Source organism: Streptomyces sp. NPDC107517 (genome assembly GCF_055582645.1).
Genome location: NZ_JBVJPM010000005.1, coordinates 457,006 through 514,676 on the forward strand (window position 1 = coordinate 457,006; position 57,671 = coordinate 514,676).

Annotated in this window: 46 protein-coding genes (2 of these 46 only partly in view); 23 read left to right on the forward strand and 23 right to left on the reverse strand. The window is 72.3% G+C overall.

Annotation, left to right across the window (positions count from 1 at the left end; all coding sequences use genetic code 11):
* Positions 1–466, forward strand: partial view of a hemolysin family protein gene (locus ACZ67T_RS15590; protein ID WP_469984326.1) — the final stretch only. Its footprint begins 632 nt before the window's first position; only the last 466 of its 1,098 coding nucleotides appear in the window; the start codon falls outside the window, past its left edge; the stop codon is at positions 464–466.
* Between the two features lie 54 nt (positions 467–520).
* Here the strand turns inward: ACZ67T_RS15590 and ACZ67T_RS15595 are convergent, their stop codons facing one another.
* Both ACZ67T_RS15595 and ACZ67T_RS15600 read right to left on the reverse strand, forming a co-directional pair.
* Positions 521–2,395, reverse strand: a complete 1,875-nt coding sequence (locus tag ACZ67T_RS15595) for an AAA family ATPase (protein ID WP_469984328.1) — start codon at positions 2,393–2,395, stop codon at positions 521–523.
* A gap of 433 nt (positions 2,396–2,828) precedes the next feature.
* On the reverse strand, positions 2,829–3,470 hold the full coding sequence (locus tag ACZ67T_RS15600; RefSeq protein ID WP_469984330.1) for a uridine kinase family protein: 642 nt from the start codon (positions 3,468–3,470) through the stop codon (positions 2,829–2,831).
* Between the two features lie 201 nt (positions 3,471–3,671).
* On the opposite strand from ACZ67T_RS15600, the gene ACZ67T_RS15605 reads away from it, so the two are divergent.
* Both ACZ67T_RS15605 and ACZ67T_RS15610 read left to right on the forward strand, forming a co-directional pair.
* Positions 3,672–5,039, forward strand: a complete 1,368-nt coding sequence (locus ACZ67T_RS15605; RefSeq protein ID WP_469984331.1) for a peptidase C39 family protein — start codon at positions 3,672–3,674, stop codon at positions 5,037–5,039.
* Between the two features lie 195 nt (positions 5,040–5,234).
* Complete coding sequence (locus ACZ67T_RS15610) at positions 5,235–5,381, forward strand: SCO1431 family membrane protein (protein WP_107489218.1); 147 nt, start codon at positions 5,235–5,237, stop codon at positions 5,379–5,381.
* Between the two features lie 86 nt (positions 5,382–5,467).
* Here the strand turns inward: ACZ67T_RS15610 and ACZ67T_RS15615 are convergent, their stop codons facing one another.
* Positions 5,468–6,709, reverse strand: a complete 1,242-nt coding sequence (locus ACZ67T_RS15615) for a glycoside hydrolase family 18 protein (protein ID WP_469984333.1) — start codon at positions 6,707–6,709, stop codon at positions 5,468–5,470.
* Positions 6,710–7,136: 427 nt separating this feature from the next.
* On the opposite strand from ACZ67T_RS15615, the gene ACZ67T_RS15620 reads away from it, so the two are divergent.
* The 3 genes from ACZ67T_RS15620 (at position 7,137) to ACZ67T_RS15630 (ending at position 11,035) form a co-directional block, all read left to right on the forward strand.
* Complete coding sequence (locus ACZ67T_RS15620; RefSeq protein WP_469984335.1) at positions 7,137–8,309, forward strand: acyl-CoA dehydrogenase family protein; 1,173 nt, start codon at positions 7,137–7,139, stop codon at positions 8,307–8,309.
* Between the two features lie 494 nt (positions 8,310–8,803).
* Positions 8,804–9,928, forward strand: coding sequence for an Rv3169 family protein (locus ACZ67T_RS15625; RefSeq protein WP_469984336.1), 1,125 nt, complete (start codon positions 8,804–8,806; stop codon positions 9,926–9,928).
* Positions 9,929–9,940: 12 nt separating this feature from the next.
* Complete coding sequence (locus ACZ67T_RS15630) at positions 9,941–11,035, forward strand: phosphotransferase family protein (RefSeq protein ID WP_469984338.1); 1,095 nt, start codon at positions 9,941–9,943, stop codon at positions 11,033–11,035.
* Between the two features lie 7 nt (positions 11,036–11,042).
* Here ACZ67T_RS15630 and ACZ67T_RS15635 read toward each other — a convergent pair whose 3' ends face one another.
* Entirely contained in the window at positions 11,043–11,483 is a 441-nt protein-coding gene (locus ACZ67T_RS15635; RefSeq protein ID WP_469984340.1) for a hypothetical protein, read from the reverse strand.
* Between the two features lie 224 nt (positions 11,484–11,707).
* Here ACZ67T_RS15635 and ACZ67T_RS15640 point away from each other — a divergent pair, with 224 nt between their 5' ends.
* The 4 genes from ACZ67T_RS15640 to fxsA all read left to right on the forward strand — a co-directional run bounded on the left by ACZ67T_RS15640 (position 11,708) and on the right by fxsA (position 15,777).
* Entirely contained in the window at positions 11,708–12,148 is a 441-nt protein-coding gene (locus ACZ67T_RS15640) for an Lrp/AsnC family transcriptional regulator (protein WP_100597468.1), read from the forward strand.
* 54 nt (positions 12,149–12,202) lie between these two features.
* Complete coding sequence (locus ACZ67T_RS15645) at positions 12,203–13,840, forward strand: amidohydrolase (RefSeq protein WP_469984341.1); 1,638 nt, start codon at positions 12,203–12,205, stop codon at positions 13,838–13,840.
* 518 nt (positions 13,841–14,358) lie between these two features.
* Positions 14,359–15,120 (forward strand): polyprenol monophosphomannose synthase, encoded by a 762-nt coding sequence (locus ACZ67T_RS15650; protein WP_469984343.1) that lies wholly within the window; start codon positions 14,359–14,361, stop codon positions 15,118–15,120.
* A 75-nt stretch (positions 15,121–15,195) separates the two neighbouring features.
* Entirely contained in the window at positions 15,196–15,777 is a 582-nt protein-coding gene (gene fxsA / locus ACZ67T_RS15655) for an FxsA family membrane protein (RefSeq protein ID WP_469984344.1), read from the forward strand.
* 131 nt (positions 15,778–15,908) lie between these two features.
* On the opposite strand, the gene ACZ67T_RS15660 is transcribed toward fxsA, so the two are convergent.
* From ACZ67T_RS15660 to yczE, 4 genes are all read right to left on the reverse strand, one after another.
* Positions 15,909–16,283 carry an RNA polymerase-binding protein RbpA gene (locus tag ACZ67T_RS15660; RefSeq protein ID WP_164314920.1) on the reverse strand — a complete coding sequence of 125 codons (375 nt, stop codon included), beginning with the start codon at positions 16,281–16,283 and terminating at the stop codon, positions 15,909–15,911.
* 255 nt (positions 16,284–16,538) lie between these two features.
* Positions 16,539–17,897 (reverse strand): MFS transporter, encoded by a 1,359-nt coding sequence (locus ACZ67T_RS15665; RefSeq protein ID WP_469984345.1) that lies wholly within the window; start codon positions 17,895–17,897, stop codon positions 16,539–16,541.
* Positions 17,898–17,943: 46 nt separating this feature from the next.
* Positions 17,944–18,714 (reverse strand): glycerophosphodiester phosphodiesterase, encoded by a 771-nt coding sequence (locus tag ACZ67T_RS15670; protein ID WP_469984346.1) that lies wholly within the window; start codon positions 18,712–18,714, stop codon positions 17,944–17,946.
* Positions 18,711–19,379 carry a membrane protein YczE gene (gene yczE, locus ACZ67T_RS15675; RefSeq protein ID WP_469984347.1) on the reverse strand — a complete coding sequence of 223 codons (669 nt, stop codon included), beginning with the start codon at positions 19,377–19,379 and terminating at the stop codon, positions 18,711–18,713. Before yczE ends, ACZ67T_RS15670 begins: the two co-directional genes overlap by 4 nt.
* 99 nt (positions 19,380–19,478) lie before the next feature.
* On the opposite strand from yczE, the gene ACZ67T_RS15680 reads away from it, so the two are divergent.
* The gene (locus ACZ67T_RS15680; protein ID WP_469984349.1) at positions 19,479–20,978 is read left to right on the forward strand and encodes an SCO1417 family PLP biosynthesis transcription factor; all 1,500 of its coding nucleotides are present in this window, start codon (positions 19,479–19,481) and stop codon (positions 20,976–20,978) included.
* A 19-nt stretch (positions 20,979–20,997) separates the two neighbouring features.
* On the opposite strand, the gene ACZ67T_RS15685 is transcribed toward ACZ67T_RS15680, so the two are convergent.
* Together ACZ67T_RS15685 and ACZ67T_RS15690 are read right to left on the reverse strand one after the other, a co-directional pair.
* Positions 20,998–22,608 (reverse strand): hypothetical protein, encoded by a 1,611-nt coding sequence (locus ACZ67T_RS15685; protein WP_469984351.1) that lies wholly within the window; start codon positions 22,606–22,608, stop codon positions 20,998–21,000.
* Between the two features lie 38 nt (positions 22,609–22,646).
* The gene (locus tag ACZ67T_RS15690) at positions 22,647–22,841 is read right to left on the reverse strand and encodes a hypothetical protein (protein WP_100597477.1); all 195 of its coding nucleotides are present in this window, start codon (positions 22,839–22,841) and stop codon (positions 22,647–22,649) included.
* A 282-nt stretch (positions 22,842–23,123) separates the two neighbouring features.
* Between ACZ67T_RS15690 and ACZ67T_RS15695 the strand changes: the two genes are divergently transcribed.
* The 5 genes from ACZ67T_RS15695 (at position 23,124) to ACZ67T_RS15715 (ending at position 28,546) form a co-directional block, all read left to right on the forward strand.
* The gene (locus ACZ67T_RS15695) at positions 23,124–23,516 is read left to right on the forward strand and encodes an ankyrin repeat domain-containing protein (protein WP_469984353.1); all 393 of its coding nucleotides are present in this window, start codon (positions 23,124–23,126) and stop codon (positions 23,514–23,516) included.
* A gap of 278 nt (positions 23,517–23,794) precedes the next feature.
* Positions 23,795–25,213: a HEAT repeat domain-containing protein gene (locus ACZ67T_RS15700; protein WP_469984355.1), complete on the forward strand. Its 1,419-nt coding sequence runs from the start codon at positions 23,795–23,797 to the stop codon at positions 25,211–25,213.
* A 140-nt stretch (positions 25,214–25,353) separates the two neighbouring features.
* The gene (locus ACZ67T_RS15705) at positions 25,354–26,478 is read left to right on the forward strand and encodes a glycosyltransferase family 4 protein (protein ID WP_469984356.1); all 1,125 of its coding nucleotides are present in this window, start codon (positions 25,354–25,356) and stop codon (positions 26,476–26,478) included.
* Positions 26,475–27,692 carry a glycosyltransferase gene (locus ACZ67T_RS15710; RefSeq protein ID WP_469984358.1) on the forward strand — a complete coding sequence of 406 codons (1,218 nt, stop codon included), beginning with the start codon at positions 26,475–26,477 and terminating at the stop codon, positions 27,690–27,692. Before ACZ67T_RS15705 ends, ACZ67T_RS15710 begins: the two co-directional genes overlap by 4 nt.
* Complete coding sequence (locus ACZ67T_RS15715; RefSeq protein ID WP_469984360.1) at positions 27,689–28,546, forward strand: SGNH/GDSL hydrolase family protein; 858 nt, start codon at positions 27,689–27,691, stop codon at positions 28,544–28,546. The genes ACZ67T_RS15710 and ACZ67T_RS15715 overlap by 4 nt, the downstream gene beginning before the upstream one ends.
* A 103-nt stretch (positions 28,547–28,649) precedes the next feature.
* Here ACZ67T_RS15715 and ACZ67T_RS15720 read toward each other — a convergent pair whose 3' ends face one another.
* Genes ACZ67T_RS15720 through ACZ67T_RS15740 form a run of 5 tightly spaced genes read right to left on the reverse strand, consistent with a single transcriptional unit; the run spans position 28,650 to position 33,112 of the window.
* Positions 28,650–29,519 (reverse strand): 5-oxoprolinase subunit C family protein, encoded by an 870-nt coding sequence (locus tag ACZ67T_RS15720; RefSeq protein WP_469984361.1) that lies wholly within the window; start codon positions 29,517–29,519, stop codon positions 28,650–28,652.
* A complete protein-coding gene (locus ACZ67T_RS15725; protein WP_469984363.1) occupies positions 29,516–30,136 on the reverse strand; it encodes a 5-oxoprolinase subunit B family protein in 621 nt (206 codons plus the stop codon). Before ACZ67T_RS15725 ends, ACZ67T_RS15720 begins: the two co-directional genes overlap by 4 nt.
* Complete coding sequence (locus tag ACZ67T_RS15730) at positions 30,133–30,924, reverse strand: LamB/YcsF family protein (protein WP_469984365.1); 792 nt, start codon at positions 30,922–30,924, stop codon at positions 30,133–30,135. Before ACZ67T_RS15730 ends, ACZ67T_RS15725 begins: the two co-directional genes overlap by 4 nt.
* A 32-nt stretch (positions 30,925–30,956) precedes the next feature.
* Positions 30,957–31,814 carry a putative hydro-lyase gene (locus ACZ67T_RS15735; protein WP_469984367.1) on the reverse strand — a complete coding sequence of 286 codons (858 nt, stop codon included), beginning with the start codon at positions 31,812–31,814 and terminating at the stop codon, positions 30,957–30,959.
* Positions 31,811–33,112: an MFS transporter gene (locus tag ACZ67T_RS15740; protein WP_469984369.1), complete on the reverse strand. Its 1,302-nt coding sequence runs from the start codon at positions 33,110–33,112 to the stop codon at positions 31,811–31,813. Before ACZ67T_RS15740 ends, ACZ67T_RS15735 begins: the two co-directional genes overlap by 4 nt.
* A 159-nt stretch (positions 33,113–33,271) precedes the next feature.
* Here ACZ67T_RS15740 and ACZ67T_RS15745 point away from each other — a divergent pair, with 159 nt between their 5' ends.
* The 4 genes from ACZ67T_RS15745 to ACZ67T_RS15760 all read left to right on the forward strand — a co-directional run bounded on the left by ACZ67T_RS15745 (position 33,272) and on the right by ACZ67T_RS15760 (position 41,363).
* Positions 33,272–33,976, forward strand: coding sequence for a GntR family transcriptional regulator (locus ACZ67T_RS15745; RefSeq protein WP_469984371.1), 705 nt, complete (start codon positions 33,272–33,274; stop codon positions 33,974–33,976).
* 105 nt (positions 33,977–34,081) lie between these two features.
* Entirely contained in the window at positions 34,082–35,608 is a 1,527-nt protein-coding gene (locus ACZ67T_RS15750; protein ID WP_329575546.1) for a hypothetical protein, read from the forward strand.
* A 94-nt stretch (positions 35,609–35,702) separates the two neighbouring features.
* Positions 35,703–36,596: a hypothetical protein gene (locus ACZ67T_RS15755; RefSeq protein WP_100597490.1), complete on the forward strand. Its 894-nt coding sequence runs from the start codon at positions 35,703–35,705 to the stop codon at positions 36,594–36,596.
* A 66-nt stretch (positions 36,597–36,662) separates the two neighbouring features.
* Positions 36,663–41,363 carry a coiled-coil domain-containing protein gene (locus ACZ67T_RS15760; RefSeq protein WP_469984374.1) on the forward strand — a complete coding sequence of 1,567 codons (4,701 nt, stop codon included), beginning with the start codon at positions 36,663–36,665 and terminating at the stop codon, positions 41,361–41,363.
* Between the two features lie 13 nt (positions 41,364–41,376).
* Here the strand turns inward: ACZ67T_RS15760 and ACZ67T_RS15765 are convergent, their stop codons facing one another.
* The 7 genes from ACZ67T_RS15765 to ACZ67T_RS15795 form a co-directional block, all read right to left on the reverse strand.
* Complete coding sequence (locus tag ACZ67T_RS15765) at positions 41,377–42,927, reverse strand: GMC family oxidoreductase (RefSeq protein WP_469984426.1); 1,551 nt, start codon at positions 42,925–42,927, stop codon at positions 41,377–41,379.
* An 8-nt stretch (positions 42,928–42,935) separates the two neighbouring features.
* A complete protein-coding gene (locus ACZ67T_RS15770; RefSeq protein WP_469984375.1) occupies positions 42,936–44,501 on the reverse strand; it encodes an APC family permease in 1,566 nt (521 codons plus the stop codon).
* Entirely contained in the window at positions 44,498–46,000 is a 1,503-nt protein-coding gene (locus ACZ67T_RS15775) for an aldehyde dehydrogenase family protein (RefSeq protein ID WP_469984376.1), read from the reverse strand. Before ACZ67T_RS15775 ends, ACZ67T_RS15770 begins: the two co-directional genes overlap by 4 nt.
* Positions 45,993–47,093: an aromatic ring-hydroxylating oxygenase subunit alpha gene (locus ACZ67T_RS15780; RefSeq protein ID WP_469984428.1), complete on the reverse strand. Its 1,101-nt coding sequence runs from the start codon at positions 47,091–47,093 to the stop codon at positions 45,993–45,995. Before ACZ67T_RS15780 ends, ACZ67T_RS15775 begins: the two co-directional genes overlap by 8 nt.
* A 305-nt stretch (positions 47,094–47,398) precedes the next feature.
* Entirely contained in the window at positions 47,399–49,867 is a 2,469-nt protein-coding gene (locus tag ACZ67T_RS15785; RefSeq protein WP_469984378.1) for a GcvT family protein, read from the reverse strand.
* Positions 49,868–50,117: 250 nt separating this feature from the next.
* A complete protein-coding gene (locus ACZ67T_RS15790) occupies positions 50,118–51,203 on the reverse strand; it encodes an S-(hydroxymethyl)mycothiol dehydrogenase (protein WP_469984379.1) in 1,086 nt (361 codons plus the stop codon).
* Positions 51,204–51,406: 203 nt separating this feature from the next.
* Positions 51,407–52,225 carry an IclR family transcriptional regulator gene (locus ACZ67T_RS15795; protein ID WP_469984381.1) on the reverse strand — a complete coding sequence of 273 codons (819 nt, stop codon included), beginning with the start codon at positions 52,223–52,225 and terminating at the stop codon, positions 51,407–51,409.
* 175 nt (positions 52,226–52,400) lie between these two features.
* On the opposite strand from ACZ67T_RS15795, the gene ACZ67T_RS15800 reads away from it, so the two are divergent.
* Positions 52,401–52,721: a bifunctional 3-phenylpropionate/cinnamic acid dioxygenase ferredoxin subunit gene (locus ACZ67T_RS15800; RefSeq protein WP_469984383.1), complete on the forward strand. Its 321-nt coding sequence runs from the start codon at positions 52,401–52,403 to the stop codon at positions 52,719–52,721.
* A 32-nt stretch (positions 52,722–52,753) separates the two neighbouring features.
* A complete protein-coding gene (locus ACZ67T_RS15805) occupies positions 52,754–53,941 on the forward strand; it encodes an NAD(P)/FAD-dependent oxidoreductase (protein WP_469984429.1) in 1,188 nt (395 codons plus the stop codon).
* Positions 53,942–54,075: 134 nt separating this feature from the next.
* Here ACZ67T_RS15805 and ACZ67T_RS15810 read toward each other — a convergent pair whose 3' ends face one another.
* Positions 54,076–54,513, reverse strand: coding sequence for a hypothetical protein (locus ACZ67T_RS15810; RefSeq protein ID WP_469984384.1), 438 nt, complete (start codon positions 54,511–54,513; stop codon positions 54,076–54,078).
* A 414-nt stretch (positions 54,514–54,927) separates the two neighbouring features.
* Here ACZ67T_RS15810 and ACZ67T_RS15815 point away from each other — a divergent pair, with 414 nt between their 5' ends.
* Positions 54,928–57,671, forward strand: partial view of a nitrate- and nitrite sensing domain-containing protein gene (locus ACZ67T_RS15815; RefSeq protein WP_469984385.1) — the 5' portion only. Its footprint extends 118 nt past the window's final position; only the first 2,744 of its 2,862 coding nucleotides appear in the window; it begins with the start codon at positions 54,928–54,930; its stop codon lies beyond the right edge, outside the window.

The following is a 57,671-nucleotide window of genomic DNA, read 5'->3' on the forward strand; positions in this document are numbered from 1 at the left end:
CCCGGTCACCGACGTCCTGCTCGACCGGTCGTCCCTCGTCACGGTCGGTCCCTCGGTCACCCCGGGCCAGGTCATCGAGCTGACGGGCCGTACGGGCTACTCCCGCTTCCCCGTCTGCGCGGAGGGGGGCGCCTTCATGGGCTATCTGCATGTGAAGGATGTCCTCGACCTGATCGACTCCGCGGATCACGACCGCGCGGTGCCGCAGCAGATCTGGCGTCCCATGACGACGCTGCGCGCCGAACTCCCGCTCGACGACGCCCTGACGGTGATGCGCCGCGCCGCGACGCACCTCGCTCAGGTCGCCGACGCCTCGGGCCGGGTCCTCGGCCTGGTCGCCCTGGAGGACGTCCTGGAGATGCTCGTCGGCGAGGTCCGTGACCCCGCGCACCGGGACGCTCCGGCGCCCGGGGCCAGGGTCGCGGAGCCGCGGGCCGAGGCGCCGGAGGAGGCGCTGGCCGGCTGACAGGCGCACACGGCGAAGGGGCGGGTCCCGTATCGGGCCCGCCCCTTCGTCATGTCACATCGCGGACGGATCCTGGGGCCCGCGCCCCGAGAGGACCTCGCCGTACGCCTGCATGAGATCGGGCAGCCGCAGTGTCGACAGGTCGTCCCGCGTCGGCGTCGTCGTGTATCCCGTCAGCCGCAGGTCCCGGTAGGCGCACGACTTCTCGTACAGCGTCCGCAGGAAGCGGCCGTTGCCGAGCTCGTCGATCCAGCCCTGGTCGACGACGTGCCCGCTGATGGAGCGCAGCTCGTCGAGGGCCTCCTCGTCCCACACGTCACCGTTCTCCGCGGCGAGCACCTCGCCGATCGCGGTGAGTTCGAGGGGCCGGTACGAGGGGAAGTCGACCCGCGTCGTGAAGCGCGAGGACAGTCCGGGGTTCGCCGCGAGGAGGCGGTCCATGCCCTCCGGGTAGCCCGCGAGGATCACCACCAGGTGGTCCCGGTTGTCCTCGGCGCGCTTCAGGAGCACCTGGAGCGCCTCGTCGCCGTACGCGTCTCCCTTGCCGTAGCCCGAGTTCGACAGGGCGTACGCCTCGTCGACGAAAAGGACGCCGCCGATGGCCGAGTCGATCAGTTCGTTCGCCTTCACGGCCGTCTGGCCCAGATACTCGCCGACCAGGTCGGCGCGCTGGGCCTCCACGAGATGGTCGCCGCCGAGCAGCCCGAGCGCGTAGAAGACGCGGCCCAGGATGCGCGCCACGGTGGTCTTGCCGGTGCCGGAGGGGCCCGAGAAGACGAAGTGCCGTTTCGGCGGCTGCACGGGCAGGCCGAGACAGGCCCGCAGACGCGCCATGTTGAGCTGCGCCGACAACGCCTTGACCTGCCGCTTCACGGGTTCCAGGCCGACCATCCGCTCCAGTTCGGCGAGTGCTTCCTCGAGGAGCGCGGGGTCGGCGGGCCCGGCGGGCAGCTGCGGCGTGATCGGTACGACGGCCTTCTCGCGGACCGCGTCGGTCTCGGCGGGCACCGCGCCGGGCGGCGGCAGATCGGGCTCGCTCACCTTCAGGTTCCGGCCGTCGCCCTCGTACAGCGGGTCCATCGACTCGGAGCCGTCCAGCACATCCTGGCCGAGCCCGGTCATGGTGAGGGGACTGAGGTCGGTGCCGTCGCCGAAGTCGCCGTAGCCGTCGCCCTCGGCGATGGCCGCGAGGCGGGCCGAGGTGTCCATGAAGGCGGCGTCCACCCGGTGCACGGCCCGGTACAGGGGCAGCGCGGCGGCGGAGCGGCCGGTGCCCTCGTGCGCGCGGGCCAGCCAGTAGCGCAGCTCCTTGCGCTGGGGCTGCTCGCTCCGGCAGCGCATCAGCGCCGCGGACAGCAGCGGCTCGGCCTGCCCGTACATCTCCAGGCGCACCCGGGCCATGCCGCCGAAGAGCCCGGCCTCGATGCCGAGGAGCCCGTCGTCGAGCAGCGGATCGGTGTGCCGGACCAGCTGCTCCCAGTCCTTGACGAGGTAGGCGCGGCAGGCGTGCAGGAACCGCACCTGCGGATCGGCGTCCACGCGCGGCAGCGTCGCCAACGCCCCGTCCAGGTCCGGGACATGGCGCCCGTCGAGCCAGTGCGACGCGTGTGCAAGGAGCAGATCGCGCGGTCGCTCCAGGACGGGCTGCACCCACCAGCCCAGCCAGTACCAGGAGTTGAGGGTGCGGCGGTGCCGGGTGCGCTGCTCGCCGAACCGGTCGCGGTGCCGGAACATGCGCAGCAGCGCCGTCGTCGTGTCGATGCGTAACGCGTGCAGCCCCAGCCAGCCGTCGGCCATGCCGGGATCCATCCGGACCGCGGCCCGGAACTCCTCCTCGGCCTGCGGATAGGCGCCCATGGTGTAGGCGTCCACGCCACGCACCCAGGCGAGGTCGGCCGGGCCGGGCGAGCCCTGTGTGCCGAAGTCCATCACGTCCCCCACAAACCGTGCCCCCGTGGTGCGCCGTCGGGCCGGTGCCCGCCGGCTCCTGCGCCGAACCGATGTGCTGTGGACGGGAGTTGTCACGGTACGGGCCGCGAGCCGTCCGTAGGCCGCACCGAAAGGCATCGTACCTGCGCAGGAGTCGTCGGCCGAGGGCGCCGCAGGGCCGGATCCGAGGCGGACGGCGCTGGTGGGGGCGGGGCCGGACGGTGACCGAGGGTGAACGAAGCGGGGCTCACCGCACCCCTGAAAGGGCGAACAGGGCAGAACGAAGCCCCCGATCACGGGGGAACAACCGGGGGCTTCGCGTCTGCCGGCGACCCCGTAAGGCCGCACATTCAGAACGTAAGTCCTGTACGGCCCCTCGGTCAAGCCGAGTTGAGGCACTCACGGAAACTGGCGGAAGGCGTCTCAGGAGCGTTCAGCACGCTGCCGACGGACCCTCACGGTGAGTGACGGAAGGCGTCGAAAGTCCGGTCCCGGGGGGCATCTGACGTGCCTCGTAGCCCTCCGGACACTCTCGTACCAAAGTCTGTGCAAAGGGGCGCGAGGGGTCGTCGGTGAAGTGCGCGCGCTCCGCACGGATCCAGCCGTCCCAGAACTCCCGCTGCGCCGGTCCGTCCCGCCGCCGGCCCCGCTCCCACGACAGCTCCTCGGGCGTGTCCATCCACACCAGCCCCGCCAGGAACGGCCGTACGGCCCGCCGGCCGGCGCCCACGCCCTCCATCAGGACCACCGGCGCGGGCGCCAGGGCGCGCGGGGTGCCGAAGCTCCGGGCGTTCCAGTCGTACGGCTCGTACCGGGCGCTCTCGCCGTGGGAGAGCGGATCGATGACCTGCTCGCGCAGCCGCGCCGTCCAGTCGAAGAGGGCGTCGTGGCTGGCGAGGTCGTCGAGGTGCAGGACGGGCGCCTGCCCGAGCGCCTCGGCGAGCCGGGCGGCGAACGTCGACTTGCCGGAGCCCGCGTGGCCGTCGACGGCGACCAGCCGGACCGGGCCGCAGGAGGGCGGCAGGGCTCGCAGGGTCGCGGCGAGCCGGGGGAGCGGGAGGTGCTGGAAGGTCATCGCCCGCAAGCGTACGGGAGGTGCCCGGCCGGTTTCCCGCGCGCCGCCGCAGGTCATGCCAGTGGTACAGGCCAATATTGGTAGCGATGACCGGCCCGGAAACGCTGGTGGAAGTCAGCGGGTACCGGCCATAGTTGGCGCGATGTCGTGCACCTCACCCGCCCCTTTCTGGATAGCTCGTCGACTGGGGGAGCCCCGCTCATGACCCGACCCGAACCTCTGTCCCGCAGAACTCTGCTCACCGCCGCCGCGGCCACCGTGGGCGCGGCGGCCTTCGCCGCGACCGCGGGCACCGCTGTCGCCGGCACCGGCGCGCCGGCGCGAGCTCAGGCGGCCCCGCGCCTCGTGGACAACCACGCCTGGACCTCGCACTCGGACTGGCGCTCCGGAACGGCGGCCGGCACCCGCGCGGTCGCCGGGTCCCGCCCCGGGCTCACGCTCGCGACCCCCGAGGGCCGCACCGACTACACGGATCCGCACACGGGCAAGACCGCCACCTGGGAGTACGGCCGGTGGACCTCCCCGGCGCACCGCCTGTCGGTGCCCGCCACGGAGGTCATCGCCTCCTGGAACGCGCGGACGCCGGCCGGTACCTGGATCCAGATCGAGCTCCAGGGCACCTACTCCGACGGCACGGCGACGCCCTGGTACGTGATGGGCCGCTGGGCCGCGGGCGACCAGGACATCCGGCGGACCTCCGTCGACGACCAGTCGGACGGCAAGTCCAGTATCTGGACGGACACCTTCTCCATCGACGACGCGGCCTCGGGCCTGCGTCTCGTCTCGTACCGCCTGCGGCTGACCCTGTACCGCGCGCCGGGCTCCGAGGCCTCGCCCCTCGTGTGGCGGCTCGGCGCGATGGGCTCCGACGTCCCGGACCGCTTCTCGGTCCCGGCCTCGACCCCGGGGCTCGCCAAGGAGCTGGCCGTTCCGCGCTTCTCGCAGAGCGTCCACGCCGGCCAGTACCCCGAGTACGACAACGGCGGCGAGGCCTGGTGCAGCCCCACCTCCTCGCAGATGATCATCGAGTACTGGGGCCGCAAGCCGTCCGCGGAAGACCTGTCCTGGGTCAACCCGGACTACGCGGACCCGGAGGTCTGCCACGCGGCCCGCTTCACGTACGACTACCAGTACGAGGGCTGCGGCAACTGGCCCTTCAACGCGGCCTACGCGGCGACGTACAAGGACCTTCAGGGAGTCGTCACGCGGCTCGGCTCGCTCAGTGATCTGGAGACCCTGATCGCGGCGGGGATCCCGGCCATAACGTCGCAGTCGTTCCTCAAGGAGGAGCTGACGGGGGCGGGTTACGGGACGTCCGGACACCTCATGACCGTGATCGGCTTCACCGCGGACGGCGACGTGATCGCCAACGACCCGGCCTCGCCGAGCGACACGGCCGTGCGCCGCGTCTACAAGCGGGCTGAGTGGGAGAACATCTGGCTCCGTACCAAGAGGTACAACGCCACCGGCAAGGTCGTGTCCGGTACCGGCGGCGTCTGCTATTTGTACTTCCCGGCCCACCCGACCTCGAAGCAGCGCCGCGCGCTCGAGGCGGTCGGCGTCCGCTGAGGAACCTGCCACGGCCCCTCCCGGCGCGACAGGGAGGGGCCGTGGCATGCCGCGATGACTTCTGCCGCCGCACCGGGTCTGCCGTAGAGCCGGACAGTTGCGTGAGCAAGCTCTCGCCCACAACCGGCCGAGGCGGTGGCATGGTGGACGGGTCAGTGGGGGGATGCCACTGCCGGACGACCTCAGCGAGATGCCATGACCGCGACCACCGCCACGAACCGCGCCGCCCGGACCCGCACCGGCGGCCCCAAGGACAACGGCCCCAAGATCCTGGAGCACGTCCTCGGCTGGACCTTCGTCGTGGTCCTTGCCATGTTCGTCACGCAGGCCGGACTGATGTGACCCGGCTCTCCCCGGTGCCCTGACGCGACGCGTGAAGGGGCGGGGGACGCCGCGCATCCCCCGCCCCGAGTGCCGCACGCGGAAGGCTAGTCGACCGACTTGATCAACTCGCCGTTCGCCGTGTCACCGCTGAGCTCCCAGAGGAACGTGCCCCCGAGGCCCTGCTGGTTCTTGTAGTCCATCTTCCCGGCGATGGTGGCCGGGGTGTCGTAGCTCCACCAGTTGGTGCCGCAGTACGCGTAGGCGGTGCCGCCGACCGTTCCCGTCGCCGGGCACTTCGACTTGAGCTCCTTGTAGTCGTCGATGCCCTGCTCGTACTTGCCGGCCGCCGGGCCCGTCGCCGTGCCGCCGGGCGCCGCCTGCGTGACGCCGGTCCAGCCGCGCCCGTAGAAGCCGATGCCGAGCAGCAGCTTCGACGCCGGGACGCCCAGACCCTTGAGCTTGGTGATGGTCGCGTCGGTGTTGTAGCCCGCCTTCGGGATGCCGCTGTACGAGGTGAGAGGCGAGTGCGGGGCGGTCGGCCCCTGGGCGTCCCAGGCCCCGAAGTAGTCGTACGTCATCGGGTTGTACCAGTCGACGTACTGGGCCGCGCCGGCGTAGTCGGTGGCGTCGATCTTGCCGCCGTCGGAGGCGTCGGCCGGGATCGCGGACGTGATCAGCGCGCTGGAGCCGAACTTCGAACGCAGCGCACTCATCAGGTTCTTGTAGGCGTCGCGCCCGCTCGTGTCGCAGGACAGGCCACAGGCGTTCGGGTACTCCCAGTCGATGTCGATGCCGTCGAAGACATCGGCCCACTTGGAGTTCTCGACCAGGTCGTAGCAGGACTGGGCGAACCCGGCCGGGTCCTTGGCCGCGTCGCTGAACCCGCCCGACCAGGTCCAACCGCCGAAGGACCAGAGGATCTTGAGGTTCGGGTGCAGCTTCTTCAGCTTGAGCAGCTGGTTGAAGTTGCCGCGCAGCGGCTGGTCCCAGGTGTCGGCGACGCCGTCCACCGCCTGGTCGGCGGTGTACGCCTTGTCGGTCGCGGCGTAGGAGTCGCCCATCGCGCACTTGCCGCCGGTGACGTTGCCGAAGGCGTAGTTGATGTGCGTGAGCTTGTCGGCCGAGCCCGATGTCTCGATGTTCTTGACGTGGTAGTTCCGGTCGTAGACACCCCATTCGGTGAAGTAGCCGACGACCTTCGAACCGGCCGCGGCCGGCTGGGGGCCGGCGTCGTTCTGCGCTGCGGCGGTGCCCGCGGAGGCGAGCAGTCCGGCGCCGAGGACGGCGCAACACGCGGCGGACAGGAGCGCCCGGAACAAGGCGCGGGGACGGTGCGGTCTGAGCATCGTGTCTCCTCGTGGGGGAGGGGAGCGTGGGGGGATTTGCTGTGGACCTCGGGGGCGTCGTCACGCGATCCGTGCCATGAGTCTTTGGCATGAACGCGTTAAGACGTTGCAGGGAACCTTAGGAGGACTAGACCAGTGGGGTCAATGGTGCGGACCAATGTGCTCGGCTCCCGGTGTGGACTCCGGGGCCGCCGGTGAGGGCTCGGGCCCGCGCCGGCCGCCTGGTCCCCGTCTTTTCGGTATCTTTGAAGTAAGCGGTCGTTAACTAGTGACCGGACGCCGTCGAACGGGCATACTCAACGGGCCGCAGCCGCTGGTCAGCGCCCGTCCGAGACCCGGAAGGGAGCCCTCGGCGGCGGCTCGAACACGGCGCCGCCGCACACCCCGCGCGACCGCCGCAGTGCCCGACAGGGAGGAGAGCGTCGATATGCCCGACCGCGCCCCGCAGCCGGTGGACCGTCAACTGCCCACGGACGAGGCCCGGGATCTGTTCTCGCTCGTACGTGAGCTCGTGCAGCGCGAGATCGCCCCGAGCGCGGCCGAGGAGGAGGACGCCGGACGCTTTCCGCGTGAGACGTTCTCACTGCTCTCCGAGTCGGGTCTGCTCGGCCTCCCCTACGACTCCGACTTCGGCGGCGGCGACCAGCCGTACGAGGTCTATCTCCAGGTCCTCGAAGAGCTCGCCGCCGCCCGGCTCACCGTCGGCCTCGGCGTCAGCGTCCACTCGCTGGCCTGTCACGCACTGGCCAATTTCGGCACCAAGGAGCAGCGGGCGGAGCATCTGCCCGGCATGCTCGGCGGCGGTCTCCTCGGCGCGTACTGTCTCTCCGAGCCGTCGTCGGGATCGGACGCGGCCTCCCTGCGGACCAAGGCCGTCCGCGAAGGTGACGACTGGGTGATCACCGGCACCAAGGCGTGGATCACGCACGGCGGCATCGCCGACTTCTACACCGTCCTGGCGCGCTCCGGCGGCGAGGGGGCGCGTGGCATCACCGCGTTCCTGGTCCCCGGCGACGCGGAGGGGCTGAGTGCGGCGGCGCCCGAGAAGAAGATGGGGATGAAGGGCTCGCCCACGGCGCAGGTTCACTTCGACGCGGTGCGCGTGAGCGACGCGCGCCGGATCGGCGACGAGGGGCAGGGCTTCGCGATCGCGCTCTCCGCCCTCGATTCCGGGCGTCTCGGCATCGCGGCCTGCGCGATCGGCCTGGCCCAGGCGGCCCTCGACGAGGCCGTCGCGTACGCCACAGGGCGCGAGCAGTTCGGGCGGCCCATCGCCGACTTCCAGGGCCTGCGCTTCATGCTCGCCGACATGGCGACGCAGATCGAGGCCGGCCGCGCGCTCTATCTGACGGCGGCCCGCCTGCGCGACGCGGGCCGGCCCTTCTCCAAGCAGGCCGCCATGGCCAAGCTGATGTGCACGGACACGGCGATGAAGGTCACCACGGACGCGGTCCAGGTGCTCGGGGGGTACGGCTACACGGCCGACTTCCCGGCCGAGCGCTATATGCGCGAGGCCAAGGTGCTCCAGATCGTGGAGGGCACCAATCAGATCCAGCGCATGGTCATCGCCCGGCACCTCGCCGGTCCTGAAGGCCGCTGAACTGCCCGGTTCTGACCGGGGACGCCACCAGCCGGGCCCACTCCGGATCATGGCGTCCCGGCAGGGTCTTGCCGCGGTCGGCCCAGTGGCTGACCAGGGCGCGGTAGATCGGCGGGTCCGGGGGTGCGGGGCGCTCCGGGGGCGGCGGCTGCGGAACCGATTCTGCGGTGGTGGGGACCAGGAGGCGACGGCGACGGCTGGTGGCGCTCTGTCTGAGGGGCATGCCCGGGCCAACGCGCCCGCGCCCGGCAGGTCACCGTCCGGGACATGGGGGCGTGAGTTCTAGGGCCTTTCGTTTGGGTCAGGCCGGATCGGATCAGATCGGATCCGGGCCAGGGTCTGCCCGCGCGCCCGGCCTGATCCGGCCATCGCCGTGCCCGGGTCGGCGCACGCATCTGGCTCCGGCGGCCCAGCTGACGTACCGTCAACTCCCGCCGCCGGGGGCCGCACCCCTCCGGGCGACGTCAACCGCCGTACGCCCAGGGAGGGAACGCGTGGCAGACGACCGCCCCGTCGCACTCGACGAATACCCGGTCCACCAGGTGCCGCTGTCCATGAAGCACGTCGCGACCGGTGACCGTAACGCCTACGACCGGTGCATCTTCCATCTCGTCGACCCCACCGGGGAGTTCCTGCTTATCCTCGGCCTCGGTGTCTACCCGAACCTCGGCGTCATCGACGCGTACGCGACCCTGCGCGTCGGCGACACCCTCCACGCGGTCCGCGCCTCCGACGCCCTGCGCGACGACGCCCGCATGGAACTCGCCGTCGGTCCGCTTCGGATCCACGTCGAACGCCCCTTGAAGGACTTCGTCCTGACCTGCGCGGCCGACCCGGCCGACCCCGACGGACTCTCGTACGAGATCAACTGGTCGGCGGCCTTCCCGGCCCTGTGGGAGCCTCACCACACCCAGCGCCGCGGCGGCCGTCTCACCCTTGAGGGCAGGCGCTTCGTGCAGGCCGGGCGCTGTGACGGACGGCTCCGCGTCGGCGGGCGCGAGGTGTCCCTCGACGGCTGGACCGGCACCCGCGACCGCAGTTGGGGCGTGCGACCGGTGCCCGGCGAGGAGGGCGGCAGGCTCGCCGAGGAGAACAGGACCGAGGGCTTCCACTGGATCTGGTCACCGGTCCGCTTCGACGACCGCTTCCTGATGGTGATCGTCCAGGAGGACGCGGACGGCTACCGCACCCTCAACGACGCCACCCTCGTCCGCGACGGCCACCCGGACCTCCAGTTCGGCTGGCCCCAGGCCGACATCACCTACCGGACCGGCACCCGCCATCCCGAGAGCGCCGTCGTCCATCTCACCGATCCGCTCTCCCGCAAACCCGTGGAACTCGGCGTCGAGATCCTCGCCTCGTCCCCGCTCGCCGTCGGCGCCGGATACCCGCCCGCGGACGACTGGCAGCACGGCACCTGGCGCGGCCGCGACTGGACCGACCGCCGCACCTACGACCTCTCCGACCCCGCCGACCACCCGCTGGCCGCGTACGGCGTCATCGACCACGCGGCGCGCTTCACCCTGGACGGACAGGTCGGTCACGGCATCTTCGAGCACGGCAGCTTCGGCAGGCACGACCCGAGCGGCTTCACCGGCTACGACTCCGTGGCGCCCTGAAAGGAGCCTGTGATGGCGACAGCACCCAGACCGCGCACCAGCACCCGCGACCCGGAGGAGGTGTCGCGACGGCTCACGTCCTGGCTGGCCGCCCGGCTGCCGGGCGCCGCAGCGGTGAACGTGACCGTCCCCGAGTCCAACGGCATGTCCAGCGAGACCCTGCTCTTCGACATCGAACACCCCGAACCACCGGTCCGCGCCTGCGCGTTGAGACTCGCCGCCGACCCGTCCGCGTACACGATCTTCCCGGACTACGACATGCCGCGGCAGTACCGCACGATGCGGCTGGCCGCCGATCGGACCGGGCTGCCGGTGCCGCGCGTGCTGTGGCTGGAGGAGGATCCCGGGCCGCTGGGCGCTCCGTTCTTCGTGATGGAGCGGGTCGCGGGCCGCGTACCGCCGGACGTCATGCCCTACACGTACGAGGGCAACTGGCTGCACGCGGCGACGGACGCCGAGCGCGCGCGGCTCCAGGAGGCGACCCTGCGGCTCATCGCCCGGCTGCACGACGGAGTCCCGGCGTCCGAGGCCGAGTTCCTCGCCGCACCCGGAAAGGGCAGCGCGCTGCGCCGTCACGTCGAGGCCCAGCGCGCCTACTACGCCTGGGTGGTGGACGGACTGCCGCCGTCACCGCTCATCGAGAGCGCCTTCGACCGGCTCGCCGATCTCTGGCCCGACGACGAGGGTGAACCCGTCCTCAACTGGGGCGACGCCCGCATCGGGAACATCATCTACGACGGCTTCGAACCGGCCGCCGTGCTCGACTGGGAGATGGCGGCCCTGGCCCCGCGCGAGGTCGACCTCGGCTGGACCGTGTACCTGCACCGCTTCTTCCAGGACCTGACCGAGAGCTTCGGCCAGGCCGGCCTGCCCGGCTTCCTGCGCCGCGAGGACATCGAGCGCCGCTACGCCCAACTCACCGGCCACACACCGCGTGACATGGACTTCCACACCCTGTACGCCGCCCTGCGCCACGCCGTCGTGATGCTGCGCGTCGCCTATCGGCAGGCGTACTTCGGGGAGGTGGCCGTGCCGGACGATCCGGACACACTGATCCTGCACCACGCCAGTCTGCGGGCCATGGTGCAGGGCAGTTACTGGAGTTGAGGCGTCGTCAGGCGGCCGTGCGCCGCACCTGCTCGGGGACGCGCAGCGGGCGCGAACCCGGGCCGCCCACGTGCGAGAAGGGCTGCATCCGCCAGTCGAGGCCCTGAGGGAGCGTCAACAGACGTGCGGTGTCCTGCTCCTGAGCCTCCGTCGAGTCGTCGGCGGGGCGGGCGTCGGCCGCCGGGCGACCCGTACCGGCGCAGACCGAGAGGCCGAACGGGTTCCACGGCGAGGCGCACAGCGCGTGCTCGGGCAGCACGTCCTCGTCGGCGAGCAGCGCGATCGGCTGCGCGCAGTCCGGGCAGAACACCCGGTACATCTCGAAGGTGTCGTACTCGTCGAACGCGTCGATGCCGGTGTCCGCCGGTTCGACACCCTCCGGCTCGGGCTCGATCACCGGCTGCTGCCGACTGCGGGCAGGACGACCGGGACGCTTCACATTCTGCATGGGACTCTCCCCCTCGGGTGGGCCGACAAGGCACTGCGGCCTCGACCACAGCAAGCACTTCCCGTCCCGTCGTGGGGGTAATCGTGGCACGCGCCTGGACACGGTTCGACAGGTGTGGTCTTCGTCACATGCTGATTGCGGATGCCCGGCAGCAGGTAGGCGTAACCGCCCCCATGGCTCGCTCGGGTATCCCCGGGGATCAAGCGCCCTGTAGGTTCTGCGCCATGGAGGAGCTCGACCGACAGATCGTGCAGCTGCTCGTCAAGGACGGGCGGATGAGCTACACCGACCTGGGCAAGGCCACAGGCCTGTCCACGTCCGCGGTGCACCAGCGCGTGCGCCGACTCGAACAGCGCGGCGTCATCCGCGGCTATGCCGCGGTCGTCGACCCCGAGGCGGTCGGCCTGTCGCTCACCGCCTTCATCTCGGTGAAACCGTTCGACCCCAGCGCCCCCGACGACATCGCGGAACGCCTCGCGGGCGTTCCGGAGATCGAGGCGTGCCACAGCGTCGCCGGAGACGAGAACTACATCCTCAAGGTCCGTGTGGAGACCCCGCACGACCTGGAGAACCTGCTGGCCCGGGTGCGCTCCCTGGCCGGCGTCTCCACCCGCACGACCGTGGTCCTCTCCACGCCGTACGAGGCACGGCCGCCCCGCGTCTGACCGCTGCGGCCCCCCGGGTGCGGCCCGGGGGCACAAACGCGGGAAACTGTCCCCATGAGTACGACCCCCACGCCGCCCGCACCGGCTGAGTCCCGCACCTTCCTTCTGCGCGGTGGCGACGTCCACAGCCCCGCCGACCCCTTCGCCACGGCCATGGTCGTCGAGCGGGGGCACGTCGCCTGGGTCGGCTCCGAAGGCGCGGCAGACGCGTTCGCCGAGGGGGTCGACGAGGTCGTCGACCTCGAAGGCGCCCTCGTCACTCCCGCGTTCACCGACGCCCACGTCCACACCACGTCGACGGGGCTCGCCCTGACCGGCCTCGACCTCTCCGCGGCCCGCACCCGGGGCGAGGCGCTCGCCCTCGTCCGCGCGCACGCGGGCGCGCGCCCCACGGACCGGATCCTCCTCGGCCACGGCTGGGACGCCGCCCGCTGGCCCGACGGCGCGCCCCTCACCCGCGCCGAGCTCGACGAGGCCACCGGCGGCCGCCCGCTCTACCTCTCACGCATCGACGTCCACTCGGCCGCGGTGACCACGGCCCTGCTCGACCTCGTCCCCGGCATCGCGGACCGCCCCGGATTCACCCCCGACGGACCCCTCACCCGCGACGCCCACCACGCCGTCCGCGCCGCCGCCCACGCCGCCGTCACCCCGCAGCAGCGCACGGAGGCCCAGCGCGCGGCCCTGCGGCACGCGGCCTCCCTGGGGATCGGGTCCGTGCACGAGTGCGGCGGCCCCGACATCTCCTCCGAGGACGACTTCACCGGCCTGCTGCGGCTGGCCGCCGAGGAGTCCGGCCCCCGGGTCGTCGGCTACTGGGCCGACCGGGACATCGACCGGGCCCGCGCGCTGGGCGCCGTCGGCGCCGCCGGTGACCTGTTCGTGGACGGTGCCCTCGGCTCGCACACGGCCTGCCTGCACGAGCCGTACGCAGACGCGGCCGCCGGGCACACCGGCACCTCCTACCTGGACGCCCACGCCGTCGCCGCCCACGTCGTCGCCTGCACCGAGGCAGGGCTCCAGGCGGGCTTCCACGCCATCGGGGACGCCGCGGTGACCGCCGTGGTGGACGGCGTGCGCGCCGCCGCCGAGAAGGTCGGCCTCGCCCGTGTCAGGGCCGCGCGGCACCGCGTCGAGCACGCCGAGATGCTGTCGCCGGAAGCCATCGCCTCCTTCGCCGAGTTCGGCCTCACCGCTTCCGTGCAGCCCGCGTTCGACGCCCTGTGGGGCGGCGAGGACGGCATGTACGCGGACCGCCTCGGCGCTGAACGGGCCCGCGCCCTCAACCCGTTCGCCGCCCTCCTGCGCGCCGGGGTCCCGCTGGCGTTCGGCTCCGACAGCCCCGTCACCCCGCTCGACCCGTGGGGCACGGTCCGCGCCGCGGCCTTCCACCGCACGCCCGAGCACCGGGTGTCCGTGCGGGCCGCGTTCACCGCGCACACCCGCGGCGGCTGGCGCGCCGTCGGCCGTGACGACGCGGGAATCCTGGTCCCGGGCGCCCCGGCGGACTACGCCGTGTGGCGCACCGAGGAGCTCGTCGTCCAGGCGCCGGACGACCGCGTCGCGCGCTGGTCGACCGACCCGCGCTCCGGGACGCCCGGTCTCCCCGATCTCACACCGGGGGCCCAACTGCCGCTCTGTCTGCGCACGGTGGTGGGCGGGCGGACCGTGTACGTAGGGCCGGACGAGTGATGTAGGCGCGCGCAGTACCGCCGGCAGCGGTCCGCCGCACGTTGGCGCGACCTGCGAGTCCTCGGCGCTGACCAGGTGGTTTCCTCAATCACCGCAGACCAAAGGGGTGTTGACAGCTGGGCGCGGTCGCCGGGTAGGTTCGGCCGGGTCCACCACTGGACGTCCGACCGGGGAACCTCCGCGCAGTCGATGAACGCCGCTGGGTCATGGGGCGGTGTGCCGCACCGGTACACCGCCACTGGGAGCCAGGCCCAGCACCCGCGCCATGGGGCGCTGGAACGTTCCGGCCGGATGGGGGTCCCTCCCTGCTCCGCGGGAGCACGGGGGAAGGTGCGACCCGGGTGGGGCCCGGACGCTCAGTAGACAACGGCTCTCGGTAGACCCGCAGCCAGCGGGTCCCAGGCCGGCCCGAAGGGCACCGGGCCCCGATCCCGCAGTCCCGCACAGGGCGCCTTACCAGCGCCGACAGGCACGCTCGCTATGGTGGTCCCCTCGTACAGGAGTCTTAAGGGGAAGCTGTGAACGACGGCGGTGGGCGGCAGTTCGGCCCTCTCGGTACGGCGCTGGTGATCATCCCGACCTACAACGAGGCGGAGAACATCAAGTCGATCGTCGCCCGGGTGCGCGCGTCCGTGCCCGAGGCGCATGTCCTCGTCGCCGACGACAACAGCCCCGACGGCACGGGAAAGCTCGCCGACGAGCTCGCCTCGGGCGACGAGCAGGTGCGGGTCCTGCACCGGCAGGGCAAGGAAGGCCTGGGCGCGGCCTATCTCGCGGGCTTCCGCTGGGGCCTCGAGAACGGCTACGGCGTCCTGGTGGAGATGGACGCCGACGGCTCTCACCAGCCCGAGGAGCTGCCCCGGCTGCTGACCGCGCTGAAGGGCTCCGACCTCGTGCTCGGCTCGCGCTGGGTGCCGGGCGGACGGGTCGTCAACTGGCCCAAGTCGCGCGAGTTCCTCTCCCGTGGCGGCAGCACGTACTCGCGGCTGCTGCTCGACGTGCCGATCCGGGACGTCACCGGAGGCTTCCGCGCCTTCCGCCGAGAGACCCTCGAAGGCCTCGGGCTCGGCGAGGTCTCCTCGCAGGGCTACTGCTTCCAGGTCGACCTCGCGCGCAGGGCGGTCAAGGCCGGCTATCACGTCGTGGAGGTGCCCATCACGTTCGTCGAGCGCGAGCTCGGCGACTCCAAGATGAGCCGTGACATCGTCGTCGAGGCGCTGTGGCGGGTCACCGCCTGGGGCGTGGGGGAGCGCTTGGGGCGTGTGATCGGCCGCAAGTAGGCCTGATCCGCAGCCTTCGTCGATCTTGATCTCCCGCTTACGCCGTTCGGGGCGGGGCCCAGGCACACTGGGGGCATGACCACTGGCACACCGCCCCCTTCGCGCTCCGCCACGCCCCGGCGTTCCCGGGTCCGTACGTTCCTGCCGCTCGGTATCGCCGCGTGGCTGGTCCTGGAGATCTGGCTGCTGACCGTGGTGGCCGGCGCGGCCGGCGGGTTCACTGTCTTCCTGCTGCTGCTCGCCGGGATCGTGTTCGGCGCCGTCGTCATCAAGCGCGCCGGGCGCCGGGCCTTCAGGAATCTGAGCGAGACGCTGCAACAGCAGCAGAGCGGCGCGGGCCCGTCAGGCGAGCCGCGCTCCGGCGGCAACGGTCTGCTGATGCTGGCGGGCCTGCTCCTGATGATCCCCGGCCTGATCTCGGACGCCCTGGGTCTCGTCCTGCTCGTGCCGCCCGTCCGTACGGCCCTGGGCCGCTACACGGAGCGGACCATCGAGCGGAAGATGCAGTCGGCCACCCCCGGGACCTTCGGCGACGCGTTCCAGCAGGCCCGGATGCACCGGCCGGACGGCACGGTCATCCAGGGCGAGGTGATCAAGGACGATGAGCGGCCCGCACAGCGCCCCGACGCGGGCCCGCGCCCCCCGATCGCTCCCTGAGCGTGTGCGGGGCTCAGAAGCTCACTGAGCCCCGCCCGGCGCCGGACATGCGAAAAGCCGTGGGCCGGACACACGTGACGTGTGTCCGGCCCACGGCTTCTGTCAGTCGCGCTCCCGCTGCTCCCGTGGGATCAGGCGGACTTGCGGCTGTCGCGCGGATGCACCGCGATGTTCATGGCGCCCGATCGGAGAACGGCGAGCCGCTCCTCGAGGACCTCTTCGAGTTCCTCGCGGGTGCGCCGCTCCATCAGCATGTCCCAATGTGTACGCGCGGGCTTGGCCTTCTTCTCCTCAGGGCCGTCACCGTCGACAAGGAGTGCCTGGGCCCCGCAGACCTTGCACTCCCACTCCGACGGAATCTCGGCCTCCACCGAGAAGGGCATCTCAAAACGATGTCCCTTCTCGCATGCGTACTCCACGGCCTGGCGCGGAGCCAAGTCGATGCCGCGGTCCGTCTCGTAGCTGGTCACTACGAGGCGTGTGCCGCGAAGAGCTCGCTCACTCATGAATCGTGCCTCCCGGGCTTGTCGCCCACAGGACAGGTGTCGCTGTCGTCGTCATCCGGTCAACGTCCGGTCGGCGGTAAAGATTCCCGGTTCCGGGTCATGCGTCGCCGTCGTAGCCGCCCCTTGTTGTACCCACCGGCGCCCGGTTTGTCACATCTGCCAGCAGATGTCACCCAGCGTTTTGCGATATTGACGTGCAGTAACGGTACGCCTGGCAGGCCAAACGCGTACACTACCGGCCTTTGGCTCCAGGTGCTAAATCCGGGTGGGTACGGGATTTCCGGCGTCGCGCACCGCCTGCCTCACCGGAACCCGGGCAAGCAGCACAAAGCCGATCATGAAGAACGCCACCAGGGACACGATGGCGTCCCTATAACTGCCGGTCAGCTGGTACGCGAGGCCGAAAACGAGCGGTCCGAGCCAGCTCATTCCCCGGTCGCTCATCTCGTATGCGGAGTAGTACTCGGCCTCCTTGCCGGCCGGCACCAGATGCGAGAAGAGGGAACGGGACAGCGCCTGCGTGCCGCCGAGCACGAGCCCGATCCCGGCCGCCAGCGCGAAGAACCACACCGGCGCCCCCGACGGCAGGAAGTATCCCGCCCCGATCGTGACCGTCCAGGCGATCAACGAGCCGAGGATCGTGTTCTTCGCGCCGTACGAACGGGCGAGGCGCCCCATCGCGAGCGCCCCCGCCACGGCAAGGACCTGGACCAGCAGCACCGCCACGATCAGCGTCGACTGGTCGAGTCCGAGCTCCTCCGAGCCGTACACGGATGCCTGCGAGATCACCGTCTGGATGCCGTCGTTGTAGACCAGATAGGCGAGCAGGAACGAGAGCGTCAGCGGGCGGCGGCGCATGTCGCGCACGGTCGACGCCAGTTGCCGCCAGCCGGGCACGGCGGCTGCCCCGCCGCCGGCGGGCGCCGTACGCCGGTCCCGCAGGCGCCGTAGCGGTACGAGCGTGAACGCGCCCCACCACACGCCCGCGGAGGCCAGGCAGATCCGTACCGCCGTCGACTCGGACACGCCGAAGGAGTCGTGGCCGGAGTACAGGACGAGGTTCGCCACGAGGACGAGCGCCCCGGACGCGTAGCCGAACGCCCAGCCGCGCGAGGAGACCGCGTCGCGTTCCTCGGGGGGCGCGATCTGAGGCAGATACGAGTTGTAGAGGACCATCGACACCGCGAGCGAGGCATTGGCGACGACGAGCAGGAACCCGCCCAGCAGATAGCGGTCCCCGTCCAGGAAGAACATCCCGGCGGTCGCCGCGGCCCCCAGATACGCCGAGAACGCGAGCAGCGGCTTCTTGCGGCCCGTACGGTCGGCGGCCGCGCCCGCGAGCGGCATCACCAGGATCGAGATGATCACCGAGGCGGAGACGGCGTACGCGAAGAACGCGCCGGCCCGGACCGGTATCCCCAGTGGGTGCACGAAGCCGTCCGCGTCCGCCGCCGACTTGGCGACCGCTGTCAGATACGGCCCGAGGAACACCGTGAGGACGCTCGTAGAGTAGACCGAGCACGCCCAGTCGTAGAAGTACCAGCCGCGTTGTTCCCGGCGCCGCTGCGCCGCCTCGTCGTCCGCCGGCTCCGCCTGCACGGTGTCGCCGCCCACCCGCGCCCCCTCGCTGTCCCCGTGTGCGGACGCGGCAGGCGTGCGGTCAGGTCCAGGCTCCCCGGTCCTCGAGCACGTCACGCAGCGTCTCGATGTGATCGGTCATGATGCCATCCACGCCGAGGTCGAGGAGTTCACCCATCTGTGCGCGGTCGTTGACCGTCCACACGTGGACCTGGAGCCCGCGCGCGTGGGCCGCACGGAGGAAGCGCCGGTCGACGACGCGTATCCCCGACTGGGTCACGGGTACCTGTGCGCACACCGCCGAAGGGCGCAGCGCCGCGGGCAGCCCGAGGGACCGCAGCCGCAGGCCGAGCACGCCACGCGTGCCGTACGACGTGGCGAGGCGGGGACCGGCGAGGGACTGTGCCCTGGCGACCCTGGCCTCCGAGAACGAGCCGACGCAGACGCGGTCCCAGGCGTCCGTGCGGCCGATCAGGTCGAGCAGCGGGAGCAGTGCGGGCTCGGCCTTGACGTCGACGTTCCAGCGCACGTCGGGGAAGGTCTCCAGGAGTTCCTCGAAGAGCGGCACCGGTTCGCGGCCCGCCACGCGCGCGTGGCGCACGTCGCTCCAGGGCAGGTCCGCTATGCGGCCCGTCGCGTCCGTGACCCGGTCGAGCGTCGTGTCGTGGAAGGCCACGAGCGTGCCGTCGGACGTGGCGTGCACATCGGTCTCGATATAGCGGTAGCCGAGGTTCACGGACCGCCGGAACGCCGCCATCGTGTTCTCCAGACCGTCGGCCGTCCCGCCGCGATGGGCGAAGGCCAGCGGTCCGGGGCAGTCGAGATACGGATGGCGTACGACGCGTGTGGTCACGGCGAAAGTATCGCCCTTTCGGGTGACGCGCCGGCAACCACGGTGGGTGCCTCGGGCGGCGCGGGGGCGGCGAAGACCTTCAGGAACATCTGGGCCAGCGGGCCGATCGCCACGGCGTACAGGACCGTGCCGACGCCGATGGTGCCGCCGAGGGCGAAGCCCGTCGCCACCACAGCGATCTCGATGGTCGTGCGCGCCAGCCGGATCGAGCGCCCGGTACGCCGGTGCAGCCCCGTCATCAGGCCGTCGCGCGGGCCGGGGCCGAAGGAGGCGGCGATGTAGAGGCCCGTCGCCACGCCGTTCAGGACGATCGCCGCCACCATCAGCGGGATCCGGATCCCGAGGGCGTGTACGTCGGGGACGACGGCCAGCGCGACGTCCATCGCGATGCCGACCACGAAGACGTTCGAGACGGTGCCGAGTCCCGGGCGCTGCTTGATCGGGATCCACAGGAGCAGCACCAGGGCGCCCACGATGATCGACACGACGCCGATGGAGAGCCCTGTGAGCTCGGCGAGGCCCTGGTGGAGCACGTTCCACGGCTCCAGGCCGAGACCCGCCTCCACGAGGAGACCGGAACTCACGCCGTACAGCGCCAGGCCGACGTAGAGCTGGAAGAGGCGCCGGGTGAGACCGGGGCCGGGTGGCGTGGACGACGCGGACAAGTGGTGCCCCCTGTGGTGGTAGTGGCCTGTCGCATGACACTCTGTGGCTTGGGAACACAGGCCAACCATGGCCAATTCGGGGAAGGTGGACTGGACTCCATGGCTCAGTGGACTTCGGCGGTCGGCGCGGCCCAGCTCGCCCGGCTGCTCACCTCCCAGCAGACGCGCCCCCCGGGCCCCGGCAGCCGCCGCCCGCCCGCCTACCGCGCCCTCGCCGACGGCATCCGCCTCCTGGTCCTCGAAGGGCGCGTGCCCGTCGCGGCGCGCCTGCCCGCCGAGCGCGAGCTCGCCGTGTCCCTGGCTGTCAGCCGCACGACCGTCGCCGCCGCCTACGAGGCGCTGCGCGGCGAGGGGTTCCTCGAATCCCGCAGGGGAGCGGGCAGCTGGACGGCCGTACCGGCCGGAAACCCGCTGCCCGCGCGCGGCCTGGAGCCGCTGCCGCCCGAGGCGCTCGGTTCCATGATCGACCTCGGCACCGCGGCCCTGCCGGCCCCCGAACCCTGGCTGACGCGCGCCGTCCAGGGCGCGCTCGGTGAACTCCCGCCCTACGCGCACACCCACGGCGACTACCCGGCGGGCCTGCCCGCCCTGCGCGAGATGCTCGCCGAGCGCTACACCGCCCGCGGTATCCCGACCATGCCCGAGCAGATCATGGTGACCACCGGCGCGATGGGTGCGATCGACGCGATCTGCCACCTGTTCGCGGGCCGCGGCGAGCGCATCGCCGTCGAGTCGCCCTCGTACGCCAACATCCTCCAGCTCATGCGCGAGGCGGGCGCCCGACTCGTCCCGGTCGCCATGGCCGAGGGCCTCGCGGGGTGGGATCTCGACCGCTGGCGGCAGGTCCTGCGCGACGCGGCGCCCCGCCTCGCCTACGTCGTCGCCGACTTCCACAACCCCACGGGGGCGCTCGCCGACGAGGACCAGCGCAGGCAGCTCGTCGACGCGGCGCGCTCGGCCGGCACGGTGCTCGTCGTCGACGAGACCATGACCGAACTCCACTTCGACCAAGACCTGGACATGCCCCGCCGCGTCTGCGCGTTCGACCCGGCGGGCTCCACCGTCATCACGGTCGGCTCGGCGAGCAAGGCGTTCTGGGCGGGCATGCGCATCGGCTGGGTCCGGGCGGCGCCCGATGTGATCCGCAGTCTCGTGGCCGCGCGCGCCTACGCCGACCTCGGCACCCCGGTCGTGGAGCAGCTGGCCGTGAACTGGCTGCTCAGCACCGGCGGCTGGGAGGAGGCCGTTCAACTGCGCCGCAACCAGGCCCGGGACAACAGCACTGCGCTGGTCGCCGCGCTGCGCCGCGAGCTGCCCGACTGGGAGTTCGACGTGCCGGTCGGCGGTCTGACGCTGTGGGTGCGTGCCGGAGGTCTGTCGGGGTCGCGGCTCGCGGAGGTCGGCGAACGCGTCGGCGTACGGGTCCCCTCGGGTCCCCGCTTCGGGGTGGACGGCGCCTTCGAGGGGTACGTGCGGCTGCCGTTCACGGTCTCCGGGGCGGTCGCCGACGAGGCTGCGGTGCGGCTCGCGGCGGCGGCGCGCCTCGTGCGGGAAGGCGGAGCGACCGGGGCGGAGCCGCCGCGGACGCTCATCGCATAGGGCCGGTGGCGCCCGGCCGTCACCCCTCGGCGGCGACCGTCCGCACCGTACCCATCGCTTCCACGACTTGGACCGGCTCGGCTGTTTCGACCGGCTCGGGCTCAGGGCTGTCGTCGACAGGCGTCGTCCGCTGCGGGAGCAGCCCGAGCACCGCCTGCCGGTGCGCTTCACTCGTCGCGTCGTCGTACGGGTCGGGGGTGGCCGGCACCTGGAGGCGGTGGACGGCCCCCGCGCCGAGGCGCGCGTAGCCCCGCCCGGCGGGGACGTCCGGGACGGGCGTCGTGTGGGGCGCGACCCCGAGGACGTCCTCGATCTGGTCGTACGTGGCCGGGCCGAGCACCACGCGCGCGCGTGTGTGCTGACAGACGGTGTCGGTCAGGGAGTCGAGGCTGTCGAACTGGTCCGCCACGACGACCGTGACGCCTGCGGCGCGCCCGTGCCGCAGGGGGACCTGGAGCAGAGTCTGCGGGTCCTCGCGCCCGTCGGCCGAGGCCAGATGAGCGAGGACGCTGGGCCGGTCGAGCAGGATCCACAGGGGGCGCCGGGTGTCGTCCGGCGCGGGGTGGCCGGCCTGGCGCGCCCGGTTCGCGGCGATCAGGCGCCGCTCCGTCTCGTGGGCCGCCCATTCCAGGCTGGCCAGCGCGCCGGCGAGCCCGCACTCGACGGCCAGGACACCGCTGCGTCCGGTGAGGCACGCGTAGTCGCCCGTTCCGGTGCCCTCCACGATGAGGACGTCGCCGTGCTGGAGGGCCTGGAGCGCGATCGAGCGCAGGAGCGAGGTGGTCCCGCTGCCGGGGTGGCCGACGGCGAGGAGGTGCGGCTCGGTGGAGCGCATCCCCGTACGCCAGACGACGGGCGGTACGTCGCGGCGCTCGTCGCCGTCACCGAGCGGCAGGGTCCGCTGGGTGCCGCTCTCGTCGGTGAAGCCGAGGACCATTTCGCCCGGTGCCGTGACGAATCGCTGGGCGGCGATGTCGGTGGGCAGCGGGGGCATGACGGTGACCGTCAGCCGGTTGCCCTCCTCGTCCCACTCGAAGTGGTACTCGCGGCCCCGGCCCGACTTGGCGTGCAGGAGCTGTTCGATACGGGCGCGGGAGTCGGCCTCGCCGTCCGTGAAGTACGCCGGGTAGTGCAGCACGATCCGCGAGAGGCGCCCGTCGTCGTCGAAGTCGTACGACTCGAAGGCCTTCTCCCACTCGCCGCCGTGGGCGAAGAGCGGGCTCGGGTCCTCTGGGACGGAGAAGTACGGGACGAGCGCCTCGTAGAGCGCGGTGAGCCGCTTGACCTGGGGCTCGTCCGGACCGGTCGGCGCCGGCGCCGTCTGGTCCCGGCCCTTCCACGCGGCCGCTGCCATCAGGGTGATGAGCGCCAGCAGCGGCCCGTACGGAATGAGCACCACGACCAGCACCACGGCCGCCACCAGGAACAGCAGCGGTCCGCGCCGGTCCTTGGGGGTGTCGGCCCACTTGTGCCGCCCGGCGGATGCCAGGCGGCCCAGGCCCTTGGTGATCGTGATCAGGGGATGGAGCACGTCGATGGCCCCGTCGGCTGCCGTCCGTGCCAGTTCCCGGCTCCGGGCGATGGGGACGCTGCCGTTGCTCAGAATGCGGGGGAGGGGGCGCCGGGCCACGTCTGTCTCCTGAAGTCACGTGCGAGGGGGGAGGGGGGTCAGAACTTGATCCCGCCGAGCAGGCTGGCCAGGCTCGCGCCTCCGGCCTTGATGCTCGGGGCGATGGCGGTGCCCGCAAGGTAGAACCCGAAGAGGGCGCAGGTCAGGCCGTGCGAGGGCTTGAGCCCGTCTTTGCGGAAGAAGAGGAAGACGATGATTCCGAGCAGCACCACGCCTGAGATGGACAGGATCATTTGAGTTCTCCTGGTTGATGGGGACAGTCACCATGAGTCCTTCCAGGCTCACAGCATGTATCTATACGATAAAAGGTGCAAACGGGTGGAATATTCTTGTTTTCACCCGTTTGGCAGGCGTCCCGTGAGCCTCCTGGGCGTGTGCTGTTCGGCCGTCAGGGCTCTTCGTGATCTTTGCCTCGCTCGCCGCTGCTCATGTGCCGAACCGGGCAGTACTCTGTCGATTCACTCGTACGGCCGCACGGTCGTAGCACTCCGTATACGCAAAGGCGGTCTGTTCCGATGAGCGAAGTCCCCGACCCCGAGGTCGTGGAACTGGCCACCAAGATCTTTGATCTTGCGCGCCGGGGTGAGAGCGAACAGCTCGCCGCCTATGTCGACGCCGGCGTGTCCCCGGACCTCACGAACGACCGTGGCGACTCCCTGGTGATGCTGGCCGCCTATCACGGGCACGCCGAGGCCGTCCGCGCGCTGCTCGCCCGCGGCGCCGACGCCGACCGAGCCAACGACCGGGGCCAGACCCCGCTCGCGGGCGCCGTCTTCAAGGGCGCGGACGACGTGATCCGGGCACTGCTCGACGGCGGGGCCGACCCGGCGGCGGGAACCCCGTCGGCGGTCGACACGGCCCGTATGTTCGGCAAGGCGGAGCTTGTGGAGCTCTTCGGCACTTCCTGAGACATCGCCTTTGACCAGGCAGAACGGGGGAGCAGGAAATGTGGTCGCGGCGAGAAGAACCGCTGGGTCATCATGACGACGTGATTCACGGACGCGACGGCGGGGCAGATGGTGCCACACCGCGTGGGCCGTGAACGGTCCGCTTCGGACCACGGACGAGAGGCAGAGGAAGATGGTCTACAGCAAGCAAGAGACGGCGGGCGCCCCGCAGTGTTGTCGCGCGGCCAGGTAGTGCGGTTCCCCCGGTTGCGTCGACGCTTGATGTGAGGCTGTTTCCCATGTTCGATCCGGTCATAGCGCCCAGCGGTACGCTGCTCGGCCTGCTGCAGAGGGGCCGCGGCGACGGCACCCTGCACGCGTTGACGGCACCGCGCGCCGAAGCGCTCGCGGCTCTGAATCACTGTGTGCTGAGCGACCCCCGCCACGACTGGCAGGTGGAGAACCGCTCGCTCTACTACGCCCGTCTCTACCTCGACCTCCACGGAGAGCTGGGGGAGATCGAGCGCCACCTCTTCGACCCCGACGACGTCCTCGATACGGACGAGTCGCGCACGGGCCTCGCACTCGCGGTCCTCGGCCACCTCGCCTCGTACGGCAGGCGTGACGCCCTGGAGCTGCTGCGCCGCTACGCCGCCTTCGGGTCCAGCTGGGCCTGGGCGCTCGACGAGCTGGCCCTGCGCGACGACGACGCGGGGCTGCGCGTGCTCGCCGCCCCCATCCTCGACCGATTCCCCGAGGACCCCGAGGGCGACGCCGAACTCGCCGCCGCCGTGCGCGACGCCTATGAACCGCGCCCCTGGCGGCTGTGGGCCGACGACCCCAGGGAAGCCATCGGCGCCCGCGTGCGCGCCGCCCGGGAACGCGGCTCCTTCGACCAGTGGCAGCGCCAGATGCGCCCCGCCGGGCCACGCCCCGGCTGGAGCGTGCGGGCCGTCTTCGACTGGGCCCAGGAAGGTTTCGAACGCGGAGCCGTCCTGTACGTGCCCGCCGCGCGCTGCCTGACCGCCGTCGCCGGACCCGACGACAGGGCCGAGATCGTCCAGGCCGCTCTCACCGGGCACGACGGCGCCCGCAGCACGGCCCTGCGCTATCTCGCCGACGCCCATGATCCCGACGTCCTCGATCTGATCGAGGCCGCCGTGGAGAGCCCCTCGCACGCCGTGGTGGACGCCGCCCTCGACGCCTTCGAACGCATGCGGACGGTCGCCTCCCTGGAGCGCGCCCGCCGCTGGGCCCCCAGGCCCGACGCCCTCGGTGCCGCCGCGGGACGTGTGCTCGCCTGCCGCGGCGGAGCCCAGGATGCCGAACCGGTCCTGGCCGCACTGCGCGAGGCGGTGCGCGGCGACGGCGCCGACGCGCCGACCCTGTGGCCCCTGGTCGACGGGGCGGGACGCCTCGGCATCGCCGGCGCCGCCCCCGTTCTGCGCCACGTCTACAGAGAGACCGCCTCGTCCCACCTGCGCGGCCACGCCGCCAAGGCCCTGGCCGCCACCGACCCTTCCTTCGCCGCCGGATTCGCCGTCGAATGCCTGTGGGACTGCGAGGAATCCACCCGCGAAGTCGCCGCGCGCCACGCGGAGACAGGCGACGCGCGCGTCGTGGACCAGCTCAGAAGACTCGCCGCCGACCCGGCCGAGGAGGCCGAGGTGCAGACCGCGGTGCGCAGCAGAATAGGCCCGGACGCGACGGCTTTGTGACCGGCGGCTTTCCGGGAGGCAACGCTCGATGGACGCTGCCTCCCGGCCGTCGGCGAGCGAGGGCCAACGCTCATGGGACGTTCCTCGCCAGGAAAGATCCACGTTGACGTGCCCACGCTCGACACGACGACAACACCGGTATGCGTGTCGTCATCGTCACCGAGTCCTTTCCCCCCGACATCAACGGTGTGGCTCACTGCGCCCTGCAGACCGCCCGGCACCTCGCCGCGCGCGGTCACGACCCCCTCGTCATCGCCCCGGCCACCGCGCCGGGCCCTGACACCGACACCGATGCCCCCTGCCCCGTCGTACGGGTGCCCTCCCTGCCGCTGCCGGGCTACCCGCAGGTCCGGGTGGCGCTGCCGAGCCGCCGGGTCGCGGCGGCCGTGGCCGCGCACGGCGCCGAACTCGTCCATCTGGCCAGCCCGTTCATCCTCGGCGTGCGCGGCATGGCCGCCGCCTCTCGGCTGCGGATCCCCGCCGTCGCCGTCTACCAGACCGACCTCGCCGGTTACGCGCGTACGTACATGGGGGCGGGTGAGACCACCGCGTGGCGGCGGATCCGCAGCGTCCACGGCGCCGCCGACCGCACCCTCGCCCCGTCCAGCGCCGCCGTGCACGACCTGGAGGTGCACGGGGTGCCCCGCGTGCGGCTCTGGCCTCGAGGGGTGGACACCGTCCGCTTCCGGCCCGACCTGCGCGACGAAGCCCTGCGGCGCGAACTCGCCCCCAACGGCGAGCTGATCGTCGGCTACGTGGGCCGGCTCGCCCCCGAGAAACAAGTCGACCTGCTGGCCGGCGCGTGCGCTCTCGACGGTGTGCGCGTGGTCGTCGTCGGCGACGGCCCCAGCGAGCCCGGCCTGCGCGAGGCACTTCCCGGCGCCGTCTTCCTCGGCCGCCGCACCGGCGCCGAACTCGCCCGCATCTTCGCCTCGTTGGACATCTTCGCCCACACGGGCCCCTACGAGACGTTCTGCCAGACCGTGCAGGAGGCCATGGCCAGCGGCGTGCCGGTGATCGCGCCCGCCGCCGGAGGGCCGCTGGACCTCGTCGCACACGGCCGGACCGGGCTCCTCGTCGCACCCGGCGACCCGGCCGCCGTACGCGACGCCGTCTGGTCGCTCGCCGCTGACCCGCTGCGTCGCCTCGCCTACGGGACGGCCGGCCGCAGCACGGTCGAAGGGCGGACCTGGGCGGCCGTCGGGGACCAACTCGTCGGCCACTACGAAGAGGTCCTCGACGCGCGGACGGCGGTGGCGGCATGAGCGGGCTGCGGATCGTACGTCTCGCCAACTTCGTCGCCCCCTCCTCGGGCGGACTGCGCACCGCCCTGCGGGAGTTGGGGGCCGGCTACCGCGCCGCCGGGCACGAGCCCGTCCTGATCGTTCCGGGGGAGCGGGCCGGCGAGCACGACAGCACGCAGGGCCGCGTCATCAGGCTGCCGGGGACGCTGCTTCCCGGCACCGGCGGCTACCGCGTCCTCACCGACCGGCGGCGCGTGACCGAACTGCTCGAACGCCTCGCCCCCGACCGGATCGAGGTGTCCGACCGCACGACGCTGAGGTGGACGGGGGAGTGGGCGCGGCGCGCCCGGGTGCCCGCCGTGATGGTGTCCCACGAGACGGCCGACGGGGTCCTGCGGACCTGGGGGCTTCCCGGGAAGGTCGCCCTGCGCGCCGCCGACGCGCTCAACTCGCGCACCGCGCACGCCTACGCGCGCGTGGTGTGCACGACCGAGTACGCCGAACGCGAGTTCATCCGCATCGGGGCGCGCAACGTCGTACGCGCCCCGCTCGGCGTCGATCTGGAGCGCTGTCACCCGGGCCTGCGGGACCCCGCGGTGCGGGAGCGGTACGCGCGCGTGGGTGAGGTGCTGCTCGTCATGTGCTCGCGTCTGTCGGTGGAGAAGAGGCCCGGGACCGCACTCGACGCGCTGGCCGCCCTCCGTCGCCGAGGGACGCAGGCGGTGCTCGTCGTCGCCGGGGACGGGCCGTTGCGGGCCCGGCTCGAACAGCAGGCGCGCGCACGGAGGTTGCCGGTGACGTTCCTCGGGCACGTGGCCGACCGCGGGCGTCTGGCGGCGTTGCAGGCCGCCGCCGATGTGTGTCTCGCGCCGGGTCCCGCGGAGACGTTCGGGCTCGCCGCGCTCGAGGCCATGGCCTGTGGCACTCCCGTCGTCGCCAGCGCGTCGTCGGCGCTGCCCGAGGTCGTGGGCCCCGCCGGGGGAGTCGCGCAGGACACCGGTGAGGCCTTCGCCGTCGCGGTCGACGAGCTCGTCGCGCGGCCCAGGGACGAACGCCGGGAGGCGGCACGCGCGCGTGCCGAGTGCTTCGGGTGGGGCGCCGCGGTGGACGCCTTCCTGCAGGCGCATGACGCGGTACGGGTGACGCCCGACGTGCCGCGCCGGACGACCGCCGACGTGTCTTTCCTCGGGACGGCCGACGTGCCTGTACGGGTGACGGGGCGGGATGCCGTATGAGCGCGGTCCTGCGGTTCGCCGCCCTCGGTGACTCCCTCACCGAAGGGCTCGGCGACCCGGTCGGCGACGGCTGGCGCGGCTGGGCCGCGCTGCTCTCCGCCGGGCTTGCCCCGGAAGGCACGCCCGTGGAGTTCCACAACTTCGCGGCGAGCGGCGCCCAGACCCATGACGTCCTGGCACGTCAGATGCCGGAGGCGCTCGCCCTGCGGCCCGACATCGCCTCCGTCCTCGTCGGCGTGAACGACACCCTGCGCCGCACGTTCGACATCCATGCCGTGGCCGCCCGTCTCGACCATGTGTACGCGGCGTTCACGGAGCAGGGCGCGGTCCTGCTCACGGCGTGCCTGCCCGACCCCGGCACCATGCTGGGGCTGCCCGGTCTGCTCGGCCGGCCTCTCGCGAGGCGCCAGCAGGCGGTGAACTCGGTCGTCCACGCCCTGTCCGAGCGCTACGGCGCCGTCCATCTGCACGCGGCCGAGGGGGCATGGGTCGCCGACCGTGCCATGTGGAGCGCGGACCGGCTGCACCCCGGCGAACGGGGGCACCGGATGCTCGCCGCGCGGTTCCACGCCCTGCTCGCGGCCGACGGGCGAGCCCAGGGCACGCCGCCGTCGCAGCAGCCCGAACGGCCCGCGCCCACGCGCTCGGCCAGCCTGTTGTGGCTCGCCACGGCGGGCACGGGCTGGGTCGCACGGCGGTGCACCGACCTGCTCCCCCAGCTCCTCACCCTCGCCGCCGACGAACTGCGCCACCGGGCCCGCGGCACCAGCGCCCGCCTCGACCTGCGGGCGTCCAGCTCGGTGGTCTCGGCGCTCGCGGCGCTGGCGGCCGTGGAACAGGCGGACGCGGCGTGAGGGGCGGACGGCGGGTAGAGGTGACGTGGTGAGGGGCGCGTCCGGCCACCGCACGACGGCGGCCCGGTAGCCCCGTGGCCGGCGGTCGCTGTGGGGTCTCCCGTCAGCGGCCCGCCGCCAGGACGAAACGGGCCGGTGTGCCGGGGGTCGCCTGTGCCGCGGCGGGCAGGTCGGCCTGGCGTACGACGGCGACCACGGGATAGCCGCCCGTTGTTGGATGGTCGGCGAGGAACACGACCGGCCTGCCGTCCGGCGGTACCTGTACGGCCCCCAGGACCATTCCCTCACTGGGCAGTTCACCCTCCGACGCCCTGAGCAGAGGCGGGCCCTCCGTGCGCAGGCCGATGCGGTTGCTCGCCGACGACACGCGGTAGGTGCGCGTGGTCAGCGTGCGCAGGGAATCCGCTGTGAACCAGTCCGCGCGCGGCCCGAGCGAGATCCGCAGCACCAGTTCGCGGGGCGGCCCCGGCTGCGGGGCCACGTCCACGCGCGCGTGCGCCGACGACACCGTGCCCAGGGGGAGCACCGCGCCGTCCGCGAGGGGGGCGGGGCCGAGCCCGGAGAGCAGATCGGTCGACCGGCTGCCGAGGACCGGCTCGACGGCCACCCCACCGGCGAACGCCGCGTAAGTGCGTACTCCGCGGAGCGCGGGTCCGAGGTCGAGGAGTGCCCCGGCCGGGACCCGTACCGGCGCGCCCCAGGCGACCGGACGCCCGTCCACCGTCACCGCGCACGGCGCGCCCACCACGGCCACCGTCACCTCACAGCGCGGTCGTACGGCACATCCGTTGAGGGTGGTCTCCAGGACGGCGGCCCCGTCCGGATTGCCCACGAGCCGGTTGGCGAGGCGGGCCGCCGGGAGGTCGAGCGCGCCGGAGTGCGGCACCCCGAGATGCGCGTGCCCGGGGCGGCCCTCGTCCTGCACGGTGGTCAGCGCTCCGGCCCGGACGACGGCCATGGCACGGTCCGTCACGGGGCCACCTCCGGCACGAAGCGGACCCGGGTGCCCGGGGTGAGCAGCGCGGCGGGCACGCGCGCGTGGTCCCACAGCACGGTGTCCGTCGTCCCGATCAGCTGCCAGCCGCCGGGCGACGAGCGCGGGTACACACCCGTGTAAGGCCCGGCGAGCGCCACGGAGCCCGCGGGGACGGACGTGCGCGGCGTCGTCCGACGCGGCACGTCGTAGCGGGCCGGCAGCCCCGTCAGATAGCCGAAGCCGGGCGCGAACCCGCAGAAGGCCACCCGGAATTCGGCCTCCGCGTGGATGCGTGGCACCTCCTCGACGTCAACGCCCCACAGCGCGGCCACGTCCGCCAGGTCGGGACCGTCGTAGCGGACGGGGATGTGCACGGCGTCGTCCCCGCGCGGAGGCAGCGCGGGGAGCTCCCAGTGGGGCAGCTGCGCCGCGAGCCGGCCCGCGGGTTCGTCGAGCCCGTCGAGGAGGACCGTGCGGGCCGCGGGCACGATCTCGCGTACGCGCAGCTCGCCCGCGGCGCGGCGGCGCAGCAGCTCGGCGTGGAGCGCCGCGGCCTCCTCGCCTCCGCAGACCTCGACGAGCAGCGCCCGGTCGCCGACCGGAAGGGCCCTCACGCGAAGGCCTCCACCCGGACTCCGGACGACTCCAGCTGTGCCCGCACCCGGCGGGCGAGGTCCACCGCGCCCGGGGTGTCCCCATGCAGGCACAGGGACCGCGCGCGTACGGAGATCCGCACGCCGTCGTGCGAGGTGACTGTTCCGAAGCGGGCCAGGCCGACGGACCGCTCGACCACGGACTCGGGATCCGTCACCACGGCGCCCTCGCTGCCGCGCGGCACGAGCGTGCCCCGCGCGGTGTAGGCCCGGTCCGCGAACGCCTCGGTCACCACGGGCAGTCCGGCCTCGCCGGCCACCTCCAGGAGACGTGACCCGGGCAGCCCGAGGACGGGCAGGGTGTCATCCGCGAGGCGGACGCCGTCGACGACCGCGCGGGCCTGTTCCTCGTCGTGGACGACACGGTTGTAGAGCGCTCCGTGCGGCTTGACGTAGGCCACGCGCGCGCCCGCCGCGCGCGTGAATACCTCCAGGGCCCCGATCTGGTACGCCACTTCGGCCGCCAGCTCATCGGGTGGCACGTCCATGGCGCGCCGCCCGAACCCCGCCAGATCCCGGTACGAGACCTGGGCGCCGACCCGGACACCGCGCTCGGCCGCGAGGGCACACACGCGGCGCATCGTGGCCGCGTCCCCGGCGTGGAAGCCGCAGGCCACGTTGGCGCTCGTGACGACGGACAGGAGCTGCTCGTCGTCGGTGAGGCGCCAGCGGCCGAAGCCCTCGCCGAGGTCGGCGTTCAGGTCGATGGTCACGGCCGCTGGTGGGGCCTGCGTGGTCAGTGAGGTCATGGAACCCTCTTCTTCCGGTGGGTGTTGCGGGATCAGGCGACGCGGTACTTCTCGTCGCGCGCGTCGGTCAGGAACATCCGGCCGGGCGCGTGCGTGATGGCGAACGGCGGCCGTGAGGCCATCACCGCGGCCTGGGGAGTGACGCCGCACGCCCAGAACACCGGGATGTCGCCCTGCTGCGCGGCCACCGGATCGCCGAAGTCCGGCCGCCCGAGATCCTCGATGCCGAGCCCGGACGGCTCACCGCAGTGCACCGGGCTGCCATGGACGGCGGGCAGCAGCGCGCTCTCCCGGATCGCCGCCGCGAGATGCTCCGGCGGTACCGGGCGCATCGACACCACCATCGGCCCCTGGAGCCGCCCGGCGGGCCGGCACTGGCGGCTGGTGGTGTACATCGCGACGTTGACGCCCTGTTCGATGTGGCGCATCGGCACACCCGCCTCGGACAGCGCCCACTCGAAGGTGAAGCTGCACCCGATGAGGAACGACACGAGGTCGTCGCGCCAGTGGTCGACGACGTCCGTGGGCTCGTCGGTCAGCTCGCCGTGCTCCCACACCCGGTAGCGCGGCAGGTCGGTACGCAGATCGGCGCCGGGAGCCAGCGGGGTGGTCCAGGCCCCCGCGTCCGTGACGTCCAGTACGGGACAGGGCTTGGGGTTGCGCAGGCAGAACAGCAGCATCTCGTAGGCCCAGTCGGCGGGGACCGAGATGAGGTTGGCCTGCGTGTGGCCGCGCGACCAGCCCGCGGTCGGCCCCGAGGCGCCGGCGCGGATGCGGGCGCGGGCCTCGGCCGGGCTCCACGCGTGCGCGTGGCTGTCGACGAGTTCCGTGCCGGTCGGGAGCGAGTCGGTGGTGAAGGACTCCGTGGCGCGGTCCTGCGTGCGGTTCACAGGAGCTCCCTTCCGCTGGTCTCGGGCAGCCCGAAGAGGGCGATCACAGCGAGTGCGTACCCCACCGCACCGAAGATCAGGGCGCCGCCCACACCCCAGCTGTCGGCGAGGTACCCGACGAGCGTGGGGAAGACCGCTCCGACGGCACGCCCGGTGTTGTACGTGAAGCCCTGTCCCGTGCCGCGCACGGCCGTCGGGTAGAGCTCGCTGAGGAACGAGCCGAAGCCGCTGAAAATGGCCGACATGCAGAAGCCGAGCGGGAAACCGAGCACAAGGAGAAGGCTGTTGGCCCCGTCGGGGATGCTCGTGTAGGCGGCGATGCTCACCGCGGACAGCAGCGCGAAGAGAGCGATGTTGCGCTTACGGCCGAGAAGGTCGGTGAGGTAGCCCCCGGCCAGATAGCCGGTGAAGGCGCCGGAGATCAGGAACGTGAGATAGCCGCCGGTGCCGACGACGGTCAGGCCGCGCTCCGTCTTGAGGTACGTGGGCACCCAGGTGGCGAGCGTGTAGTAGCCGCCCTGGACACCCGTCGACAGGAGGACGGCGAACAGGGTGACGCGCCGCAGGCCGGGAGCGAAGATGGCCGAGAACGAGCCCTTCTGCGCGCTCGTGTCCAGCTGTTCGGTCGCCTTGGGCGCGTCCTGCACCCGGCGCCGTACCCACAGGACGAGGAGTGCGGGCAGCGCCCCGGTCCAGAACATCACGCGCCACGCGAGGTCGTCGCCGAGGAACTGGAACACCAGCGTGTAGACGACCACGGCGAGCGCCCAGCCGGCCGCCCACGCGCTCTGCACCGCTCCCAGGGTCCGTCCTCGGTTCCTGGCCGTGGCGTACTCGGCGACGAGGATCGCGCCGACCGCCCACTCACCGCCGAAGCCGAGGCCCTGGAGGGCGCGGAAGACCAGCAGGGTCTCGTAGTTGGGGGCGAAGCCGCAGGCCACGGTGAAGACCGCGTACGTGACCACCGTGATCAGCAGGGCCTTCACGCGGCCGATGCGGTCCGCCACGACGCCGGCGACGGCTCCGCCGATCGCGGAGACGACGAGCGTGACCGTGGTCAGCAGGCCGGTCTCGCCGCTGTCGAGCCCGAAGTACGCGGCCAGCGCGACCATGCTCAGCGGCAGCGTGAAGTAGTCGAACGAGTCGAGCGCATAGCCGCCGAAGGCGCCCCCGAAGGCGCGTCGGCCGCGCGGGCCGAGTTCGCGCAGCCAGCCGAACGGGCCCTCGGGGGGCGGGAGTTCACCGGGGTGCGCGGGAGATGCGGTCACTGTCGCGTCGGGCGGTGGGGTCGTGCTCATGGGCACCTCGCAGGAGGGGATGGAGGGCTTCCTGAGTGGGCTGAACCGATGGACGCGGAGCGTGGGGGGATCCGCCTCCGCCCGCCAAGGTAGAGGATCGTTGAACGATCCCTCAATACCCATGTTGTTTCGTTCTGGTATCTGCGCTTGAATTCGGACGTGGCCGAACTGAACGGACTGGCGGACGACCGCGCGCTCCTGGGGCGCACCAGCACCGCCGAGCGGGTCGCGGACATCCTCAGGAGCCGCATCGCGGAGGGATACTTCCCACCGGGGACGCGCCTGTCGGAGGACAGCATCGGCGGCGCACTCGGCGTCTCGCGCAACACGCTGCGCGAGGCGTTCCGGCTGCTCACGCACGAGCGGCTCCTCGTGCACCAGCTCAACCGCGGCGTCTTCGTGCGCGTGCTCACCGTCGAGGACGTCGAGGACATCTACCTCACGCGCCGCCTCGTCGAGTGCGCCGTCGTCCGCGGCCTCGGCCGGCCCCCGTACGACCTCGACGCCGTGGCCGACGCGGTCGCCGATGGGCACCGCGCCGCGAAGGCGCGGGAGTGGAAGGGCGTCTCCACCGCCAACATCCACTTTCACCGGGAGCTCGTGGCACTCGCGGGCAGCGCGCGGACCGACGAGCTGATGCGCAGCGTCTTCGCCGAACTGCGCCTCGCGTTCCACGTCGTGGACGACCCCCGCCGCCTGCACGAGCCCTATCTCGCCCGTAACAAGGAGATCCTCGAGGCACTGGGAGCGGGGCGCCGCGACGACGCCGAGCGACTGCTCGCCCAGTACCTCGACGACTCCCGCGAGGGCCTGGTCGACGTGTACGGCCGACGGGTCGCGGAGGGCGAACGGCCGGACGCCTGACAGTCACCGTTCCCGACCGCGCGGGGGTTCGCGGGGCGTGCGGTGCGGGCGGTCGCTTCTGCGCCGTTTCGACCGTTGTCAGACCTAGGACCTAGTCTGTGCACCGTGACTTCGCCTGCCACCACGGAATCCGTTCCGCCCCAGCTCAGCGCGGGGCCGCGGCCCGCACCGGGCCCGGCCGCCGACGAAGGGCTCGCGCGCCGCCTTCGCGCGCTCGCCTGCACCGCGCCGCTGCACGACCTCGACGTGCGCAAGGCCAATCTTGCGGGCGAGTACTCCGGATACGGCATGGCCGAGGTGGCGCTCTCCGCCATCGACCTCGTCACACTCAACATGGACTTCGACACGGGCGCCGACCACGAGCAGATAGTGGCCAGGCTCATCCCCCGCGTCGGCGCACAGGCCCCGCAGCGCCCCGCCGCCGAGCACGAGCGCGTGGCCCGCTGGGTCCTGGAGAACCTGATCAACGTCGGCAGCGTCGACCGCGGCTTCCGCGCGGTGTACGGCACGTTCGCGCCCGACGGCTCCTATGTCCGCAGGGACTACGACTTCAAGCTGATCGAGGAGGTCGCCGGCTACGGGGGCAGCGTCTACCTCCGCACCACCGACGAAGCGGTCAACGTCCTGGTGGGAGCCCTCGACACCGACGTCACGAGCGCCCAGATCGCCGCCGAGGTGAAGCTGGAAGTGCTGATCAACCGCGGCCGTCTCGCCGACGCCCAGCTCGCCGCCGAGCAGGCCAGGTACCGGACGGTGCAGTACTCCGAGACCCTCCGAAGGGCCCTGGACGCGACCCGGCGGAACGTCCGAGCGGTGGACTGGCTGAACGCCGTCCCGGACATGATCGCCGAGGCGCTCGACCACGTCGCCGACCGGTACCGCCACGAGAACGCGATCCTCACGAACATCCGCAAGGCCCGCGACGAGTCCGAGGACCCCGAGCACAAGCGGCGCGCCGCCGAGCTCGTCGACATCGTCAAGGACTGCATCCGCCGGCACACGCAGCTGCAGTCCCGCCTCCTCGAAGCGGGCCCCCTGTTCCGCGCCGAGCAGGACCGGCAGGCCTTCGCCGCCCCGTCCGCGCGCACGGGCCTCGACCTGTACGGGCAGCTCGTCGCGCCCCTGCTGCCGCTGCCGGTCGAGCAGGCGAGCCGCGTCACCGACGCGTTCTTCGCGCGCGGGACCGGCATGCGCACGCCCGTGTCCGTACGGGTCGGGGACCTGATCGACATACTGCTGACGCCGCCCCAGGAGCGTGAGCACCTCGGCGTCGAGATGCCCGAGCCCGACCTGATCGCGACGCCCGACGACAGCCGGTTCAGCGAGGAGCAGCTGGCGAGCGCCATGGAGCTGCTCGACCTGCCCTCCGACGCGCCGCGCCGGCTCTCCGGTCTGCTCGCCGAGGCGCGCCGCCGCGACCCCGAACTGCCTTATCTGGTCGCCCTGCTGTCCGTCCACGCGGCCAGCCCACCGGTCGGCACTGCCTATCGGCAGGGCGAGGAGAAGCTGCTGTTCGCCGTGGACGACGGCACCGAGCTCGACGACCCGGAGTTCGGCGGCGCCGACCTCATCGTCGGCACGGCCCTCCTGGACGCCGCGGGCATGGCGGCCGACCGGACGGAGGCCGCCTAGTGCCGACCGCATCACCCCCGGCCTCCCCGCCGCGCGTCGCTGACACCGACGTACACCCGAGCCTCGCCGCAGATCCGACCAAGGAGCACCAGCCGTGACCGATCACCCCGCAGAGCACGCCGCGTGGGGCGAGGCGGAGCCCTCGGAGGCTCCGGCGGCCGGCGCGCCCGTCACCCCGGCCGACGCAGCCGACGCGGCCCGGCTCGTGGCCTTCGGCCTCCAGCCCAAGCTGCAGCCCGCCCGCGACCAGGAGTACGCCGAGCTGCTGCGCCGCTACCGCGAGGACCCGCCGTTCGCGCGGCTCGCCGACGCCGTCGCCGCGGGGCTCGGCCTCGTCGTCCTGGAGGTCTCCACGCGCGCGGGGATGGCCGTGACCGCCGCTGAGGACTCCGTCTTCGCCGTCCGGATGGGCGACTACGCGCGCCGCACCTCCGCCGACGGCAGTGACCGCTTCCTGCACGGGCTCGCGCACCTCGCCGTCGCCGCGATGGCGTTCCCGCGCCCCGAGGACCTCGCCGACGACGGCTACATCGGCCGCGTCACGGTCAACGGCGTGGACGCCTTCGTCCGCCAGGCCTGCCGCCGCCTGGAGGAGCGCGCCGAGGAGCGGGGCGAGAACACCGACCCGGCCTCCGACGCCCCGGGCCTCGAGGCCGCGTGGCGCATCTGGGCCAGGCGCAGCTCGACCGGCGCGACGAAGGACGCGCGCCGCCTCGCCGGGTCCACCACCGGCATCGTCGCCAAGGCCGTCGCGTTCCTCACCGACTCCGGGTTCCTGCAGAGAACGGGTGACGACTCGGGCGGCACCTACCGCACCACGGCCCGATACCAGCTCCAGGTCCGCGACCTGGCCGGCACCGCCGCCCTCTCCGAGCTGGCGGACCTCGGCATCGTGCCCGTCACGGACGGCTCCGCGAGCCTCCTGCCGCCCGCGGACGAGGACGACGGGGAGCTCGTGGCCGACGCGGGACTCCCGTTCCACTCCTGACCGGCCACGCACCACCGCCCCACGACGCACCGCCTCACCGACTTACTACGACGAGAGTCCGCCGCCATGTACGAGCTGTCCCGGATTCGCCTCTACTCCATCGGGCCCGCCGGTGCGCGCTACGCCGACACCGTCCTGGACCTGCGGGGCGTCGGCGAGCCTGTCCCCGACCCCGCCCCCACCCAGGCGGAGTTCTTCGAGGACGAGCCCGTCGGGCCGCCGCGGCGCCCCGCGCCCGCGGGCGTGCTCTTCCTGGAGAACGGCGGCGGCAAGTCGGTCCTCCTCAAGCTGATCTTCTCCGTGATGCTGCCGGGCCACCGCAACACCCTCGGCGGCGCCAGCTCGGGCGTGCTCCGCAAGTTCCTGCTCGCCGACGACTGCGGGCACGTGGCCCTGGAGTGGCAGCACACCCTCACGGGCGAGTGCGTCGTGGTGGGCAAGGTCAGTGAGTGGCGGGGGCGGCAGGTCTCGAACGACCCGCGCAAGTTCGCCGAGGCCTGGTACTCGCTGCGGCCCGGGCCCGGCATGAGCCTGGACTCGCTGCCCGTCGCCGAGTCCTCGGCCGTGCGGTCCTCGGCCGAGGGCGTCTCGGGCGCGCAGGGGCGACGGCGCACCATGAAGGGCTTCCGGGACGCACTGACCGACGCGGGCAAGGCGTATCCGCACCTCGAAGTGCACTGGGAAGAGATCCACGACCGGTGGAACGAGCACCTGGGCGACCTCGGCCTCGACCCCGAACTCTTCCGCTACCAGCGCGAGATGAACGCGGACGAGGGTGAGGCCGCCGGCCTCTTCGCGGTCAAGAAGGACTCCGACTTCACCGACCTGCTCCTGCGCGCCGTCACCGACACCCGGGACACCGACGGGCTGGCCGACCTGGTCAGCGGGTTCGGCAACAAGCTGGGGCGGCGCGCCGAGCTGATCGCCGAACGCGAGTTCACCGCCGGCTCCGTGGACCTGCTCGGCCGCATCGTGGACGCCGCGGACACCCGGGCACGCGCGCGTGACGTGCACGCCGGAGCCGAGCGCCGCACCCGCACCCTGGCCCGCAGGCTCGCCGCCCGTGCCGCCCTGGAGCGCGGCCGTGCCGCCGACCTCGCCCAGCAGGTCACCGCCGCCGCGCACACCGTCGGCGAGGCGGAGCAGGCCCGCGGCCGCAGCACCCTGATCGCCTCCGAACTGGCATACCGGCACGCCTCGTTGGCGCTCGCCGGAGCCGAGAAGGCCGCCGCAGCGCAGAAGCGTGAGCTGGCCGACGCGCGCACCCTGCACGCGGCCTGGCAGGCCGCCGAGGCCGTCCTGCGCCACCGCGCCGCCGCCGACCGCTCCGCGCGCGTGGCCGTCGCCATCCGCGAGGCCGAGCGGGACGCGGCCCCGGCGCTCGCCGCCCGCGCCACGGCCGCCGCCGACCTCGTACGCGCCCTGCACGGAGCCGCCGAGAGCGCCGAGGAGCTGGCCAACGAGGGCGAGGAGCGCTCCGCCGCGCTCCAGGAGGCGGGCGAGACCGCTCACCGCGACGCGACCGTCGCCGCGACGGAGGCGCAGCGCGCCCGCAGCGAGGTCGGGCACCTGCGGCAGCGGCTCTCCGAGGTCGAACAGGAGACCGCCGAGGCGGTACGGGCCGGCTGGCTCGACGACACAGCGCCCGACGCCGACCCCGCGCGCGCGGCGCTCGCCGCGAGCGACGCGGAGAAGACCACGGTCGCCGCCTGGGACACGGCGCGTGACGCCGCACGCCGCGCGAGCGAGCACGCACGCGAGACGGCGGGCGCCGAGGCCCGCGCCGAACTCACCGCGGCCCGCGCCGCGGACGCCGCCACGGCCGCCGAGAACGCGTACGGGGCCGAGCACCGAGCCGCCGGCTCCCTCGCGCGCGAAGAGCGCGTCGCGGAGCTGCTCGGACTGTCCGGGGCGGCCGGGATCCTTGCCGCAGGGGTGCCCGCACCCCGGGGCGCGGCGGCCGACGGGACCGCGGCCGGGCGCGCGCGCGTGGCGACCGTCACCCGCGACCTCGGCGAAACCCCCCTCACGGCAGAGGAGTTGGACCGCGCCTCCGACGACCTCAAGGCGCTCCTCGACGACGGCGTCGCCTCCGCCGAACGCCAGCTCTTCGACCTGCGCACGGCCGCGGCCGACGACGCCCGCATCCTCGGCGCGCTCGGTGACGGCGGGCTCCTGCCGCCGGGACCCGACGTCCTCGCCACCGTCGAGTTCCTCGGCGAGCACGGCATCCCCGCCCTGCCCGGCTGGCGCTACCTCGCCCAGGCCGTCGACCCCGCGGACCACGCGCGCGTGCTCGCCGCACGCCCCGAGCTCGTCGACGGCGTCGTCATCACCGACCCCGACACGCACGCCCGGGCCCGCGAGGCACTCGCCGGCGCCGCCCTGCTGCCCCGCTCCACCGTCGCCGTCGGCACGGCGGCGGCCCTGCTCGCCCCGACACCCCACGAGGAGACGGGAGACAGCCGTGTCTTCGGTGTATTCCTCGTGCCGCCGAACCCGGCGATGCACGACGAGCACGCCGCCGACGAGGAGCGGCAGGCGCTGCGCACGCGCGCGGCCGAGCGCGACGAGGAGATCCGCGCCCTGGCCGCCCGGCTCTCCAAGGACCGGGAGCTCGCCGCCCGTATCGGCTCCTGGCGCACCGGCTGCCCGGACGGACGTCTCGCCGAACTGGCCGCCGCCGCTCAGGAGGCACGCGCCTTCGCCGACGAGACCGAGGCGGAGCTCGCCGAGGCCCGCACGGTCCGCGCCGAGGCCGAGGAGACCGCGGTCGAGGCGACCCGCGTGCGCGACGAGCGGCAGGACGCGGCCCAGCGCGCGCGGCGCGTCGCCGACGCCCTCGCGGGCCTCGCGTTCCGGCTGCGCGAGCGCGCCGGCTGGCAGGCCAAGCTGCGCGAACTCGCCGACGAGGCCGTCGAGTCGGAGGCGCGCGCCCAGACCTGCCTGGAGCGCGCCCGCTCCGCCGACGAGGACCGCAGGGCGGCCCAGCGCGCCGCCGACGACGCCCGCCGAACCGCCCGCGCCCTGCGCGCCGAACGCGCGGAGATCGCCGGCGCCCCCGACGACGTACCGGCGGACCCGGAGCAGCCCGCCCCGGAGACGCCGAAAGCCTCGCTGCCCGCGCTGCGCGAGGCGTACCGCGCGGCGTCCCAGGTCTACGAGAAGGTCGGCGTCGGCGCCGACCTGCGTGCGGAGCAGGCCCGCGCGGAGAGCGACGAGAGCGCCGCCCTCGCCGAGCTCGACCGGCTCAGCAACAAGGTCCGCACCCGCGCGGCCCAGCTCCTGGAGTCCCCCGACGGTTCCGACGGACCGTCACGGCAGGCCGCCGCGGCCCGCGCCGACGAGCTCGTCCAGCTCCTGGAGGCCCGCGTCTCCACCGCGAGCGAGCAGCTCGGGCGCCTGCGCGGCGAGGCCGAGCGGCACGCGCCCGAGGACGGCGACGACGCCCACACCGAGCTGCCCGACGACCTCGTCCCCACAGGCGCCGAGCACGCCCAGACGCTCCTGCGCACCGCCACGGGCGAACTCGCCGCGCACACCGAGGCGTTGACCGTGGCCCGTGCCGCCCACAGCGAACTCCTCGACGCCCACCGCGCCGCCGAGGACGCGACCGGAGGCTTCGAGGAGACCGCGGCGCTCCTCAAGGACCTGCTGCGTGAGCATCCCGACCGGCACGAGAGCGAGCAGGACGAGCCCGAGCCCTACTCCGGCACCCTCGAAGAGGCCCGGCACGCGGCGGCCGAGGCCCGGCGCTCCCTGCGCGGCTGCGCCGCCGACCTGTCCGCCGCCGAGGCCGCCGTGCGCGACGCGAGCGACATCCTCGTACGGCACGCGAACGCCACCCGCTACGAGCAGGTGCGCACGCCGGCCCGGCAACAGATCCGCGAGCTGCCCGCCTCGGCGCTGCCGGAGCACGCGCAGAAGTGGGCGGACGCGTTCGCGCCCCGGCTGCGCGTACTGACCGACGAGCTGGAGCAGTTGGAGCGCAACCGCGACTCGATCGTGGACCGGCTGCGCGGGCTCGTCGAGTCGGCGCTCGCCACGCTGCGGTCCGCCCAGCGCCTGTCCCGCCTCCCGGAGGGGCTCGGCGAGTGGTCGGGCCAGGAGTTCGTGCGCATCCGCTTCGAGGAGCCCGACCAGGCGACGCTCGTGGAGCGGCTCGGCGAGGTCGTCGACGAGGCGACCCGCGCCGCCGTCAAGAAGAACTCCGACCTGCGACGCGACGGCATGTCCCTGCTCCTGCGCGGCGTCGGCGCGGCACTCCAGCCCAAGGGCATCGCCGTGGAGATCCTCAAGCCGGACGCAGTGCTGCGCGCCGAGCGGGTCCCCGTCGGACAGATGGGCGACGTGTTCTCCGGAGGCCAGCTGCTCACCGCGGCCATCGCCCTGTACTGCACGATGGCCGCCCTGCGCTCGAACGACCGGGGCCGCGACAAGCACCGGCACGCGGGCACGCTGTTCCTCGACAACCCGATCGGCCGCGCCAACGCCACGTACCTGCTCGAACTCCAGCGGGCCGTGTCGGACGCGCTCGGCGTGCAGCTCCTGTACACCACCGGCCTGTTCGACACGACGGCACTCGCCGAGTTCCCGCTGGTCATCAGGCTGCGCAATGACGCGGACCTCAGGGCCGGGCTGAAGTACATCAGCGTCGAGGAACACCTGCGGCCGGGCCTGCCGCAGCAGGACCCGGCCGAGGAGACCGTGCACGGAGAGATCACGGCGACGCGCATGTACAAGCGCCCCGCGAACCAGCCCGGCTAGAGAGCCAGTCGGATCAGGCGTCCGCGCGCAGCAGATCGGCGCACTTCTCGCCGATCATCATCGTCGTGATGCACGGATTGACCGTGACGAGGTCCGGCATGACGGAGCCGTCGGCGACGCGCAGGCCCTCGGTCCCCTTCACGCGCAGCCGCGCGTCGAGCGGGGCCGAGGCATCGTCGGCCGCGCCCATCTTCACCGTGCAGGCCGGGTGGTAGACGGTGTTGTGCGTCTTGTGGATGTAGTCGAGCAGCTCGTCGTCGGTGCGGACATCGGGCCCGGGGGCCAGTTCAGCGCCCGCCCAGCCGCCGAGCGCGGGCTGCTGCGCGATGCGCCGCGCCAGCTTCAGCCCGTACGTCATCACGCGCGCGTCGTGCTCGTGCGTGAAGTACCGCGGGTCGACGAGCGGCTTGTCCCGGTAGTCGCGGGTGCGCAGCCGCACGGTGCCGCGTGACTTCGCGCGCGTCACGTTGGGCGTGAGGCAGAAGGCGTTCTCCGACGTCGGATAGCCGTATCGCGCGGTGTTCATGTCGAAGGGCACGGAGCCGTAGTGGAACATCAGGTCGGGTCGGTCGAGTCCGGGCTGTGTGTCGTAGAAGATGCCGGCCTCCCACCACTGGCTGGACGTGGTGGTCATCGGCTGCTTCGCCTCCCACATGATCACGCCCTCGGGGTGGTCCTGGAGGTTCTCGCCGACCCCGGGGGAGTCCACGAGCACGTCCACGCCCCTCTCGCGCAGATGACCGGCCGGGCCTATCCCGGACAGCATGAGGAGCTTGGGCGAGTCGATGGAGCCGCAGGAGAGGACCACCTCGCGGCGGGCGCGCACCGTCCTGGTGTGGATGAGGTCGGGGTCGAGGTACTCGGCGCCCACGCAGCGCCGTCCCTCGAAGACGAGCCGCTTGGCCCGCACCCCCGTCCGCACACAGAGGTTGGGCCGCTTGCCCATGACGGGGTGCAGATAGGCGACCGAGGACGACTGGCGGATGTTGTTCTCGTCGGAGTTGATCTGGAACCAGTTGGCGCCGCGTACCACCGTGCGGCCCGTGTTGAACGGCGTGGTCGGGATGCCCGCCTCGGCGCAGGCCGCCAGCAGCGCGCTGCCGCACGGGTCCGCGCCCTTGAGGGAGCGCAGCTTCACCGGGCCGGAGCGGCCGTGGTGGTCCCCGGGGGCGTCGTTGTTCTCCAGACGCTTGTAGAGCGGGAACACATCCTCGGCGCTCCATCCCGTGCAGCCCGCCGCGGCCCAGTCGTCCAGGTCCTCGGCCGGCGCCCAGAAGGCGATGCACGAGTTGTGGGACGAGCAGCCGCCGAGGACCTTGGCGCGCGCGTGGCGCATGAAGCTGTTGCCGCTGGTCTGGGGCTCGACCGGGTAGTCCCAGTCGTATCCGGAATCCAACAGGGCCATCCAGCGGTCCAGTTGCAGGACGTTGTCGTCGCCGACATCGCTCGGTCCCGCCTCCAGGACGCACACGCTGACGGACGGGTCCTCGGACAGGCGCGCCGCGACGACGTTTCCGGCAGTGCCTCCGCCGACGACGACATAGTCGAAGACATCAGAGTTCACGGGCTGGTTCACGGGGTGGTGACCTCCTCCAGGGCGACGGAATCATCGGACGGGGCAGCCTGGGCCGCGTGCTCGGCGAGGACACCGGTGCGGTGCCGCTGGACGAACCAGTAGTAGGCGAAGCCGCCGCCCGCGATCACTGCGATGAACAGGACGGCGCCCCAGCGCAGATACCAGTGGTAGGGGGCGGCGGCGTTGTAGACGGCCGCGCGCGGCCAGATCAGGTTGAGCGTCATGGCGCCGCCCCAGAGCACGGCGATGATGTTGACGGGCAGCCCCCAGCGGCCGAGGGAGAACTTCCCGTCGCCCGCCGGCTGCCACTTCCCGCGCAGCCGCGCCACCAGCATCGGGCCGGTGACCAGCAGATAGGCGAGGTAGATCATGATGATGCCGATGCTGGTGACCACGGTGAAGATCTGCGGCTGGCGGATGTTGACGACCAGGATCGCGAGCGCCAGGACGCCGATGACGACGGCCGGGACGACCGGTGTCCTGAAGCGCGGGCTGACCCGGCCGAGGACCGACGACGCCGGCAGGTTGTTGTCCCGCGACATCGCGAAGGCGAGGCGGATCGCCGCCGTGTGCACGGCGAGCGCGCACACCGTGACCGCGATCAGGACGCACCACAGCATCGCCTTGCCCGCTGTCGGCCCGAGCACGTCGAGGACGACGTACTGCAGACCGTCCGTCGACAGCTTCTCGCCCGTCAGGCTCGACACGCTCATCAGGGCGAGCAGCAGGATCAGCCCGCCGAGGACGAACGAGGCGACGATCGCGCGGATGATGGCGCGTGGCGCGCCCCGCGTCGGGTCGAGGGACTCCTCGCCGAGCGAGGCCGCCGTGTCGAAGCCGTACATCACGTACGCGGAGGCCAGCGACGCGACGAGGAACGCGCTCAGGTAGCCGAAGGGCTGGCCGTGGCCCGCCCCCGCCGTGTGCGTCACGACCTGCGGGCCGCGCACGATGTGCACCGCGAACAGCACGATCAGGACGACGGTCGCGATCAGTTCGAGGAAGACGCCGGCCGTGTTGATGGTGGCCATCAGCTTCACACCGAAGGCGTTGACGAGCGTGGTGAAGAGGATCAGTACGGAGGCCAGGACGACGGCGTTGGTCGCGACGTCGTTCGGGCCGGTGCCGTCCCCGATGAACTGGAAGGCCGACGAGATCTGCGGAAGCGTCAGCTGGTAGGCCAGTGCGACGGCCGCGATCGACACGACGGAGGCGAGGAGCATCATCCAGCCGGCGAGCCAGCCGATGTGCGGATTGCCCACCTTCTTCGCCCAGTTGTAGACGGAACCCGCGACGGGATAGCGGGCGGCGAGTTCGGCGAAGCACAGGGCGACCATGAACTGGCCGCCGAACACCATCGGCCACGACCACCAGTACGCCGGGCCGCCGTTCGCGAACCCGAAGTAGAAGAGCTGGAAGGTGCCGGTGAGGATGGAGATGTAGCTGATGCCCGCGGCGAAGGTGTGGAAGTTGCCCAGCGTGCGCTTGAGTTCGGGCCGGTAGCCGAACTCGGCGAGTTCCGCGTCGTCCCCGCTCCCTTGCTTGCTCTCGTCCTGGCTCATGAAGGCTCACCGTCCCCGGAACACTCCGGCGGCGCGTCGAACCAGCCCTGCGCCACCGGCTGGGTATTGCGCCAGATGTGCTTGGTCTCGCGGTACTCGGCGAGCCCCGAGGGGCCGAGCTCGCGCCCGGTGCCGGACTGCTTGTATCCGCCCCACTCCGCCTGCGGGACGTACGGGTGGTAGTCGTTGATCCAGACCGTGCCGAGGCGCAGGGCGCCGGCGACGCGCGCGGCCTTCGCCTCGTCGCTCGTCCAGACGGCGCCCGCGAGCCCGTAGATCGAGTCGTTCGCGAGGCGCACCGCACCCGCCTCGTCGGTGAACCGCTCGACGGTCAGGACCGGGCCGAAGGACTCGTCCTGCACCACGGACATGCCGCTCGTGCACTCGTCGAGGACGGTCGGCAGATAGTAGAAGCCCTGCTCGTACGCGGCCGAACGCGGCCGTTCGCCGCCGCAGCGCAGCACCGCCCCCTCCTCGATGCCCCGTGCGACATACGCCTCGACCTTGACGCGGTGCGCGGCCGAGATCAGCGGACCCGTGTGGGCGTCCTCGTCGAACGGGCCGCCCAGCCTGATGAGTTCGGCGCGCCGCACGACCTCGTCGACGAAGCGGTCGTGCAGCGAGTCCTCCACGAGGAGCCGCGCGCCGGCCGAACACACCTGCCCCGAGTGCAGGAACACCGCGGTGAGCGCCATGTCGACGGCCGCGTCGAAGTCGGCGTCCGCGAACACGATGTTCGGGTTCTTGCCGCCGAGTTCGAGGGCGACCTTCTTGACGGAGCCCGCCGCGGCGGCCATCAGCAGCCGCCCCGTCTGCAGACCGCCCGTGAACGACACCAGGTCCACGTCCGGGTGGTCGCCGAGCGGCGCGCCCGCCTCCGGGCCCGGGCCGAGGACCAGGTTGGCGACGCCCGCGGGCAGCCCCGCCTCGTCGAGCAGGCGCATCAGATGGAGGGCCGTGTGCGGGGTGAGCTCGCTCGGCTTCAGGACGAAGGTGTTCCCGGCCGCGAGCGCCGGGGCGACTTTCCACGCGGTCTGCAGGAGCGGGTAGTTCCACGGGGTGATCAGACCGCACACGCCGACGGGCTCGTACACGACCCGGCTCTCGGCACCCTCCGTCCCCGTCTCGACGACGCGACCGGTGTCGGCGGCTGCGAGCCGTCCGAAGTAGCGGAAGCAGTTCGCGATGTCGTCGATGTCGTACGCGCTCTCCACCAGCCGTTTCCCGGTGTCCAGGGACTCGGCGCGGGCCAGCGCGTCCTTGTCGCGCACGAGCAGGTCGGCGACACGAAGGAGGAGGTCGCCGTGTTCGGCCGCCGTCATCCGGGGCCAGGGTCCCTCGTCGAAGGCGTGACGGGCCGCGGCGATCGCGTCGGCGGTGTCCTTGGCCCCCGCCTCGTCGACCACGGCGACGAGCGAGCCGTCCGCGGGACAGCGGATCTCCCGGGTCCGCTCGTCCCGGGCGGTGGTCCACACTCCGCCGATGAACAGGTCAGGCATGGTCACCGCCCAGCTTCGAGGTCAGCCATTCATGGAAGGTGCCGATGTGGTGCTCGGTCGGGACGAGCACGCCGCCGCGCCGGTAGGCACGCGAGCCCATCGCCGGCTGGGTCCGCTCGCAGGCCTCGAAGTCCTGGGCGTTGACCCGGTGGAACAGCTCCACGGACTTGGAGACGTCGGCCCCGGACCCGATGACCTCGGGCGCGTACAGCCAGTCGCACTCGACGACCGTGCGGTCCTCGGCCAGCGGGAACATACGGTGCAGGATCACATGGTCGGGGACGAGGTTGATGAAGACCGTCGGCCGCACGGTGATGGCGTAGTAACGGCGGTCCTGGTCGTCGGCGACCTCGGGCAGCCGGCCGAAGCCCTCGCTGCCGTCGACGGTGAAGCCCTTCACGCCGTCCCCGAACTCGGCGCCGTGGCCCACGTAGTACTGGGCGGCGTAGCCGTCGGCGAACTCCGGGAGGACATCGGTCAGTTCGGGGTGGATCGTCGCGCAGTGGTAGCACTCCATGAAGTTCTCGACGATCAGCTTCCAGTTGGCCTTCACGTCGTACGTGATGCGCTTGCCGAGAGCCAGATCCTGGGTGTGGTACCGCTCGATCGAGGCCGTGTCGCCGAGCCGTTCGACGGCCGCGCCGATCACCGTCTCCTCGAAGGAGGGCGGCTCGTCCGCCAGGCTGACCCAGGCGTAGCCGAGCCACTCCCGCAGGGCGACCTTGACCAGGCCGTACTCGGTACGGTCGACGTCCGGCATCTGCACGAGGTTCGGCGCGGCGATGAGCCTGCCGTCGAGGTCGTACGTCCACGCGTGGTACGGGCACTGGAGGTTGCGCCGGACCTGGCCGGACACCTCCGTGCACAGACGGGCGCCGCGATGGCGGCAGACATTGAGGAAGGCCCGCAGTTCGCCGGTGCGGGAGCGGGTGATGAGGACGTTCTCGCGGCCGACCTGGACCGTGCGGAACGCGCCCGGCCTGTCGAGGTCCGCGGCGCGTACGGCACAGAACCACATCGACTCGAAGATGCGTTCCTGTTCCTGCCGGAAGATCTCCGGATCGGTGTAGTAGTGCCCGGGCAGCGTGGCCATCAGGCTGGGGGAAATCGGGGTCGTCGTCACGTGCGGACTCCTCAGGCGTGCGCGGCGGTAGGGCCTGTCCGGCGGACCGGGTCGGAACTGGGTGGCCGTACATGGTTCGTGCCAGACCCCGCGACTCCGACGTGGTCCGCCGGAGAGGCCCTGGGCGGCTGGGGTCGAAGAGGTCGATGGGTGCGCGGTGGCGCCGGTGGGCGCGGGGTCGGCGACGATCTCACCGACGGCGGGCACGAACTCGGTGGCCGCCGGCGGAGGCTGGACACGCCACAGGTGCGTGACATGTCCGGACCTCCGCGCGGTCAGCGGCGGATGCGGGTCATCTTCGGGTCGAACAAGGGCTCGTCGGCGACGGTCGCCGGGACCTTCTCACCGAAGTACTCGATGTGGACGCCCGTACCGGCAGGGAGCTGCGGCAGCCACGCGTACGCGACGCAGCGGCCCAGCGTGTAGCCGTACGAGGCGCTGGTGACGTAGCCGGACGGGACCCCTTCGACGTGGACGGGCTCCTTGCCGAGCACGACGGCCGCCGGGTCGTCCAGGAGGAGCGGCGTGAGCCTGCGGGCCGGCCGCTCGCCCTTGCGCTCCAGCGCCGACCTACCAAGGAAGTCACCGCGGTCCATGCGGACGGCGAATCCGACGCCCGCCTCGTACGGGTCGTGCTCCTCGGTCATGTCGTGGCCCCAGGAGCGGTAACCCTTCTCCAGGCGCAGGCTGTTGAAGGCCGAGCGCCCGGCCGCGATCACGCCGTGTTCCCGCCCCGCCTCCCACAGCGTGTCCCACAGGCGCAGCCCCAGGTCGGCCGTGGTGTACAGCTCCCAGCCGAGCTCACCGACGTACGACAGGCGCATCGCGGTGACCGGCACATGGCCGAGGTAGGTCTGCTTGGCGCGGAAGTAGCCGAAGCCCTCGTGCGAGAAGTCGTCGCGGGTCAGCGGCTGGACGAGGTCGCGGGCGCGCGGGCCCCAGACGCCGATGCAGCAGGTGCCGGAGGTGATGTCCCTGATCTGCACATCAGCGGGCGCGTGCCGTGTGAGCCAGTCCAGGTCGGCGGGGGAGTTCGCCCCGATCTGGAAGCGGTCCGGCGCGAGACGGGCGACGGTCAGGTCCGAACGGATGCCTCCCGCCTCGTTCAGGAGCAGCGTGTACGTGACCGCGCCCGGCTTCTTCGCGAGATTGTTCGACGTCATGCGCTGGAGGAAGGCGAGGGCACCCGGGCCCGTGACCTCCAGTCGGCGCAGGGGCGTCATGTCGTAGAGGGCTACCTTCTCGCGGGTGGCCCTGGCCTCGGCGGCCGCGACGGGCGACCAGTAGCGGGCCGACCAGGCGTCGCGTTCGGGCAGGTCACCGGTGGGCAGGTCCGCGTTCGCCTCGTACCAGTGCGGACGCTCCCAGCCGCCGCCCTCCAGGAAGTACGCGCCGAGCTGCTCCTGGCGGGCGTGGAAGGGGCTGACCCGCAGCGGGCGCGGCTGCTCCGCCGGCTGGAGCGGGTGCAGGATGTCGTAGACCTCGGTGAACTGCTGCGCCCCGCGGTCGTGCACGTAGGAGGGGGAGCGCTGGGCGTCCTCGAACCGGGTGAGGTCGCACTCGTGCACGTCGACGGAGGGCCGTCCGTCGACCATCCACTCGGCGACCGCCTTGGCGACGCCCGCGGAGTGCGTGACCCAGACCGCCTCGGCCAGCCAGAAACCGCGCAGCGCACGGGTCTCGCCGAGGACAGGCATCCCGTCGGGTGTGAAGGAGAAGACGCCGTTGAAGCCCTCCTCGATCTCGGTCTCACGCAGCGCGGGGATCAGCCACCGGCAGTCCTCCCAGCTGGGCGCCCAGTCCTCCTCGGTGAAAGGCAGCGACGAGGGCATGTCCAGCCCGCTCGCCCGCGCCTCGTCGTGGTCGAGGACCTTGAACGGGTCGACGGGCAGCGGCTTGTGGGCGTAGCTGCCGATGCCGATGCGGTCGGTGTGCTCACGGAAGTACAGATCACGGTCCTGGAAGCGGAGGATCGGCTTCGAGGCTTCCGTGCGGGGGTTGTTGGCTCCTTCGAGCTCCCCCATCGGCTCGGTCTTCGCGTACTGGTGCGCGAGGGGCAGGAGCGGGACGTCCACGCCCGCCATGCGGCCGATCACCGGGCCCCAGAATCCGGCGGCGGAGACGACGTGGTCGGCGGGGAAGCTGCCGCGGTCGGTGACCACCGCGGTGACCCGGCCGTCCTCCTGCTCGATGCCGGTGACCGTGTGCCGGTCGAGGAACGTGGCGCCGCGCTCGCGGGCGCGTTCCATCTGGGCGCGGGAGGCGAGCAGGGCACGGGCCAGGCCGTCGTCGGGGGTGTGGAAGCCGCCGAGCACGGCCGATTCGTCGATGAGGGGCCACAGTTCCTTGCAGCGCGCGGCACTGACGAGTTCGCCGCGCACGCCCCAGGAGGCGGCGTAACCGGCCTTGCGGTGCAGGTCGGCCCAGCGCTCCGGGGTGGTCGCCAGCTCCAGGCCGCCCACCGGGTTGAAGCAGGGAAGTCCGTCCACCTCAAGGGTGTTGAACTTCTCCACTGTGTACCGGGCGAACTCCGTGAGGGTCTTGGACGGGCCCGTCTGGAAGACAAGGCCCGGCGCGTGCGAGGTGGAACCGCCGGGGGCCGGCAGCGGGCCCTGTTCGAGGACGGTGACGTCGGTCCAGCCGCGGGCGGTGAGTTCGTCGGCGAGGGAGCAGCCGACGATTCCGGCGCCGATGACGACGACGCGAGGGCTGGATGGTCCGGGCTTTTCGGGCGTGCTGGACATGCCCCTCCTCATGCTGGTGGGGATGGAATGGCCTTGTGCGGCAGGTGTGTCGGCGCGCTCCGCGAGGTGCCGGCGGACGGGGGCGTCGGTCGCGGCGGCGGCCGTGACCGACGCAGCGTCGTGCGCGGCGTCGAGGATCAGGGCCTCCTCGTCGTCGCCGATCAGCCGGACGTTGTCGGCGACGTCGAACGTCTCGCCGTCCAGGTGAACGTGCCCGAGGGGATGAGGCGTTCGGTGCGGGCCGCGGCGCTCACAGGACCACCACCGAGCGCAGCACCTCGCCGCGGTGCATCTTCGCGAACGCCGCCTCCACCTGGTCGAGGGCGATCGTCTCGGTCACGAACGCGTTCAGATCGAGCAGCCCGTAGAGGTACTGGTCGATGAGGACCGGGAAGTCACGGCTCGGCAGGCAGTCCCCGTACCAGGAGGACTTGAGCGATCCGCCGCGCGAGAACAGGTCGATGAGCGGAATGTCCACCGTCATGTCCGGCTCGGGCACCCCGACCTGGACCAGCACGCCCGCGTGGTCGCGCATGTAGAACGCCTGCTTGTACGTCTCCGGGCGGCCGACCGCGTCGATGGCGATGTCGACGCCGAACCCGCCGGTGAGCGCGCGCACCGCCTCGATCGGGTCCGTGCCACGGGAGTTGACCGTGTGCGTGGCGCCGAACCGTTCGGCCTGGTCGAGCTTCTTGTCGTCGATGTCGACGGCGATCACGCGGCGCGCGCCGTTGAGGCAGGCGCCCGCGATGGCCGCGTTGCCGACGCCGCCGCAGCCGATGACGGCGACGGTGTCGCCGCGCTGGACGTTGCCGGTGTTCACGGCCGCGCCGTAGCCGGCCATCACTCCGCAGCCGATCAGACCCGCGGCCTCGGGGCGCGCCGCCGGGTCGACCTTGATCGCCTGTCCTGCCGCGACCAGGGTCTTCTCGGCGAACGCGCCGATGCCGAGCGCAGGGCTCAGCGGCGTTCCGTCGAGAAGGGTCATCGGCTGCGCCGCGTTGCGCGAGTCGAAGCAGTACCAGGGGCGACCGCGGCGGCAGGAACGGCAGTTGCCGCAGGGGGCGCGCCAGGCGAGCACCACGTAGTCACCCGGGGTGAGGTCGGTGACCCCGTCTCCGACGGACTCGACGGTGCCGGCGGCCTCATGGCCGAGCAGGAACGGGAAGTCGTCGTTGATGGCGCCCTCCCGGTAGTGCAGATCCGTGTGGCACACCCCGCACGCCTGCACCTTGACCAGCACCTCGCCCGGGCCGGGATCGGGCACGACGATCGTCTGTACCTCGACGGGTGCGCCCTTCTTCACAGCGACGACGGCGCGGACCTCATGTGGCACGACCAAACTCCTCTGCTGTTGCGCAATGCACGCCCAGTTGCGCGATGAGGAACATCTTGGAAATGCCATCAAGGCCCCGTCAAGAGGTGGGAGTTAATGCTTCGCAAAACGATCGGCCGCCCCGAAACCTCATCGACACACGCAGAACGCGGGGCCAGGTTTCCCTGACCCCGCGTTCAGTAATCGTGCTGAGGAACGTCCTGCTAGAAGCCGTACCCCATCCGGCGCGAGAGCTCGGCGGATGCCGCGACCGTGCGTTTGGCCAGCTCGGGGAGGTGTTCCTCGGTCAGCCGGTACACGGGACCCGACGCGCTGATCGCGCCGATGACCTTTCCGTCGTGGGCGAACACGGGGGCCGCGACCGCTGCGAGGCCGACCTCCAGCTCCTCCACGGCGATGGCGAACCCCTGGTCGAGCACGGCCTCCAGCTCGGCGCGCAGCGATGCAGCCCCGGTGCCCGTGTGCGGTGTGAAGCGCGCCAGCGGGCGGGCGAGGAGGCCCTCGCGCAGCGCGGACGGCAGATGGGCGAGCAGCACCTTGCCGCTCGACGTGGCGTGCAGGGGGGTGCGTCTGCCCAGCCAGTTCTGCGCCGTCACGGAGGCCGAGCCGCGCGCCTGCATGATGTTGACGGCGACGTCGTCGTCGAGGATCGCGATGTTGACCGTCTCGCCCAGCTCGTCGGCCAGTTCACGGCAGACGGGCACCCCCTCCTGGGAGATGTCGAGGCGCACTGCCGCCGCCCCCGCGAGGTGCAGTACACCCGCCCCCAGGTAGTACTTGCCGCGGTCCTTGGCCTGCCCGACCAGGCCTCGGTTCTCCAGGACTCCCAGCAGTCGGAACGCGGTGGACTTGTGCACGTCCAGCTCGTCGGCGATCTCCGTGACCCCCGCCTCACCGTGCCGGGCGAGGATCTCGAGGACACTCACCGCGCGGTCCACGGACTGGACGGCGCCGGCTGCGCCCTTCGAGGTCTTCTCCGGTGCCGTCGTGCCTGGTTCAGCCTGCAATTCCTTGCGGGTCATCACTCAACTCTCACCACCTTGCGACCCCTTGGCGGGTCGCATCTTCGAGAAGCCCTTGACGCGGCGGGCACCTCGACCGGATTCTGTTGCGCATAGCGCTCCCTCATGCGCCATACGAAACTTCATGTTACCGAACAGTCCTGAGCCAGACAGTCCTGGACCAAGAGGGGGGCCCGTGATTCCCGTCTGCCGCCTTGAAGACCTCCCCGATGGCGGATCCGTCCGCATCGACACAGCACCGCCCATCGCCGTCTTCCACGCTGACGGTGAGCTGTACGCCATCGACGACACCTGCACACACCAGGACGCCTCCCTGTCGGAGGGTTGGCTGGAGGGCTGTCTGGTCGAATGCCCGCTTCACGAGGCTTCATTCGATCTCCGTACGGGGCAGCCGACCTGCCTGCCCGCCCGCCGTCCCGTACGCACCCACCGGGTGACCGTCGATGACGGCGTGGTCCACGTCCACCCGGCAGCCGAGGAAGGTACCGCCGCATGAGCACTGTCAACGCAATGACGAGCGACTCCGGGATGAGGACCGTGACCGTGGTGGGTGCCTCGCTCGCGGGGCTGTACGCCGCCCGCGAGCTGCGCTCCCAGGGCTTCGACGGCCGCCTCGTCATCGTGGGGGAGGAGCCGCACCGCCCGTACGACCGCCCGCCGCTGTCCAAGGACTTCCTCGTCGGGAAGGCCGACGAGGACCGGCTCGCGCTCTCCGACGTCGACGAGACGCTGGAACTGGGCGCCGAGTGGATGTTCGGCGTACGGGCCCGCGGGCTCGACGCGCGTGGACGCACGGTCCTCCTGGAGGGCGGCCGCACGGTGTCCACGGACGGGGTCGTCATCGCCACCGGGGCGAGCGCCCGCCGGCTGCCCGGACCCGCCCTCGCGGGCGTGCACACCCTCAGGACTCTCGACGACGCGCGCTCCCTGCGTGCCGAACTGCTGCGCGGGCCGCGGCGCGTGGTCGTGATCGGCGGCGGGTTCATCGGCGCCGAGACGGCCTCCTCGTGCGCCGCGCTCGGCCACGCGGTCACCGTCGTGGAGGCGGCGCCGCTACCGCTCCTGCCCCAACTCGGGCCGGAGATGGCCGCGGTGTGCGCGGGGCTCCACGCGCGCGGCGGGGTGGAACTGGTGACGGGCGTCGGGGTCGCGGCCCTGCACGGCGACACCGCTGTCCACGGCGTGGAGCTGGCCGACGGGCGTGTGCTGCCCGCCGACGTGGTCGTCGTCGGCATCGGGGCCGTCCCCAACACGGGCTGGCTCGCCGGTTCGACGCTCGCCCTGCACGACGGGGTGCTCTGCGACGACGGCTGCGTCACGGCGCTTCCTCAGGTCGTGGCCGTGGGTGATGTGGCACGCGTGGGCGGGGCGCGGGCCGAGCACTGGACGAGCGCCACGGCCCAGCCGCGCGTCGCCGTACGCAATCTGCTGGCGGGCCGCACCGTCGAGACCGTTCGGCCGCTGCCGTACTTCTGGTCGGACCAGTACGGCTCGCGCATCCAGTTCGCCGGGCGCAGGAGGGACGGGGACCTGGTCCGCGTCGTCGAAGGCGCCGTGGAGGACGGGAGCTTCCTCGCACTCTACGAGCGCGGCGGCGAGACCACGGCCGCGCTCGCGGTGGACCGGCCGCGACCGTTCACACGGGTGCGCCGGGAGCTGGCACGCGGCGAGGCACGACCGGTCGTGCAGAGCGTCGCGGAGCCGGTGGCGCTGTGACGATTGCTCTCGCCCGGGCGGCGCAGACAGCTGACACCTGTCCCAGCGCCACGTGACCGCCACCGATCCCACCCCACCTGCCTACGCAGGCCCGCGCACGCGCACGTATCCGCCGACGCTCCGCCTGCACGCGCCTACGTATGCGTCAACTGTCCGGCCCCGCCACGCCTCCGTACGCGTTCCGGGGCCGGACGGCCCTGCGCGCGCGCCTGCCGGCGGGCCTGGCGACGCTCCCTGCGCAGCTGCCGTGCCGTGCTGTTGGGCGCGGACACCACGCCGTTGCGCTGGTTCCACACCTGTCGGGTCACCCAGACGTCCAGTACTCCCCAGGTCGCCACGACCGTGCTCCCCACGCTGCTCAGCACCATCGGGAACGCCAGCCATGAGTCGGCGAAGGTGCACAGGAACGCGATCACCGCCTGCATCAGTGTCAGCGCGATGATGAGCACCGCCCGCACCGCCGCCGTCCGCACCGGATCCGGCAGCCGACGCCGCCCCGCCGGCTCCTCGACCCACAACTCCCCGCACCGCTCTGCCGTGCCCATCAGTTCGTCACTCCCCACCGCCGTCACAGCCCGCCGCCCTGGGTGCTCCCGCACCGGGACTCTTCGATGGCTGCCCGGATTGCGCCGCTTTACGCTGCCCGCTCACCTCGTGCGGGCCTCATCACGTATGACCCGTAAGGAAGGACGTACGGCGGCGTCGAAAGATTCCCCCGGATTGCGGCGGTCACTTCCGCCCCGTCGAAGATCGATCGATTCCGGCCAACTGCCGCCCGAGCCGGGCCGGATGGCGCCGGAATCCGAGCGCCACTTTGCGGGATGCAATCTCCCGCAATGCCCGGACACATGCTGACGTCCCACTCCACCCGCCAACGGACAGCATCCGGACAGCCCTTCGAGTTGCTCCTGCGTCAGTAGTAGGCTCGCGCCGTTTGTTGCCGCACATGTGTACCCCTGACCGCAGGGGTCGATCTGGGGGAGGCCATGCGCTTTCGCGGGAAGTCCATCCGCCGGAAGATCGTGGCGTTGCTCCTGGTGCCGCTGGTGTCCCTGACCGCCATCTGGGCTTTCTCCACGGTGATCACGGGCCGCGCCGCCACTCAGCTGGTTTCGGCGGGGAAGGTCATCGACGAGATCGGCTACCCGATCTCCGACGCCGCGCGGACCCTTCAGGTCGAGCGCCGCCAGACCCTTGTCTACCTGGCCGACCCCCGGGCCTCCGACGCACTCTCCAAGCTGCGCAGCCGCCGCAGCGCCGCCGACGAGGCGATGGCCCAGATCAGGGCGAAGGCCGAGAACTCCGGGATCCGCGACGACATGAGCGACGACTCCCGGCGCCGCATCTCCACCGTCGTCGAGGGATTCGACGGCATCGAGTCCCTGCGCCGCAACGTCGACGAAGGAACCGTCACGCGCGAGCAGGCACTCGACTTCTACAACCGCCTCATCGACCCGACGTACGACTTCCTGCTCACGCTCACCTCCTTCGACAACTCGACGATGGACCGCCAGGGCCGCGCCGTCATCGGCGTGCTGCGCGCGCGTGAACTGCTGTCCCGTGAGGACGCGTTGGTCGGCTCGGCGCTCGTCGCCCGCCGGATCACGCACAAGGAACTGCGTCAGGTCTCCGACCTCGTCGCCCAGCGCGCCATCCTGTACGACACCAGTCTCGCGCTGCTCCCCGACGACGACCGCGCGGAGTTCGAGCGCTACTGGAAGAGCGCGGACACGGCGGCTCTGCGTACGGCGGAGAACGCACTCGCCGACTCCACGGCCGGCACCCCCAGGGGCGTCACCGCACGCGCCTGGAACGACGCTTCGGGCCACGTGCTCGACGAACTGGTCAAACGCGACACCGCCGCCACGGAGCGCTACCAGGACCGGGCGCGCCCCATCGCGATCGATGTCTTCCTGCAGGCCGGAGTAGCCGGTGTGCTCGGCCTGCTCGCGGTGCTGCTCTCGCTGTTCCTGTCCGTACGCATCGGCCGCGGCCTCGTCCGCGACCTGCGGCGGCTGCGCCTGGAGGCCCACGAGGCCTCAGGTGTCCGGCTGCCCGGCGTGATGCGCCGCCTCGCGGCCGGCGAACGCGTCGACGTGGAGACCGAGGCCCCCCGCCTGGAGTACGACAAGAACGAGATCGGGCAGGTCGGCCAGGCGCTCAACACCCTTCAGCGCTCCGCCGTCGAAGCCGCCGTCAAGCAGGCCGAACTGCGCCACGGCGTCTCCGAGGTCTTCGTCAACCTCGCCCGGCGCAGCCAGGTGCTCCTCCACAAGCAGCTCACCCTGCTCGACACGATGGAACGCAGGACCGAGGACACCGACGAACTCGCCGACCTGTTCCGCCTCGACCACCTGACCACGCGCATGCGGCGCCACGCGGAGGGCCTGGTGATCCTCTCCGGGGCCGCCCCCTCCCGGCAGTGGCGCCGGCCCGTCCAGCTCATGGACATCGTCCGGGCCTCCGTCGCCGAGGTGGAGGACTACGAGCGCATCGAGGTCCGGCGCCTGCCGCGCATCGCGGTCACCGGCCCCGCCGTCGCCGACCTCACCCACCTCGTGGCCGAACTCCTCGAGAACGCCACGGTGTTCTCGCCGCCGCACACCGCCGTGCACGTCATCGGCGAGCGTGTCGCGAACGGCTTCACCCTGGAGATCCACGACCGGGGCCTCGGCATGGCGGCCGACGCGCTCCTCGACGCCAATCTGCGGCTCGCCGAGACGCCCGAGTTCGAACTCTCCGACACCGACCGGCTCGGCCTGTTCGTGGTCAGCCGGCTCGCCCAGCGCCAGAACGTCCGTGTCTCGCTCCAGCCGTCCCCGTACGGCGGCACGACCGCGATCGTCTTCATCCCGGACACCCTGCTCACCGACGCCCCCGACACCGAGGGCGCCGGCTTCCGTCTCGACCGTCCTCACAGCGCCGGGCGCGGCGATGCCCCGGGTGTGCGCTCCCCGAAGCTCTCCACGGCGGGCAGCCCGCTCCCGGGCCTTCCGGCCTCTCTGCTGGACGGGCCCGTGGAGCTGGAGGCGCCGCTCGCGGCGTCGGACCTCGCACCCTTCCCCGGCGCGCTCGATGACGAGGACAGTGAGCGGGGCGGGCTCTTCCGGCCGCGCCGCCGCCCCGCCGGGCTCCCCGGAGAGCAGCACCAGCACACGCGCGACGAGTTCGAGGTGCGGGCGGAGCCCACCCACCGGGCCGACGGCCCCGAGGGTGACGACGCGCCCGTGCCGCTGCCGCGCCGCCAGGCACCGAAGCTCGTCAGCTCGCACGGCAGGCCCGTCACCCACACGAGGCCCGGCGAGTCGGAATCGGAGAACCGACGCACCGACGACCGGTACGAGAACCCGGGCGGCGTCCCACGGGATCCCGAGGCCCCGACCCCGGACACCCCGGGGGACCCGTACCCCGGGGAAGCCCCGGAGGGACCCCGCGAGCGCCGTCTCACTTCGGCGTCCGCGCCGGATCTGCCGCGCAGGCGCGCCCGTGCCGAGGCCTCGCAGGACGCGACTCCCGCACGTCGCCCGGAGCCGGTGCGCGACCCCGCGCCGGAACCGGCCACCGACGCCCCCGCGCCGAGCTTGCCGAGTGGCCTGCCCCGCCGTGTGCGCCAGGCCAATCTCGCCCCGCAGCTCAAGGAAGGACCCGATCTGCGCGCCGACCGCGCCGCGGACCGGGAGGGGCCCAACCACTCGGACAGCCCCGCCGAGCGCGACGCCGACGAGGTCCG

Excerpts from the sequence above, each read along its gene's own strand:
- ACZ67T_RS15595 (WP_469984328.1), bottom strand. The coding sequence starts at position 2,395 with ATGGACTTCGGCACACAGGGCTCGCCCGGCCCGGCCGACCTCGCCTGG.
- ACZ67T_RS15600 (WP_469984330.1), bottom strand. The coding sequence starts at position 3,470 with ATGACCTTCCAGCACCTCCCGCTCCCCCGGCTCGCCGCGACCCTGCGA.
- ACZ67T_RS15605 (WP_469984331.1), top strand. The coding sequence starts at position 3,672 with ATGACCCGACCCGAACCTCTGTCCCGCAGAACTCTGCTCACCGCCGCC.
- ACZ67T_RS15610 (WP_107489218.1), top strand. The coding sequence starts at position 5,235 with ATGACCGCGACCACCGCCACGAACCGCGCCGCCCGGACCCGCACCGGC.
- ACZ67T_RS15615 (WP_469984333.1), bottom strand. The coding sequence starts at position 6,709 with ATGCTCAGACCGCACCGTCCCCGCGCCTTGTTCCGGGCGCTCCTGTCC.
- ACZ67T_RS15620 (WP_469984335.1), top strand. The coding sequence starts at position 7,137 with ATGCCCGACCGCGCCCCGCAGCCGGTGGACCGTCAACTGCCCACGGAC.
- ACZ67T_RS15630 (WP_469984338.1), top strand. The coding sequence starts at position 9,941 with ATGGCGACAGCACCCAGACCGCGCACCAGCACCCGCGACCCGGAGGAG.
- ACZ67T_RS15635 (WP_469984340.1), bottom strand. The coding sequence starts at position 11,483 with ATGCAGAATGTGAAGCGTCCCGGTCGTCCTGCCCGCAGTCGGCAGCAG.
- ACZ67T_RS15640 (WP_100597468.1), top strand. The coding sequence starts at position 11,708 with ATGGAGGAGCTCGACCGACAGATCGTGCAGCTGCTCGTCAAGGACGGG.
- ACZ67T_RS15645 (WP_469984341.1), top strand. The coding sequence starts at position 12,203 with ATGAGTACGACCCCCACGCCGCCCGCACCGGCTGAGTCCCGCACCTTC.
- fxsA (WP_469984344.1), top strand. The coding sequence starts at position 15,196 with ATGACCACTGGCACACCGCCCCCTTCGCGCTCCGCCACGCCCCGGCGT.
- ACZ67T_RS15660 (WP_164314920.1), bottom strand. The coding sequence starts at position 16,283 with ATGAGTGAGCGAGCTCTTCGCGGCACACGCCTCGTAGTGACCAGCTAC.
- ACZ67T_RS15680 (WP_469984349.1), top strand. The coding sequence starts at position 19,479 with ATGGCTCAGTGGACTTCGGCGGTCGGCGCGGCCCAGCTCGCCCGGCTG.
- ACZ67T_RS15690 (WP_100597477.1), bottom strand. The coding sequence starts at position 22,841 with ATGATCCTGTCCATCTCAGGCGTGGTGCTGCTCGGAATCATCGTCTTC.
- ACZ67T_RS15695 (WP_469984353.1), top strand. The coding sequence starts at position 23,124 with ATGAGCGAAGTCCCCGACCCCGAGGTCGTGGAACTGGCCACCAAGATC.
- ACZ67T_RS15700 (WP_469984355.1), top strand. The coding sequence starts at position 23,795 with ATGTTCGATCCGGTCATAGCGCCCAGCGGTACGCTGCTCGGCCTGCTG.
- ACZ67T_RS15705 (WP_469984356.1), top strand. The coding sequence starts at position 25,354 with ATGCGTGTCGTCATCGTCACCGAGTCCTTTCCCCCCGACATCAACGGT.
- ACZ67T_RS15710 (WP_469984358.1), top strand. The coding sequence starts at position 26,475 with ATGAGCGGGCTGCGGATCGTACGTCTCGCCAACTTCGTCGCCCCCTCC.
- ACZ67T_RS15715 (WP_469984360.1), top strand. The coding sequence starts at position 27,689 with ATGAGCGCGGTCCTGCGGTTCGCCGCCCTCGGTGACTCCCTCACCGAA.
- ACZ67T_RS15730 (WP_469984365.1), bottom strand. The coding sequence starts at position 30,924 with ATGACCTCACTGACCACGCAGGCCCCACCAGCGGCCGTGACCATCGAC.
- ACZ67T_RS15740 (WP_469984369.1), bottom strand. The coding sequence starts at position 33,112 with ATGAGCACGACCCCACCGCCCGACGCGACAGTGACCGCATCTCCCGCG.
- ACZ67T_RS15760 (WP_469984374.1), top strand. The coding sequence starts at position 36,663 with ATGTACGAGCTGTCCCGGATTCGCCTCTACTCCATCGGGCCCGCCGGT.
- ACZ67T_RS15770 (WP_469984375.1), bottom strand. The coding sequence starts at position 44,501 with ATGAGCCAGGACGAGAGCAAGCAAGGGAGCGGGGACGACGCGGAACTC.
- ACZ67T_RS15775 (WP_469984376.1), bottom strand. The coding sequence starts at position 46,000 with ATGCCTGACCTGTTCATCGGCGGAGTGTGGACCACCGCCCGGGACGAG.
- ACZ67T_RS15780 (WP_469984428.1), bottom strand. The coding sequence starts at position 47,093 with ATGGCCACGCTGCCCGGGCACTACTACACCGATCCGGAGATCTTCCGG.
- ACZ67T_RS15785 (WP_469984378.1), bottom strand. The coding sequence starts at position 49,867 with ATGTCCAGCACGCCCGAAAAGCCCGGACCATCCAGCCCTCGCGTCGTC.
- ACZ67T_RS15795 (WP_469984381.1), bottom strand. The coding sequence starts at position 52,225 with ATGACCCGCAAGGAATTGCAGGCTGAACCAGGCACGACGGCACCGGAG.
- ACZ67T_RS15805 (WP_469984429.1), top strand. The coding sequence starts at position 52,754 with ATGAGGACCGTGACCGTGGTGGGTGCCTCGCTCGCGGGGCTGTACGCC.